At 70.6% G+C, this 56,085-nt stretch carries 54 protein-coding genes and 2 pseudogenes (1 of these 56 only partly in view); 22 read left to right on the forward strand and 34 right to left on the reverse strand.

Features of this window, described 5'->3' with window-relative positions:
- On the reverse strand, window positions 1-3,271 hold a 3,271-nt coding region (locus tag ACWDU4_RS18675), incomplete at its 3' end, for a BTAD domain-containing putative transcriptional regulator (RefSeq protein WP_450115410.1).
- A 57-nt stretch (window positions 3,272-3,328) separates the two neighbouring features.
- Here ACWDU4_RS18675 and ACWDU4_RS18680 point away from each other — a divergent pair.
- The gene (locus ACWDU4_RS18680; protein ID WP_450115411.1) at window positions 3,329-4,198 is read left to right on the forward strand and encodes a 1,4-dihydroxy-2-naphthoate polyprenyltransferase; all 870 of its coding nucleotides are present in this window, start codon (window positions 3,329-3,331) and stop codon (window positions 4,196-4,198) included.
- Between the two features lie 42 nt (window positions 4,199-4,240).
- Here the strand turns inward: ACWDU4_RS18680 and ACWDU4_RS18685 are convergent, their stop codons facing one another.
- Window positions 4,241-4,618 (reverse strand): phage holin family protein, encoded by a 378-nt coding sequence (locus ACWDU4_RS18685; protein ID WP_450115412.1) that lies wholly within the window; start codon window positions 4,616-4,618, stop codon window positions 4,241-4,243.
- 34 nt (window positions 4,619-4,652) lie between these two features.
- Here ACWDU4_RS18685 and ACWDU4_RS18690 point away from each other — a divergent pair, with 34 nt between their 5' ends.
- Window positions 4,653-5,195 (forward strand): GNAT family N-acetyltransferase, encoded by a 543-nt coding sequence (locus ACWDU4_RS18690; RefSeq protein ID WP_450115413.1) that lies wholly within the window; start codon window positions 4,653-4,655, stop codon window positions 5,193-5,195.
- 22 nt (window positions 5,196-5,217) lie between these two features.
- Here ACWDU4_RS18690 and ACWDU4_RS18695 read toward each other — a convergent pair whose 3' ends face one another.
- Both ACWDU4_RS18695 and ACWDU4_RS18700 read right to left on the reverse strand, forming a co-directional pair.
- Window positions 5,218-5,793: a Clp protease N-terminal domain-containing protein gene (locus tag ACWDU4_RS18695; RefSeq protein WP_450115414.1), complete on the reverse strand. Its 576-nt coding sequence runs from the start codon at window positions 5,791-5,793 to the stop codon at window positions 5,218-5,220.
- A 1-nt stretch (window position 5,794) separates the two neighbouring features.
- Complete coding sequence (locus ACWDU4_RS18700) at window positions 5,795-6,007, reverse strand: helix-turn-helix domain-containing protein (RefSeq protein WP_450115415.1); 213 nt, start codon at window positions 6,005-6,007, stop codon at window positions 5,795-5,797.
- Between the two features lie 104 nt (window positions 6,008-6,111).
- Between ACWDU4_RS18700 and ACWDU4_RS18705 the strand changes: the two genes are divergently transcribed.
- Window positions 6,112-6,411: a hypothetical protein gene (locus ACWDU4_RS18705; RefSeq protein WP_450115416.1), complete on the forward strand. Its 300-nt coding sequence runs from the start codon at window positions 6,112-6,114 to the stop codon at window positions 6,409-6,411.
- Window positions 6,412-6,432: 21 nt separating this feature from the next.
- Here the strand turns inward: ACWDU4_RS18705 and ACWDU4_RS18710 are convergent, their stop codons facing one another.
- Window positions 6,433-6,909 carry a hypothetical protein gene (locus ACWDU4_RS18710; protein ID WP_450115417.1) on the reverse strand — a complete coding sequence of 159 codons (477 nt, stop codon included), beginning with the start codon at window positions 6,907-6,909 and terminating at the stop codon, window positions 6,433-6,435.
- Between the two features lie 230 nt (window positions 6,910-7,139).
- Between ACWDU4_RS18710 and ACWDU4_RS18715 the strand changes: the two genes are divergently transcribed.
- Window positions 7,140-7,604: a cupin domain-containing protein gene (locus tag ACWDU4_RS18715; protein ID WP_450115418.1), complete on the forward strand. Its 465-nt coding sequence runs from the start codon at window positions 7,140-7,142 to the stop codon at window positions 7,602-7,604.
- Between the two features lie 188 nt (window positions 7,605-7,792).
- Window positions 7,793-9,676, forward strand: a complete 1,884-nt coding sequence (locus tag ACWDU4_RS18720; protein WP_450115419.1) for an ABC transporter ATP-binding protein — start codon at window positions 7,793-7,795, stop codon at window positions 9,674-9,676.
- A gap of 49 nt (window positions 9,677-9,725) precedes the next feature.
- Here the strand turns inward: ACWDU4_RS18720 and ACWDU4_RS18725 are convergent, their stop codons facing one another.
- Window positions 9,726-10,817, reverse strand: coding sequence for a PLP-dependent cysteine synthase family protein (locus ACWDU4_RS18725; protein ID WP_450115420.1), 1,092 nt, complete (start codon window positions 10,815-10,817; stop codon window positions 9,726-9,728).
- A 1-nt stretch (window position 10,818) separates the two neighbouring features.
- Complete coding sequence (locus ACWDU4_RS18730; RefSeq protein WP_450115421.1) at window positions 10,819-11,133, reverse strand: DUF4229 domain-containing protein; 315 nt, start codon at window positions 11,131-11,133, stop codon at window positions 10,819-10,821.
- Between the two features lie 193 nt (window positions 11,134-11,326).
- On the opposite strand from ACWDU4_RS18730, the gene ACWDU4_RS18735 reads away from it, so the two are divergent.
- Complete coding sequence (locus ACWDU4_RS18735) at window positions 11,327-11,539, forward strand: BldC family transcriptional regulator (protein WP_450115422.1); 213 nt, start codon at window positions 11,327-11,329, stop codon at window positions 11,537-11,539.
- 72 nt (window positions 11,540-11,611) lie between these two features.
- Here ACWDU4_RS18735 and ligD read toward each other — a convergent pair whose 3' ends face one another.
- Window positions 11,612-12,583: a non-homologous end-joining DNA ligase gene (ligD, locus tag ACWDU4_RS18740; protein ID WP_450115423.1), complete on the reverse strand. Its 972-nt coding sequence runs from the start codon at window positions 12,581-12,583 to the stop codon at window positions 11,612-11,614.
- Window positions 12,584-12,727: 144 nt separating this feature from the next.
- Between ligD and ACWDU4_RS18745 the strand changes: the two genes are divergently transcribed.
- The 3 genes from ACWDU4_RS18745 (at window position 12,728) to ACWDU4_RS18755 (ending at window position 14,674) form a co-directional block, all read left to right on the forward strand.
- On the forward strand, window positions 12,728-13,174 hold the full coding sequence (locus tag ACWDU4_RS18745; RefSeq protein ID WP_450115424.1) for a Zn-ribbon domain-containing OB-fold protein: 447 nt from the start codon (window positions 12,728-12,730) through the stop codon (window positions 13,172-13,174).
- A complete protein-coding gene (locus ACWDU4_RS18750) occupies window positions 13,171-14,367 on the forward strand; it encodes a lipid-transfer protein (protein ID WP_450115425.1) in 1,197 nt (398 codons plus the stop codon). The genes ACWDU4_RS18745 and ACWDU4_RS18750 overlap by 4 nt, the downstream gene beginning before the upstream one ends.
- A gap of 106 nt (window positions 14,368-14,473) precedes the next feature.
- Window positions 14,474-14,674, forward strand: a complete 201-nt coding sequence (locus ACWDU4_RS18755) for a hypothetical protein (protein WP_450115426.1) — start codon at window positions 14,474-14,476, stop codon at window positions 14,672-14,674.
- A 78-nt stretch (window positions 14,675-14,752) separates the two neighbouring features.
- On the opposite strand, the gene ACWDU4_RS18760 is transcribed toward ACWDU4_RS18755, so the two are convergent.
- From ACWDU4_RS18760 to resB, 3 genes are all read right to left on the reverse strand, one after another.
- Complete coding sequence (locus ACWDU4_RS18760; RefSeq protein WP_450115427.1) at window positions 14,753-16,399, reverse strand: NTF2-like N-terminal transpeptidase domain-containing protein; 1,647 nt, start codon at window positions 16,397-16,399, stop codon at window positions 14,753-14,755.
- A 141-nt stretch (window positions 16,400-16,540) separates the two neighbouring features.
- A complete protein-coding gene (gene ccsB, locus ACWDU4_RS18765) occupies window positions 16,541-17,512 on the reverse strand; it encodes a c-type cytochrome biogenesis protein CcsB (RefSeq protein ID WP_450115428.1) in 972 nt (323 codons plus the stop codon).
- Window positions 17,513-17,530: 18 nt separating this feature from the next.
- A complete protein-coding gene (resB, locus tag ACWDU4_RS18770) occupies window positions 17,531-19,249 on the reverse strand; it encodes a cytochrome c biogenesis protein ResB (protein WP_450115429.1) in 1,719 nt (572 codons plus the stop codon).
- 86 nt (window positions 19,250-19,335) lie between these two features.
- Between resB and ACWDU4_RS18775 the strand changes: the two genes are divergently transcribed.
- Window positions 19,336-20,490: an RNA-guided endonuclease InsQ/TnpB family protein gene (locus ACWDU4_RS18775; protein ID WP_450115430.1), complete on the forward strand. Its 1,155-nt coding sequence runs from the start codon at window positions 19,336-19,338 to the stop codon at window positions 20,488-20,490.
- A 30-nt stretch (window positions 20,491-20,520) separates the two neighbouring features.
- Here the strand turns inward: ACWDU4_RS18775 and ACWDU4_RS18780 are convergent, their stop codons facing one another.
- The 4 genes from ACWDU4_RS18780 to hemL all read right to left on the reverse strand — a co-directional run bounded on the left by ACWDU4_RS18780 (window position 20,521) and on the right by hemL (window position 24,080).
- Window positions 20,521-21,363, reverse strand: a complete 843-nt coding sequence (locus ACWDU4_RS18780) for a cytochrome c biogenesis CcdA family protein (protein WP_450115431.1) — start codon at window positions 21,361-21,363, stop codon at window positions 20,521-20,523.
- Entirely contained in the window at window positions 21,360-22,001 is a 642-nt protein-coding gene (locus tag ACWDU4_RS18785) for a TlpA disulfide reductase family protein (protein ID WP_450115432.1), read from the reverse strand. The genes ACWDU4_RS18780 and ACWDU4_RS18785 overlap by 4 nt, the downstream gene beginning before the upstream one ends.
- Window positions 21,998-22,666: a histidine phosphatase family protein gene (locus ACWDU4_RS18790; protein WP_450115433.1), complete on the reverse strand. Its 669-nt coding sequence runs from the start codon at window positions 22,664-22,666 to the stop codon at window positions 21,998-22,000. The genes ACWDU4_RS18785 and ACWDU4_RS18790 overlap by 4 nt, the downstream gene beginning before the upstream one ends.
- Before the next feature lie 61 nt (window positions 22,667-22,727).
- The gene (hemL, locus tag ACWDU4_RS18795) at window positions 22,728-24,080 is read right to left on the reverse strand and encodes a glutamate-1-semialdehyde 2,1-aminomutase (RefSeq protein ID WP_450115434.1); all 1,353 of its coding nucleotides are present in this window, start codon (window positions 24,078-24,080) and stop codon (window positions 22,728-22,730) included.
- A 97-nt stretch (window positions 24,081-24,177) separates the two neighbouring features.
- Here hemL and ACWDU4_RS18800 point away from each other — a divergent pair, with 97 nt between their 5' ends.
- Window positions 24,178-25,746, forward strand: a complete 1,569-nt coding sequence (locus tag ACWDU4_RS18800; protein WP_450115435.1) for an ATP-binding protein — start codon at window positions 24,178-24,180, stop codon at window positions 25,744-25,746.
- Between the two features lie 58 nt (window positions 25,747-25,804).
- On the opposite strand, the gene ACWDU4_RS18805 is transcribed toward ACWDU4_RS18800, so the two are convergent.
- Together ACWDU4_RS18805 and ACWDU4_RS18810 are read right to left on the reverse strand one after the other, a co-directional pair.
- The gene (locus tag ACWDU4_RS18805) at window positions 25,805-26,179 is read right to left on the reverse strand and encodes a hypothetical protein (protein WP_450115436.1); all 375 of its coding nucleotides are present in this window, start codon (window positions 26,177-26,179) and stop codon (window positions 25,805-25,807) included.
- A 222-nt stretch (window positions 26,180-26,401) separates the two neighbouring features.
- Window positions 26,402-27,238 (reverse strand): MFS transporter, encoded by an 837-nt coding sequence (locus ACWDU4_RS18810; RefSeq protein ID WP_450115437.1) that lies wholly within the window; start codon window positions 27,236-27,238, stop codon window positions 26,402-26,404.
- A 21-nt stretch (window positions 27,239-27,259) separates the two neighbouring features.
- On the opposite strand from ACWDU4_RS18810, the pseudogene ACWDU4_RS18815 reads away from it, so the two are divergent.
- A pseudogene (locus ACWDU4_RS18815) lies at window positions 27,260-27,346 on the forward strand (TetR family transcriptional regulator); the annotation flags it as partial.
- A 161-nt stretch (window positions 27,347-27,507) separates the two neighbouring features.
- Here ACWDU4_RS18815 and hppD read toward each other — a convergent pair.
- Window positions 27,508-28,710 (reverse strand): 4-hydroxyphenylpyruvate dioxygenase, encoded by a 1,203-nt coding sequence (gene hppD / locus ACWDU4_RS18820; RefSeq protein ID WP_450115474.1) that lies wholly within the window; start codon window positions 28,708-28,710, stop codon window positions 27,508-27,510.
- A gap of 117 nt (window positions 28,711-28,827) precedes the next feature.
- Between hppD and ACWDU4_RS18825 the strand changes: the two genes are divergently transcribed.
- On the forward strand, window positions 28,828-29,304 hold the full coding sequence (locus ACWDU4_RS18825) for an Lrp/AsnC family transcriptional regulator (RefSeq protein ID WP_450115438.1): 477 nt from the start codon (window positions 28,828-28,830) through the stop codon (window positions 29,302-29,304).
- A 3-nt stretch (window positions 29,305-29,307) separates the two neighbouring features.
- On the opposite strand, the gene ACWDU4_RS18830 is transcribed toward ACWDU4_RS18825, so the two are convergent.
- The 3 genes from ACWDU4_RS18830 to ACWDU4_RS18840 are packed head-to-tail and all read right to left on the reverse strand — an operon-like array spanning window position 29,308 to window position 30,364.
- A complete protein-coding gene (locus ACWDU4_RS18830; RefSeq protein ID WP_450115439.1) occupies window positions 29,308-29,643 on the reverse strand; it encodes a thioredoxin family protein in 336 nt (111 codons plus the stop codon).
- Window positions 29,644-29,677: 34 nt separating this feature from the next.
- Window positions 29,678-30,100, reverse strand: a complete 423-nt coding sequence (locus ACWDU4_RS18835) for a winged helix-turn-helix transcriptional regulator (RefSeq protein WP_450115440.1) — start codon at window positions 30,098-30,100, stop codon at window positions 29,678-29,680.
- A 48-nt stretch (window positions 30,101-30,148) separates the two neighbouring features.
- A complete protein-coding gene (locus tag ACWDU4_RS18840; protein WP_450115441.1) occupies window positions 30,149-30,364 on the reverse strand; it encodes a TOBE domain-containing protein in 216 nt (71 codons plus the stop codon).
- Between the two features lie 250 nt (window positions 30,365-30,614).
- On the opposite strand from ACWDU4_RS18840, the gene ACWDU4_RS18845 reads away from it, so the two are divergent.
- From ACWDU4_RS18845 to ACWDU4_RS18865, 5 genes are all read left to right on the forward strand, one after another.
- Window positions 30,615-34,862: a molybdopterin-dependent oxidoreductase gene (locus tag ACWDU4_RS18845; protein ID WP_450115475.1), complete on the forward strand. Its 4,248-nt coding sequence runs from the start codon at window positions 30,615-30,617 to the stop codon at window positions 34,860-34,862.
- Between the two features lie 102 nt (window positions 34,863-34,964).
- Window positions 34,965-35,369: a TOBE domain-containing protein gene (locus ACWDU4_RS18850; RefSeq protein ID WP_450115442.1), complete on the forward strand. Its 405-nt coding sequence runs from the start codon at window positions 34,965-34,967 to the stop codon at window positions 35,367-35,369.
- A gap of 11 nt (window positions 35,370-35,380) precedes the next feature.
- Window positions 35,381-36,175, forward strand: coding sequence for a molybdate ABC transporter substrate-binding protein (gene modA / locus ACWDU4_RS18855; RefSeq protein ID WP_450115443.1), 795 nt, complete (start codon window positions 35,381-35,383; stop codon window positions 36,173-36,175).
- Entirely contained in the window at window positions 36,175-36,996 is an 822-nt protein-coding gene (locus tag ACWDU4_RS18860; RefSeq protein WP_450115476.1) for an ABC transporter permease, read from the forward strand. Before modA ends, ACWDU4_RS18860 begins: the two co-directional genes overlap by 1 nt.
- Window positions 36,993-38,090: a sulfate/molybdate ABC transporter ATP-binding protein gene (locus ACWDU4_RS18865; protein ID WP_450115444.1), complete on the forward strand. Its 1,098-nt coding sequence runs from the start codon at window positions 36,993-36,995 to the stop codon at window positions 38,088-38,090. The genes ACWDU4_RS18860 and ACWDU4_RS18865 overlap by 4 nt, the downstream gene beginning before the upstream one ends.
- 41 nt (window positions 38,091-38,131) lie before the next feature.
- On the opposite strand, the pseudogene ACWDU4_RS18870 reads toward ACWDU4_RS18865, so the two are convergent.
- Window positions 38,132-40,812: pseudogene (locus ACWDU4_RS18870) on the reverse strand (AMP-binding protein).
- Between the two features lie 230 nt (window positions 40,813-41,042).
- Here ACWDU4_RS18870 and ACWDU4_RS18875 point away from each other — a divergent pair.
- The 3 genes from ACWDU4_RS18875 to ACWDU4_RS18885 are packed head-to-tail and all read left to right on the forward strand — an operon-like array spanning window position 41,043 to window position 44,700.
- Window positions 41,043-42,077, forward strand: coding sequence for an iron ABC transporter substrate-binding protein (locus tag ACWDU4_RS18875; protein WP_450115445.1), 1,035 nt, complete (start codon window positions 41,043-41,045; stop codon window positions 42,075-42,077).
- 8 nt (window positions 42,078-42,085) lie between these two features.
- Entirely contained in the window at window positions 42,086-43,660 is a 1,575-nt protein-coding gene (locus ACWDU4_RS18880) for an ABC transporter permease (RefSeq protein WP_450115477.1), read from the forward strand.
- On the forward strand, window positions 43,657-44,700 hold the full coding sequence (locus tag ACWDU4_RS18885) for an ABC transporter ATP-binding protein (RefSeq protein WP_450115446.1): 1,044 nt from the start codon (window positions 43,657-43,659) through the stop codon (window positions 44,698-44,700). The genes ACWDU4_RS18880 and ACWDU4_RS18885 overlap by 4 nt, the downstream gene beginning before the upstream one ends.
- Window positions 44,701-44,835: 135 nt before the next feature.
- Here ACWDU4_RS18885 and ACWDU4_RS18890 read toward each other — a convergent pair whose 3' ends face one another.
- From ACWDU4_RS18890 to ACWDU4_RS18900, 3 genes are all read right to left on the reverse strand, one after another.
- Entirely contained in the window at window positions 44,836-45,978 is a 1,143-nt protein-coding gene (locus tag ACWDU4_RS18890) for a PQQ-dependent sugar dehydrogenase (RefSeq protein WP_450115478.1), read from the reverse strand.
- A 114-nt stretch (window positions 45,979-46,092) separates the two neighbouring features.
- The gene (locus ACWDU4_RS18895; RefSeq protein WP_450115447.1) at window positions 46,093-47,550 is read right to left on the reverse strand and encodes a flavin-containing monooxygenase; all 1,458 of its coding nucleotides are present in this window, start codon (window positions 47,548-47,550) and stop codon (window positions 46,093-46,095) included.
- Between the two features lie 68 nt (window positions 47,551-47,618).
- On the reverse strand, window positions 47,619-48,722 hold the full coding sequence (locus ACWDU4_RS18900) for a LuxR C-terminal-related transcriptional regulator (protein ID WP_450115448.1): 1,104 nt from the start codon (window positions 48,720-48,722) through the stop codon (window positions 47,619-47,621).
- A gap of 86 nt (window positions 48,723-48,808) precedes the next feature.
- Between ACWDU4_RS18900 and ACWDU4_RS18905 the strand changes: the two genes are divergently transcribed.
- Window positions 48,809-49,249 (forward strand): ester cyclase, encoded by a 441-nt coding sequence (locus tag ACWDU4_RS18905; protein ID WP_450115449.1) that lies wholly within the window; start codon window positions 48,809-48,811, stop codon window positions 49,247-49,249.
- Window positions 49,250-49,287: 38 nt separating this feature from the next.
- Here ACWDU4_RS18905 and ACWDU4_RS18910 read toward each other — a convergent pair whose 3' ends face one another.
- The 9 genes from ACWDU4_RS18910 to ACWDU4_RS18950 form a co-directional block, all read right to left on the reverse strand.
- Window positions 49,288-51,465: a heavy metal translocating P-type ATPase gene (locus ACWDU4_RS18910; protein ID WP_450115450.1), complete on the reverse strand. Its 2,178-nt coding sequence runs from the start codon at window positions 51,463-51,465 to the stop codon at window positions 49,288-49,290.
- A complete protein-coding gene (locus tag ACWDU4_RS18915; protein ID WP_450115479.1) occupies window positions 51,462-51,638 on the reverse strand; it encodes a heavy-metal-associated domain-containing protein in 177 nt (58 codons plus the stop codon). Before ACWDU4_RS18915 ends, ACWDU4_RS18910 begins: the two co-directional genes overlap by 4 nt.
- 41 nt (window positions 51,639-51,679) lie before the next feature.
- A complete protein-coding gene (locus ACWDU4_RS18920) occupies window positions 51,680-51,961 on the reverse strand; it encodes a metal-sensitive transcriptional regulator (protein ID WP_450115451.1) in 282 nt (93 codons plus the stop codon).
- Window positions 51,962-51,993: 32 nt separating this feature from the next.
- Window positions 51,994-52,224, reverse strand: a complete 231-nt coding sequence (locus ACWDU4_RS18925; protein WP_450115452.1) for a hypothetical protein — start codon at window positions 52,222-52,224, stop codon at window positions 51,994-51,996.
- Window positions 52,221-52,703: a hypothetical protein gene (locus tag ACWDU4_RS18930; protein WP_450115453.1), complete on the reverse strand. Its 483-nt coding sequence runs from the start codon at window positions 52,701-52,703 to the stop codon at window positions 52,221-52,223. Before ACWDU4_RS18930 ends, ACWDU4_RS18925 begins: the two co-directional genes overlap by 4 nt.
- Window positions 52,696-53,136, reverse strand: coding sequence for a hypothetical protein (locus tag ACWDU4_RS18935; protein WP_450115454.1), 441 nt, complete (start codon window positions 53,134-53,136; stop codon window positions 52,696-52,698). The genes ACWDU4_RS18930 and ACWDU4_RS18935 overlap by 8 nt, the downstream gene beginning before the upstream one ends.
- A complete protein-coding gene (locus ACWDU4_RS18940) occupies window positions 53,133-53,615 on the reverse strand; it encodes a hypothetical protein (RefSeq protein WP_450115455.1) in 483 nt (160 codons plus the stop codon). The genes ACWDU4_RS18935 and ACWDU4_RS18940 overlap by 4 nt, the downstream gene beginning before the upstream one ends.
- A 221-nt stretch (window positions 53,616-53,836) precedes the next feature.
- A complete protein-coding gene (gene hemB / locus ACWDU4_RS18945; protein ID WP_450115456.1) occupies window positions 53,837-54,811 on the reverse strand; it encodes a porphobilinogen synthase in 975 nt (324 codons plus the stop codon).
- A 72-nt stretch (window positions 54,812-54,883) separates the two neighbouring features.
- A protein-coding gene (locus ACWDU4_RS18950) for a uroporphyrinogen-III synthase (protein WP_450115457.1) crosses the window boundary here: on the reverse strand, window positions 54,884-56,085 show its 3' portion. Its footprint extends 370 nt past the window's final position; only the last 1,202 of its 1,572 coding nucleotides appear in the window; its start codon lies off the right edge, out of view; its stop codon occupies window positions 54,884-54,886.

Genomic DNA, 56,085 nt, shown 5'->3' on the forward strand with positions numbered 1-56,085 from the left:
CACGACGCTCTTCCCGATCTGCGTCGAGCGCCTGCTCGACGCGGTCACCGCCGAGCACGTCCCGGGCCAGATCCAGGTGCCGCGCCACCCGCATCGACGGAAAGTCCTGCCGTGGGGCCACTCTCGTGGCCAGGGCGAGCAGGCGCAGACCACTGTCGTGACCGGTCGCGATGTCGTGGCTGCCGACCGCACACGCGACGGCGCCCGTCTGCGGATGGTCCCGGTGCCCGCCGGGACCGAGCTGGTCGAGCACCCGCGGGGTCAACCAGTCGACCACATCCCCGGCCTCGGTCGCCCGACCGGCGAGGACGTGGGCGTCGACAACGGCCGACAACACCATCAGCCCGAACGGATCCGGATCGTCGTCGACCCCGGACTCCGGCCACCCGACCAGCCGCAGCGCCGACCGGTAGCCGCGGAGCCCGGCGTCGAGGTCACCGGACGCCAGGTCCACCTCGGCCCGACTGGCCGCGATCGCCGCCGCGCCCTGCGTCCGATCGGATCTGGCCGCCCCCGCGGGGATGTCGGCCTGCGTCCCGGCCGCGAGGTCGGCCAGTGGTCCGGCCGACTCCAGTTCGCTCCGCGCCTCGTCGACGCGCCCCAACCCGACCAGCGCGGCGGCGATGTAGCTGTGCGTCGCCGCCGACTCGTCGAAGGCATGCAGTTCCCGCATCAACTCGGCGCCCCGGCGGTAGTACCGCACCGCCTCCTCGTAGCGGGCCGACTGGGCGGCGATGCTGCCCAGGTGCTGGCACACCATCGACACCGTCCACGACTCGCCGGCGCTGTCGGCCAGTTCGAGCGCCACCCGGGCGTCGACGCCGGAGCCGTACAGGTCGCCGGCGTTCTCACGCAGATTCGCCCGCACGAGCAGTGCCGCGCAGCGGGACGCACGGTCGGGGTGACGGACCGCGTGGGCCAGTGTTCGCGGCACGCCGCGGCCGGTCACGGGGAGCACCATCAGTCCCGCACCCGTCGCAACCACCGGATCGAGATCGGTTCTCACCCGGACTATCTCGCGCAGTCGTACCCGCGCGAGCGCCAAGGTCCGGCTGACACCTCCGAACGCGATCACGCCGGCGAGCAGGACGTAGGTCAGCGCGACGTGGTTGCCCGGGACCGCCCGCGCCCCCGCACCGCGCGGGTCGAGGTCGAGGATTCGCGGCGCCCACGCGACCACCTCGGAGTGCGTGCCACGGAACGTCCACAGCGCGCCGAGCACCGGGAACACCGTCAGCGCCGAGGTGGACCTGCCCGCACCCACCGCGTGGCGCAGCACCGCGAGCAGGTTGTCGTGCTCGGCGTCGGCCGCGTGGGTGATCGCGGCCTGGTCGCCGTCCAGGAATCCGCGAACCGCGCTGCGGCAGAACCGCTCCGCCCAGCCGAGGGTCCGCTGCGTGACGACGGCGTCCTCGTCGGCACCGGCCAGGGCCAACTGCTCCTCGCCGAACTCGCGGACGGTTTCGAGCATGAGATACCGCAGACCGACTTGATCCTCGACGACCGTGAGCATCGACTGCGTGACCAGCCCCTCGACCGCGGCCGCCGCGTCGACGACCTCGCCCCACTCCGCGACCGCGACGGCCGCCTCGAGGGTGAAGCCGGCCGGGAAACGACACAGCCTCCGCAGGGCCGTCCTCTGGTCGGGTTCGAGGAGGTTCCAGCTCCACTCGATGACGGCGTGCAGGGTGCGGTGCCGCTGCGGCGACGTCCGGTCACCGGACCGCAGCAGCGTGAACCGGTCCGAGAGGCGATCGTTGATCTCCTCGACGCTCATCGTCCGGACACGCGCGGCGGCCAGCTCGATCGCCAGCGGCAGCCCGTCCAGCGTGCGGCACAGCCGGGCGACGGCCGACGGGTCCAGCCGCACCGACGGGCGCACCGCCTGCGCCCGGGAGCGGAACAGTTCCGTTGCCGGCGAACCACTCTCGTCGACGGCGAGCGGCGGCAGCGGGTACACGGCCTCCGCGGTGATCGCCATCGGCGCCCGACTGGTCGCGAGCACCGTCAGCTGGTCGCTCGCCGCCACCAGGTCGGCGACGACCTCCGCGACGTCGTCGATCAGGTGTTCGCAGTTGTCGAGGATCAACAGCGACGGACGCGCCGACAGCGCTTCCCGCAGGCGGTCGCGGGCATCGCGGATCCGGGCGCGGGTCAGCGCCGTGCCCGGGGCGAGCTCCACCTCTCCGATACCGAGTGTGCCGCTGATCGCCGCGATGACGTCCGCACCGTTGCGCAGCGACGCCAGCTCGACCAGGGCAACCGGAAGTCGTTGCGCGGCACGGAGCCCGACCTCGTGCACGATGCGGGTCTTGCCGGTGCCGCCCGGACCGAGCACGGTGACGACCCGCGACGCGCCGAGCAGTGCCTCGACCGCGGCCAGGTCCGCGTCGCGGCCGAGCAGGGTGTTCGGCGCGGCCCGCAGCCCGACCGAGGTGGGCCGCAGCGACGCGGGTTCCGCGTCGATCGCCGGAATCGTCCGGGTCTTCGGCAACGGCGCCGTCCCGGTGAGCAGCGCCGTGTTCAGCTCCACCAGCCTCGGCGAGGGGTCGGTGCCGAGCCGGTCGGCGAGCCGCTCCCGCAGCCCGGCGAACACCTCGAGCGCCTCGTTGCCCAGCCCCAGTCCCGACAGCACCAACATCAGCTGCCCGTGGGCCTGCTCGTCGAGCGGTGCCCGCGCGACCACCGCCCGCGCCAGCGGGAGCGCCTGCCGCAGTTCGCCCGTCGCGACGAGCGCGGTGAGCTCGACGACGTCCAGCGCCGCGGCCCTCGCCGCGGCCTCGCCGGCGAGTTCGTCGGCCTGCTCCCCGACCGGCAGGTCCGCGCCCGGGTCCCCGCGCCACAGTGCCCGCGCCTGCCGGACCGTCGTCACCGCGGCCAGAGGGTCCCCGTCGGCCTGTTGCTGCTGCGCCCGCTGTTCGAGTGCGCGGGCCAGCGTCACGTCGACCTGCGTCCGGGACAGGGCCAGCCGATAGCCGGCGGGGCCGCTCTCGAGGACACCGTCGGGCAACGCGGCCCGCAGCCGGGAGATCTGGGTGTGCAGCGCGTTCGTCGGCGAGCGCGGCGGGTCGTCGCCCCACACGTCCTCGATCAGGGCCTGCGCGCTGCGGGCCCGGCCGGGGGTCCGCGCCAACGCGACCAGGAGCGTGCGGGCGCGCGCGCCCGGCAGCGGGACCAGCGCGCCGCCACGCCGGGTCGCCACCTCGCCAAGCAAGGCCACCTCGACGCCGGTGGACGCGGCCGGGGCGAGGTCGTTCGAATCGGGTTGCACCGCCGCCAATGCTAGCCACCTACGCGGGCCCGCGGCCGCGTGGTGAAAGATCGGGGAATGGCTTCAGTTTCCGAATGGATCGAAGGCGCCCGCCCGCGCACCCTGCCGAATGCGATCGCGCCGGTGCTCGTCGGAACCGGCGCGGCGGCGTCGATCGACGGCGCAGTGTGGTGGAAGGCGGTGCTCGCGATGGTGGTGTCGATGGCGCTGATCATCGGCGTCAACTTCGCCAACGACTACTCGGACGGCATCCGCGGCACCGACGACGAACGGGTCGGCCCGCTGCGCCTGGTCGGTTCGAAGCTCGCGTCGCCGGCCGCGGTCAAGGGCGCCGCATTCACCTGCTTCGGTGTCGCCGCGGTCGCCGGAGTGACGTTGTCGCTGGTGTCCGCGTGGTGGCTGATCCTCGTCGGCGCGGTCTGCATCCTCGGCGCCTGGTACTACACCGGCGGATCGAAGCCATACGGCTACAGCGGCTTCGGCGAGATCGCGGTGTTCGTGTTCTTCGGGCTCGTGGGCGTGCTCGGCACCCAGTTCGTGCAGGCCGAGCGGGTCGACTGGGTTGGCCTGGTGTCGGCGATCGCGGTCGGATCGTTCTCGTCGGCGGTGCTGGTGGCGAACAACCTGCGCGACATCCCCACCGACACCGAGTCCGGCAAGCTCACCCTCGCGGTGCGGCTCGGCGACGCCCGCACCCGCACCCTGCACCTGGCGCTGCTTGCGGTGCCGTTCGTCGTCACGCTGGTCCTCGTCGCCCGCACCCCGTGGGCGCTGCTCGGCCTGCTGGCGCTGCCGCTGGCGGTCAAGGCGAACGCGCCGGTCCGCTCCGGCGGCCGGGGCCTCGCGCTGATCCCCGCGCTCGCCGGGACCGGCGCGGCGATGCTGGTGTGGGGCGCCGCAACCGGCCTCGCGCTCTGGATCGGCTGAGCGGGACGTCCGCCACCTCTCGCCGCACCGGGTTGTCTCGGGTCAGCGCTTGGCGCTGGGGAACACCGCCGTGAGCACGAAGTTGACGAGCGAGATGATCAACGCGCCCCAGACGGCCGTCCAGAACCCGTCGACGGTGATGCCGAGGCCGGTCGAGTCGGTGATCCACGACGTCAGCAGCAGCATCAGAGCGTTGATCACCAGGGTGAACAGTCCGAGCGTGAGGATCAGCAGCGGCAGCGACAGCAGCTGCACGATGGGCTTGACGAAGGCGTTCACCACGGTGAACACCAAGGCGATGAACAGCACCACGAGGACCTGGTTGACGTTGTCCTTGGTGGCGATGTCGATACCGTTCACCCATTCCGAGGCCAGCCAGATCGCGATCGCGTTGATCACCAGACGCAACAGAAAGCTCATGCGCCCATGCTGGCACACGCGCTAGACATGGGTGGTGATTCGAGCCGCCACCACCGCCGACCTGCCCCTGCTGCCCGTGATCGAGGTCGCCGCCGGTGAGCCGTTCCGCGCCCTCGGCATGACCGCGGTCGCGGACGACGCCCCGCCGACGGTCGCCGATCTCCTGCCGTTCCTGCGCGCCGGCCGGCTCTGGGTCGCCACCGCACCCCCCGCCTCGGCGGCCGGCGACCACCGGCCCGAGCGCCCGGTCGGCTATGCGACCGCCGAGGTCGTCGACGGGCGGGGCCACCTCGAGCAGGTGTCCGTCGATCCGCGCTGGGCCGGCCGCCGGCTCGGTGCCGCGTTGATCGACGCCGTCGTCGAGTGGGCCACCGACCGCGGCGACCGGTGGCTGACGCTGACCACCTTCGTCGACGTCCCGTGGAACGCGCCGTACTACCGGCGGCTGGGTTTCGAGCCGATCCCGGAGGCCGAGATCGGCCCCGGTCTGCGGGCCGTCCGCGCCGAGGAGGCCGCGCACGGACTGGACGCCTGGCCGCGCATCGCGATGCGCCGCCACCTCTCTCCGGGGGCGTGACCGGATCGTCGACGGGGCCCGGTCAGGCGGCCCGATCGAGGAGTTCGACGACCCGACGCCGCAGTTCGGACGGCACGATGTGCGGCCCGATCACCGCGACGACCGCGGGGTCGGCGCCACGCAGCAATCCCAGCAGTACGTGCTCGGTGCCGATCTCGGTGTCCTTGCGGGCCAACGTCTCCCGCAGGGCGAGTTCGAGGGCCTTCTTCGCGTCGGAGGTGAACGGGATGCGGCCGGTGCGGCGCGCGAACCAGCCCCGCCGCCCGACGCCCTCGTCGCCGCGGTCAAGGGCGTCGGCACCGAAGCTCGCCTCGACGCTGTCACGGACCGCGTCGAGATCGATCCCGATCGACCGCAACGCCTCCGCGTCGGTCTCCCCGAGCGGCCGGTCCTCGGCGCCCCGAGCGAGGCTCGCCCGCACCTGCGGCGCAGTCAGGCCGGCCTCGGCGCACATCGCCCCGAGCGGCGAGTTCGATTCCACGACAAGGATTCCGAGAAGAACGTGATCCGTCCCGATTCGCGGCGCGGACAGGTCCTTCGCCTCCCCCTGAGCCTGGACGACGACCGAACGCGCCGCTGCGGTGAATCGCTCGAACATTTCACTTCCTCCGGTTGTGTTTCTGATGCACGGCCTGCCTGCTGACTTCGAGCGAGTCGGCGATCGCCTGCCAGGACCACCCCTGGTCGCGGGCGTTCTGCACCTGCACCGCCTCGAGCCGTTCGAGCAGTCGGCGCAGCGCGAGCACCGCCCGCAGGCCGACCTTCGGGTCGGGGCTGCCCGCCGCTGCCGCCAGATTCGTCGCCTCGGACATGATGTCAATCTAAATTGACACGCGCGCCACGTCAAGGAAAGTTGACAGATCGGGGACAGCGCTACCGTGGATCAGAGTTGGACAACCACCCAGGAGGAGATTCCATGGCACTGAACAAGACCGCCGTATCCGCCCTCGCCGCAGGCGGGCTCGTCGGCGGCTACGCCGTCGCCCGGCAGACCGGCAACCGCCCACTCGGCGGCGCGGTGCTCGGCGTCGTCGGATCCGTGTGCGGGACGTACTGGGCGCGCACCTCCGGACCCGCCCGGACGGCCGCACTCGTCGCCACCTACGTGGGCGCGTTCGGTGCCTCGCATCCGCTGGCGAAGAAGATCGGCGCGTGGCCGTCGGTCGGTGTCGTCGCCGCAGGCACCGCTCTGGCGTCGCAGCTCGTCAGCAAGTGACCCGCGCGGATCCGGGGCGGCTCAGGCGCCGAACTTCGGCGCGATGTGCGCGACGACGGCATGAATGCTGCCGTCCCGGATCTCGAACGTCTCGGTGATCTCCACGGTCATCAACTTCGCCCCGGCGATGCCCGCATCGAGCAGGTAGCGAGTGGAGACCACATCCCCCTGCTCGCTCATCTCCAGGTCCCGGATGCCCTGAATGACCCGGTACTGCGGACCGTGCGCGAGGTCCCAGGCCATCTGCGAACCGTTGAACCCGGTCTTGAGACCCGCCTCGACGCGGGTGGCACCGGACGCGAACCGCACCGCCGACGCGTCGTGGGAGAGCAGAGCGTCGATGTAGGCGCGGGCGACCGCTTCCCGTTCGGTGTCGACGCGCGTCGGGTCGGCCGACACGGCCGGGCCGGCGGCCGCCGGCCCGGCGGCGAGAACCACCGCGGCGACCGCGGCAACGGCTCCGAGGACGGACAGGGCGACGAGTCGAGGGGTGCGCATGCCCCGGAGCCTAGCGAGAACGTGTTCCAGATGTGAACACAACGCCGCAGGTCGTGCACTCAGGGTCACGCGTTCCCCGGACACCGACCGGCCGGTCGCGTGAGGATGAACGGGCAGTACGCGTTCCGAGACCGACGAACCGGCACGTCACCGGCGTACGGCCCCGAGGGATCCCGCAGCGAAACGATTCGCACCGAAGACCACCTCGATCACCGAACGGACCGACCGTCATGCGCACTCTCCCCCGTCTGGCAGCCACCGTCGCCCTGACGACCACCACCGCTCTGGCCCTCGCCGCGCCCGCCCAGGCCACAGCCGCGCAAGGCGTCACCGCGGAGACGCTCGCGGAACTCGAACTCGCGCCGACGCTCCTGCCGCCACCTCCGCCCGGACACCCGCCGGTCCCGGACGAGACGGAGGGCACCCTGCGACGGATCGTCATCGACCCCGGAGGCAGCACCGGTTGGCACCACCACGACGGCCACGTCCAGGGCCTCGTCGTCGCGGGCACCCTCACCCGGGTCCTCGCCGACTGCTCACGGATCAGCTCACCCGCGGGATCCTGGGTCACCGAGGACCCCGGAGACGACCACGTCGGACTCAACCTCGGACCGGACCCGGTTGTCCTGCTGGTGACCTACCTGTTGCCGGACGACGAACCCTTCTCGGAGGACGCACCCGCCCGATGCCCCTGACCTCCCCGCCTTGACCTGAAGTTCACTTGAGGTCCTACGGTCGCCCTTGCCGCGCACCCGGGAAAGTACGGCGGGCAGGGTATGTCGCACCCGGGCCGTAGCGTTGCACCGAGCAGCACCGAAACCGAGGGGACGGCAGTGAACAACGTCGTTGCAGAGCACGGCACGAGCATCGAGGGAGTCCGGTCATGAGCATGGAATCGGTCGCCTGGAGTTCGATGTACCGGATGATGAACGCCAGCGACGACCGCCGGCCGTTCTCGATGGCGACGATGCGGCGCATCCTCGGATTCGCCCGGCCCCACCGCCGCAAGATCGCACTGTTCCTGATCGTCAGCGTCGTCACCGCGGCTCTGGCCGTCGCGACCCCGGTGCTCGCGGGCCGGGTGGTCGACGCGATCGTCAAGGGCACCGACTCCGGTGTCGTGATAGGTCTCGCCGTCACGATCGCCGTCATCGCCGTGGTCGAGGCCGCGATGGGTCTCTACAACCGGTTCCTGTCGTCGAGCATCGGCGAGGGCCTGATCCTCGACCTGCGCACCTCGGTGTTCGATCACGTGCAGAAGATGCCGATCGCGTTCTTCACCCGCACCCGGACGGGAGCGCTGGTCAGCCGGCTCAACAACGACGTGATCGGCGCGCAGCGGGCCTTCAGCGACACCCTGTCCGGAGTGGTCGCGAACCTGGTGACGTTGGTCCTGACGCTGGTCGTGATGCTCGGGATCTCCTGGCAGATCACGGTGCTGGCACTGCTGCTGCTCCCCGTGTTCGTGCTGCCCGCCCGCCGGATCGGCGCCCGGATGGCCGGCCTGCAGCGCGAGGCCGCCAACCACAACGCCGCGATGAGCACGCAGATGACCGAACGGTTCTCGGCCCCCGGCGCCACCCTGGTCAAGCTGTTCGGGCGGCCCCGGGAGGAATCCGCCGAGTTCGAGGTCCGCGCCCATCGGGTCCGCGACATCGGGGTCCGCACCGCGATGACGCAGTCCGCGTTCGTGACCTCCCTGACGCTGGTGTCGGCGCTGGCACTGGCCCTCGTCTACGGACTCGGCGGCTGGTACGCGCTGAACGGCCGACTCGAGGCGGGATCGGTGGTCGCGCTCGCCCTGCTGCTGACCCGGCTCTATGCACCCTTGACGGCGCTCGCGTCCGCGCGGGTCGAGGTGATGAGCGCCCTCGTGAGCTTCGAGCGGGTCTTCGAGATTCTCGACCTCGAGCCGCTGATCGCGGATCCCGAACACCCGAGGCCGATGCCGGACGGCCCGGTCGCGGTGGAGTTCGAGCGGGTCCGGTTCGCGTACCCGTCGGCGGACAAGGTGTCCCTCGCGTCGCTCGAAGAGGTCGCGGCCCTCGACAGCCGCGGCGGTGTCGAAGTACTCCACGACCTCTCGTTCCGCGCCGAACCGGGCCAGATGGTCGCGCTGGTCGGCTCGTCCGGGGCGGGCAAGTCGACGATCGCCCAGCTGGTGCCGCGGCTCTACGACGCCGACAGCGGCACGGTCCGCCTCGGCGGAGTCGACGTGCGCGACCTGTCGGCGGACACCATCCGGGCGACGGTCGGCATGGTCACCCAGGACGGTCACCTGTTCCACGACTCGATCCGGGCGAACCTGCTGCTCGCCCGGCCCGAGGCAACCGAGGACGAGCTGTGGGAGGTGCTCGGCCGGGCCCGGCTCACCGAGCTGATCCGGGCCTTGCCCGACGGCCTCGACACCGTGGTGGGCGAGCGCGGCTACCGGCTGTCCGGCGGCGAGCGGCAACGGCTGACGATCGCCCGGCTGCTGCTGGCGCATCCGCGGGTGGTGATCCTCGACGAGGCGACCGCACACCTGGACTCGACGTCGGAAGCGGCGGTGCAGGCGGCACTCGGGGAGGCACTGGCGGGCCGCACGTCGGTGGTGATCGCGCACCGGCTCTCGACGATCCGGGCGGCCGACCAGATCCTGGTGGTCGAAAGCGGCCGCGTCGTCGAACGCGGCACCCACACCGAACTGCTCGCCGCGGGCGGCCGATACGAGCAGCTCTACCGCACCCAGTTCGCCGACACCGACCAGCGCGCGCCGGTCCACTGAGGCGGCGCGCGCACCGCGGGAGCCCGGACCGGGCGCACTGCACCGGGGTTCAGCCGCGCCAGTTGCCGGTGGCCGCGAACTCGGCGAGCACCGCGCTCGGACCGGTCAGGTCCATGCCCTGGTCGCGCACCCAGTCGTCGTCGAAGTAGGTGCCCGCGTAGCGCTCGCCGCCATCACAGATCAGGGTGACGATGCTGCCCGCGCGCCCGGCTGCCCGCATCTGCGCGAGCACCGTGAACGCGCCCCACAGGTTCGTTCCGGTCGAGGCGCCGACCCGGCGGCCGAGGACACTACTGGCGTGCCGCATCGCGGCGACGGACGCGGCGTCCGGGACGGTCATCATCCGGTCCACGACCTGCCCGATGAACGACGGTTCGACGCGCGGCCGGCCGATCCCCTCGATCCGGGACGGCATTCCGGTCCGGTGGTCGGCCGACCCGGTCTCGTAGCCGCCGATGAACGCCGAGTTCTCCGGATCCACGACCAGCAGCCGGGTCGCGTGCCTGCGGTAGCGGATGTAGCGGCCGATGGTCGCGCTGGTGCCGCCGGTGCCCGCCCCGACGACCACCCAGTCCGGCACCGGGTGCCGTTCGAGTCGCATCTGGTCGTAGATGCTCTGGGCGATGTTGTTGTTCCCGCGCCAGTCGGTCGCCCGCTCGGCGTGCGTGAACTGGTCCATGTAGTGCCCGTCGACCTCGTCGGCCAGCCGCTGCGCCTCGGCGTAGATCTCGGACGACCGGTCGACGAAGTGGCAGCGACCGCCCTGTTCCTCGATCAACGCGATCTTCGCCGGACTCGTGCTGCGCGGCATGACGGCGACGAAGTCCAGGCCGAGCAGTTTCGCGAAGTACGCCTCGCTGACCGCGGTCGACCCCGAGGACGCCTCGATGACGGTGGTGCCCTCGGTAACCCAGCCGTTGCAGATCGCGTACAGGAAGAGCGAGCGGGCCAGCCGGTGCTTGAGGCTGCCGGTGACGTGCGTGGACTCGTCCTTGAGGTAGAGGGCGACGTCCCACTCCCGCGGCAGCGGATACCGCAGCAGGTGGGTGTCCGCGCTGCGCTGGGTGTCGGCGTCGATCAGCCGCACCGCGCCGTCGAGCCAGTCGCGCGGGCCGCTGCGGTCCACGACGGTGGGCGTCACCTCACTTCTCGCCGCGCAGCTTCGAACGCAGGTCGTCGCGGTCCTTGCGGCGCTGTTCGTCCACCACCGCGATCTGCTGGTTGACCCGGGTGCGCAGCGACTTGAACAGCACCAGGGAGAGCGGCAGCGCGATCAGGACCGCGAAGATCAGGGCAACCAGCAGCGGCACGTCGACACCGACCAACCGGCTGCCACCGAGGATGACCGCCGCGAGAGCCACGACCAGGCCGAGCCGGGCAACGGTGTAGAGCGCGAGATCGCGGGCCAGCTTGCCCTTCGCGTTCGGTGGGGTGGGGGCGGGGGTCGAGTCAGTCACCCCTCCAGGTTACCGACCGGGTCGAACCGGGCGGCCACTGCCGGACTTATCCGATTTGCGAATTACCTCCCCTTTACCGAACTTAGACAGTTCGAGTACCCGGGGGGTCGAGTGCCACGATGTCCGCACTGCCCGCGAAGCTACGCCCGCGGCCAAGGCCGCAGCGTGCCAACACTCTAGAGGGAGGGCCTCGATGAGCGTCCCCGCGTTCCACGCCACCCAGGAATCACTTCTCACCCCTGGCCAGGTGGCCGCCCTGTTCCACGTCGACCCCAAGACGGTCACCCGATGGGCACACGCGGGACGCCTGGGATCCCTGCGCACTCCGGGCGGACACCGCCGGTTCCGCGAGTCCGAGGTGATGGCACTGCTCCAGTCGCTGACCACCGAGGCCACCGCGCACTGACCTTCAGCAGCGCGTCAGCCCCACCGAGTGAGCGGAAGCGGCCGGTCGACCACCTCGACCGACCGCTTCCGCTCATTCCGTTCGGGCGGGCTCCGGCGGCTCGGCGATGCCGTCGCGCTCGTCCCGATCGGCCCACTCCAGCAGCGGCGTCAGATCGTAGGGCGCGTCGTCGATACCCGCGTGCAGGTCGCCGAGTCGAGCGAACCGCGCGGGCATCGACGCCAGCGTGAAGTCGTCCGGGAGCGCGTCATCCAGCTCGTCCCAGTGAACGGGAGCCGACACCCGCGCGGTCGGCACCCCGCGTACCGAGTAGGCGGCGGCCATCGTGTGGTCGCGCGCATTCTGGTTGTAGTCCACGAACAGGGCCGCCGGGTCCCGATCCTTGCGCCACCACGTGGTGGTGGCGTCGCCGGGGGCGCGCCGTTCCACCTCACGCGCGAACGCCAGCGCCGCGCGCCGCACGTCCGCGAATCCGTGGTCGGGCGGGATCCGGACATAGACGTGCAGGCCACGACCCCCGGACGTCTTCGGCCAGCCGATGGCACCGAGCTCGCCGAGGACCTCGCGCACGACACCCGCGACCCGCAGCACCCGGTCCCACCCACAGTCGGGCATCGGGTCCAGGTCGATCCGCCACTCGTCGGGTTTCTCCACGTCGGCGCGCCGCGAGTTCCACGGATGGAACTCCACCGTCGACATCTGCACCGCCCAGATCACCTCGGCCAGTTCGGTGACGCACAGTTCGTCGGCGTCCCGGTCGTAGCGCGGGAAGTGCACCCGGACGGTCTGCAGCCACGGCGGGGCGCCGCGCGGCACCCGCTTCTGGTGCACCTTGTCCCCCGCGAGACCGTCGGGGAACCGGTGCAACATGCACGGCCGCTCCCGCAGCGCCCGCACGATGCCGTCACCGACGGCGAGGTAGTACTCGACCAGGTCCAGTTTCGTCGCACCCGTCGCCGGGAAGTAGACCCGGTCGGGGTGGGTGACCCGCACGATTCGACCGCCGACCTCGATGGAGGCGGCACCCGAACCAGCGGCGGCCATGCCGCTCAACCTACCCCGGAGTCAGGGCCCGCTGGGTGGGAACTCGGCCCCGAAACCGGCCCGATTCGTGTAATACTGCAACGCGTTCTACCCGCCTCGTGACCACCCTCCGAGTCGGGTCTTGCCCCTGCAGATGAGGACTTGATGAGCGACGCGACCCCCGCCGTCGAGGGCTGGTTCACCACCGGCCCCGAGCCGGCCCTGATCGGAAGCTCGTGCCGGTCCTGCGGCACGATCTCCTTCCCCCGGGAAACCACCTTCTGCAAGAACCCGGCGTGCTCCGGCGAGGAGTTCGACGACGTCGAGCTGTCCCGCCGCGGCACCGTCTGGTCGTACACCGACGCGCAGTACAAGCCGCCGGCACCGTACATCCCGACCACCGACCCGTACGTGCCGTTCGCGCTGGCCGCGGTCGAGCTGGCCGAGGGCCTGGTGGTCCTGGGCCAGGTCGCGGACGGCTTCGGCGTCGCGGACCTGAAGGTGGGCAACGAGGTGGAGTTGGTCGTCGAGACGCTCTACACCGACGAGACCGGTGATCGCACGATCTGGCGTTGGAGGCCGGTCACCGCACAGAACGGGGCACAGGCATGAGCAGCAACCACGATGTGGCGATCCTCGGCGTCGGCATGCACGCCTGGGGCAAGTGGGGCCAGCCGTTCGTCAAGTACGGCGTCGCCGCGGCCCGCGCCGCCCTCGCCGACTCGGGCGTGGACTGGCAGGACGTCGACTACATCGTCGGCGGCGAGACCGTCCGCAACGGCTACGGCGGCTACGTCGCCGGCGCCACCTTCGCGCAGGCCCTCGGCTGGAACGGCGCCCGCGTCGCCACCTCCTACGCGGCGTGCGCGACCGGCGCCCAGGCCCTCGACACCGCCCGCGCCCGGATCCTCGCCGGCCTGTCCGAGGTCGCACTGGTCGTCGGCGCCGACACCACCCCGAAGGGCTTTCTCGCCCCCAATGCCGGTGAGCGCTGGGACGACCCGGACTGGCTGCGGTTCCGCCTGATGGGCATGACCAACCCCGGCTACTTCGCGCTCAACGCCCGCCGCCGCATCGACCTGTACGGCGCCACCGTCGAGGACTTCGCCGCGGTCAAGGTCAAGAACGCCAAGCACGGCCTGAACAACCCGTACGCGCGGTACCGCAAGGAGGTCGCCGCCGCTGACGTGCTGGCGTCGCCGATGGTCGCGGACCCGCTGCACCTGCTCGACATCTGCGCCACCTCCGACGGCGGCGCGGCGATCGTGCTGACCTCGATGGAGTACGCCCGCAAGAAGGGCATCGTCGACCCGGTCAAGATCAAGGCGATCTCCACCGTCACCCCGACGTTCCCGCAGACGATCATGGACATGCCGAACTTCTCGACCGAGTCGGCCTCCGCGGTCCCGGCCCCGGAACGCACGTTCAAGCAGTCCATCGGCCACGCCGCCTACGAGGAGGCCGGCATCGCGCCGGAGGACATCGACGTCGCCGAGGTGTACGACCTGGCGACCTCGGTGGAGCTCGACTGGATCGAGGATCTCGCGCTGTGCAAGCCGGGCGAGGCCGAGCACCTGCTGCGCGCCGGGGACACCACCATCGGCGGCCGCATCCCGGTCAACCCGTCCGGCGGTCTGGCCTGCTTCGGCGAGGCCGTCCCCGCACAGGCGCTCGCGCAGGTCTGCGAACTGACCTGGCAGCTGCGCGGCCAGGCCGAGGGCCGTCAGGTCGAGGGCGCCCGCGTCGGCATCACCGCCAACCAGGGCCTGTTCGGCCACGGCTCGTCGGTGATCGTTTCCGTCTGACGTCGCACGCACCGAGAAGCCCTCGCCCGGACCACCGGGCGAGGGTTTCTTCGCCCTGTGACGGGGCGTGACCGTGGCGACTAGCCTTGAGGCAAGGAGGTGCGACGTGATCTACCTGTTGGCGCTCATCGGACTGGTGACGCTCGCTGTGCTGCTGTGGAAGGCATTCGGTCCCGACTTGCAGACGCCTGCCGGACGCGTGCAGGGACCGGACGACGATCCCGAGTTCCTGTGGCGGGTCGACCGGGAGAACCATCGCAGGACCGGGGACGCCCCGGACGGCACCCCGGGTGACCCCCAGGAGTGACCCGATCCGCAGTGCAGCGAACGAACCGTTCGGGAGCTCACGCAACCTGACCGGTTCGTCCACGCGGGATGGCGGCGGTCACTCCGCCGGCTTGGCCAGCGCCTTGAACATGCGGTCCGTCATCTTGACCGCCTGGTCGCCGCCGTCGGCGTCCTGAACGAACACCGCGAAGGCCAGGTCTCCCCGCGACCCGTAGAACCACCGGTCGTCTTCGTCGGCGCCGGTCGCGCCGATCAGGTCGCCGTAACCCGCGAGCAGGTTCGCCGGTCCCCGGTGCACGGTATCCCTCATGATGCCGCGCAGCTGGTCGGTGACCTGCGCCGGGAGCTGCGACAGTTCCTCGTCCGTCGTGGCAGGTTGCCCGGCCGCGATGGTCGGGACGGTCGGCGCGCCCCGGGCTATCGACGCCGCCACCAGTGCCATGCCGAACGGGCTGACCGTCACCTGGTCGTCGCTCTTGCGGTCCGACGCGGCGCGCATCAGGTTCGGCCCACCGCCGACGAAGGACGCGGTCTTCTGGTCCAGGCCGGGAATCGTGTAGTCCACGCCGAGGCCCAGTTGTTTCGCCGCGTGTTCGACGTCGGTGTTCTGCGCGGTCGCCGCGATCCGGACCAGGTCGAGGGTGGAACCCGACGGGTAGAGCCCGGTGAACGCGATCGGCCCCAGGTCGCTGGCCTGGTTGTTCTGTGCAACCGCGAGGATCGCGCCGGTGGACGGCTGCAGCGCGACGATCGCGGCGGGGGTGCCGACACTGACCGCCGCGTCCTCGGCCGCCATCTGCAGCCGCGGCTCGATCGTCGAGCGGATGTCCGGACCGGGCGGCCCCTGGTAGCCGGTCAGCCGGACCGTCCGGCCGTCGGGCTCGACCGCGTTGACGGCCCAGCCGGCGGTCTCGTCCCGATTCGCCTGCCACACCCCTCGCATCGCGTCGACCACCGGCCCGTACACACGCCGGTCGATGGTGATCAGCTTGGGCTGCGACTCGACGACCACCCCGGGGATCGGGCGCAGCCGGTCCTCCAGCACGGCGAAGTCCGCGTCGCGCAGGTTGACCGCGGTGATCGCCTGCCCCTTCGCGGCGGCGAGGTCCTGCTGCAGCGACTCCGAGGTGATCAGCGGCGCGACCGGCTCGATGGCCTTCGCGAGGGCGGCGGCGCTGCCGACGAGGTCCGGCGTGCGGGACGGGTCGAGGCGGATCGCGTTGATGGTCTGCTCGGTCATCATCGGCGCGCCGGTGATGTCGAACACGGTCGGCGGCGCGGCGTCGGTGCGGTCGAGGCGGACGGTCCGGCCGTTTCCGAGACCGGGCATGAACGTCGCCGGATTCCACGACACCCGCCAGCCGACCGACAGGTTCCGAACCCAGCCGTCGACGTTGTAGGTCCAGACCCGGTCCTTGCCGAGGTCCCAGGTGGCGACCGCGTTGAACATCCCCGACGAGGCGTCGAGATCGATGATCTGGTTGATGTCGAAGTGCACCGACTCGGGGGCGAGCGAGTCGAACGCCTGCGACATCGATTCCTTGGCGGCGTTCGGGTAGGACGTCAGTTCGGCGGCGGCGTCGATGTCACCGTCGTTGATTGCGTCGACATAACGGGCGAGGACGGTGGGGGCGTCACTCTTCGGTTTCGACAGGACGCCGGTGACCACCCCGACCGCGAGCAGCAGGACGGCGCCGAGCGCAATCATGTTCCAGATCCGAAGCCGCCCCGACGCCCTGCGCATGTGTCGATCATCCGATACCGCAGCGGTCACTTCCAAGATCTCCCGGGACCTATGTGGTCACAACTCCGCCACGGTTCCGTGACCGTTAGTGTTTTTCGCTGTCGATTCGTGACCCGGTTTGCCGGACAAACGGCCGTCGGCTCAGTTCAGGCCCGCGTAGGAGTGCAGTCCGGACACCACCATGTTGATGATGAACAGGTTGAACAGCATCGCCACGAAGCCGGCCACATTGATCCACGCGGCGCGCGTGTCGCGCCAGCCCGACGTCGCGCGGGCGTGCAGATAGGCGGCGTAGATCACCCAGGCGATGAACGAGACCGTCTCCTTCGGGTCCCAGCCCCAGAACCGGCCCCAGGCGGCTTCCGCCCAGATGGCACCCAGGATGATGCCCGCACCGAAGAGCGGGAACGCGACGATGGTGGTCTTGTACGCGAGGCGGTCCAGCGTCTGCGCATCCGGGAGCCGGCCCGCGAGCTTGCCGAGGATGCCGCCGGACTCCTGGCCCTGAGGCTGCCGGATACGAAGCAGGAACAGCAGGCTGGCGACGCCGGAGACGAGGAAGATGCCGCTGCCGACGCTGACGATCGTCACGTGGATGGGAAGCCAGTACGAACGCAGAGCGGGGACCACCGGGGCCGCGTCGGCGTACAGCACGGTGCCCGCGAGGAACATCAGGATCAGCACAGGGATGAGCAGGAACGCCCACAGCGACCGGTAGGTCTGCTTGCGCAGCCCCACCACGCCGACCGCGGTCGCGGCGGCGACCGCCATGCTGACGAACTCGTACATGTTGCCGAGGGGGAACCGTTCGGTTGCGAACCCACGGAGCACGATCGACGCCCACTGCAGCACGACGCCGACGACGAGCACCGACATCGCCATGTTGCCGAGCCGCTCGGACAGCGGCTTGGCCTGCGTGTCGCTGACCCGCCCCGGGCCGGCGGCCTCGGAGGTCGGCACACCGCCGGCGGCGACCAGCTCACGCTCCTGGACCGCCCGCGCCCGCGTCGTCGCGTACTGCGCGATGAGCAGCACGAACGCCAACACGAAGATCGCGAACGCGGACTCGAAGGCGAGGTCGCTGTACCGCGCCAGGGTCTCGTTGATCGGCATGGTTCTCTCTCCTGCGCGTCAGGCGCGGCTGTGCGGTGTCGTCTCGGTCGTCTGCGCGGGACCGAGGTCCTCGAGCAGTCGTTGGCTGAGCCGGTCGAACTCGTCGCCCCAGCCCGCCTGATCGGTGCGGGCGAGGCCACCCAGCTCTACTACGGTACGTCGTCTTTCCGATCCCAATGTATCCGACACCGTGTCGGCATCTCCGTCCGAGGGGGCCGGATAGGTACGCACCCAGATGCGGCGGCGCTTGACCACCAGCGACACCAGCAGGCCACCCATCATCGTCAGGGCGAACACCAGCACCCACTGCTGCGCCGGGTCGTGCGAGACCTGCAGGTTGACGAAGTCCGTCGCCCCGTCGAACCGCACCACGGTGCCGTCCGAGAGGGTCGCCGACTCGCCCGGCCTCAGGTTCACCCGGTCCTCCTTGACGAGCCGGCCCTGGTTCACCAGTTCCTTGCTCAGCGAGAAGATCGACTGCGGGTTGCCGGTGTCGAGGCCGGTGTCGCCCCGGTAGATGTCGATGGCGACGGCCGGATCGGTCAACGCCGGGTAGCTCGAGGAGAGCAGGTTGCCGTGGAGCACGGCGGTCGGCGCGAAGAGTCCCTCGATGCCGATCTGGTTCTTCCGGCGCTCGGTCTCGTCCGGGTACATGCCGCCGGGCGGGTCGAAGCGCATGGCGCCACTGGACAGGAAGGTGGTCGCGTCGTCGGGCCGCCACTGCAGTGTCTCGGTGCGGGTCTCCCCGTTCGGGAAGGTCACCGTGAACGTCGGGGCGTAGCCGTGCCCCTGCAGGTAGACGCGGTCGCCCGCGGCGCGCAGCGGATGGTTGACCTGCAGCGTCGCCTGCCGCCACGTGTCGGACTCGAGGTCGTCGCCGGACTGGTAGTCGATGTTGGAGGTGAACATCTCGGCCTGACCGTTGTCGAGGTAGTCGGCCTTGAAGTCGTTGACCTTCACGCACAGCGGGGTCAGGCCGGTGCCGTCCTCCTTGAGTCCGGCCCGGAACGAGTCGAACATCGCCGGTGACGTGGTGCAGATACCGGGACCGCCGTCGGCGACCACGATGACGTTGCCTTCGTAGCTGAACAGTTTTCCGATCGCGATCGCGGCGAGCAGGCCGACAAGCGACAGGTGGAAGACCAGGTTGCCTGCCTCGCGCAGGTAGCCCTTCTCCGCGGACACCGTGATCTCGCCGGGCTTGCCGGAACGCAGCTCTTCGCCGGTGCGGGTGACCGTCTTCCACCCGCGCAGCCGGGACACGGTGGCAGCCGCCACCTCGTCCGGGGTGGCGTCGACGACGGCGTCGGTGTGGTGCGGCAGCCGGGACAGCCGACGCGGTGCGGCGACCGGCCGGGTCCGCAGCGCCTGGAAGTGATCCCAGCAGCGCGGGATGATGCAGCCGATCAACGAGACGAACAGCAGCACGTAGATCGCGGTGAACCAGAAGCTGCCGAACACGTCGAACAGTTCGAGCCGATCCATCCACGGTCCGAGGGTCGGGCGGTTCGCGATGTACTCGTCGACCTTGCCCGCGTTGAGGCTGCGCTGCGGCAGCAGCGCGCCCGGAATGGCCGCGAACGCGAGCAGGAACAGCAGGACCAGCGCGGTGCGCATCGACGTCAGACCGCGCCAGGTGTTGCGGCCGAGCGCCACCAGACGTCCCACCGCCGACTGCCGAGAAACCGCACTCCGACTCTCGTCCGTCACTGCGTCCTCCTTCTGGTCTGCCGTCATCGGATGTTCGACGCGGATGCTCCCTTCGCAAGGGAGTGGATGCGCCGGTCTCCTTTCTGTCGGTGGGGTCGGTTAGGTTGCCCAGCATGGGGGAAGTGGTGCGGTACACGTTCCGGTTGCGGCCCGGCGCGCAGGCGGCGCGTGCGTTGACCCACGAGTGGCATCGGTGCCGGTTCCTGTGGAACGAGGCGGTCCACCAGCAGCAGTCGGGACTGCGACCGACGTTCGGAAGGCTGTCGAAACTTCTGACGGAGGCGCGGTCGCACAACGCGTGGCTGCGGGAGGGTTCGCAGGTCGCGCAGCAGCAGACGCTGCGCACCTACGCCCAGGCTCTCGACCAGTCGTTCACGGTGAAGGGGCGCGGCCGCCCGACGTTCAAAAACCGCAAGACCACGTTGCCAAGTCTGGAGTTCACGCGGCGCGGCTTCCGGATCCGCGACGGACGCCTGGTCCTGCCGAAAGGCATCAGCATTCCGGTCGTGTGGTCTCGGGAGTTGCCGTCCGAGCCGTCGAGTGTCCGGATAACCCTGGATGCGCTCGGTCACTGGTATGCCTCGTTCGTCGTCCGACGAGACGTACCGGCTGCGCCGGAAGCCAGAGGTGGGATCGGTGTCGACTGGGGTGTGTCGTGCACGGCCACCACAACGAACAGTGACTTCGACCTGCCGTATCTCGGACACCGCAAGCGGTGCGCCGCGGAGTTGACGAGGGCACAGCGGAAGATGGCCCGCCGCCACACCGGCAAGCGGGGCCCCCAGTCCAGTGGCTACCACCGTGCGAAGCGGCAGGCGGCGAGACTCCAGAAGAAGGCGGCCCGTCAGACCCAATACGATTCCCGGGTGTGGGCGAAGCAGGTCGTCGATAGCCACGATCTGATCGCGGTGGAGGACTTCAGTCCGAAGTTCCTGACCAAGTCCAGGATGGCGCGCAAGGCCGCGGATGCCGCGATCGGTGCGGCGAGGCGGGAACTTCTCGAGCGCGGCGTGCGGGCCGGCCGGAAGGTGGTGTTGGTGCGGCCCGCCTACACGACGATGACGTGTTCGAGGTGTTTCGCGAGAGCCAAGCAGCGCCTCGAACTCGGCGAACGAACATTCCGATGCTTCGACTGCGGGCACTCCGACGGTCGGGATCGGAACGCTGCCAGGGTGATCCTGGCTGTGGCAGAGCGCGGCCACACATGTGTTGACGACGTCAGACAATCTGTTCACCTCCTTCGGGTTGGTGGTCGGGTTGCGGTCTGAGCGTGGAATCTCCCGCTTTCGAGAGAAGCGTTAAATCGGCAGCGTCACTTCCGACACGAACGCATCCCTGATCCATCCGACGAACACATCCCAGGCGCCGGTGACCAGCGCGACACCGACCGCGACGAGCATGATGCCGCCGAACACCTGGATCGCCCGCGCGTTGCGGCGCAGCCAGCCGACGCCGCGCAGCGCGCTCGCCGATCCGAAGGCCAACAGCACGAACGGCAGGCCCAGCCCGATGCAGTAGGCGACCATCAGCACCAGCCCGCGGGCCGCGGTCGAGCCCTCGGTGCCTGCCGCGACTGTGAGCACCCCGGTCAGCGTCGGGCCGAGGCACGGAGTCCAGCCGAGCGCGAACACACCGCCGAGCAGCGGGGCCCCGATCAGGCCGGAGATCCGGCGCGGCTCGAACCGCACGTCGCGCTGCAGCGCCGGGATCAGGCCGATGAACACCAGGCCCATCGCGATCGTCACGACGCCACCGATCCGCTGGAACATCTCCCGGTTCACGGACAGCGCGGACATCGCGCCGAACACCGTCATCGTGGCCAGCACGAACACCACGGTGAATCCCGCGACGAACAGGGCCGCCGCGCCCGCGACCCGCAGCCGCGCGGTGCGGGTCTCGGTGCGCACGCTCGCCTGCTCGACCGTCACCGCCGGCGCGTCCGCGCCGACGACGCCGGCCAGGTACGACAGGTAGCCGGGCACGAGCGGCACCACGCACGGTGATGCGAACGACACCAGTCCCGCCAGGATGCAGACGGCGAACGCCAGCAGCAGCGGACCGGTGGCGGCGGTGTCCTGGAAGGTCGCGCCGATTCCCTGGGCGCTCACGCTCAGGCCCTGCGCGAGGATTGCAGTACTCACTGTTCGGCCGCGATCCTCTCGACCACGGGTTGCAGGTCGTCGACGAGCAACGCGGTCAGGAACACCGCCGCCACCCGGTGCTGACGGTCGAGCACGAGTGTGGACGGGATGACGCTGGTCGGGTAGCTGCCGCCGAGCGCCGTCAGGCTGCGCATCGACGGATCCCAGATCGACGGGAAGGCCACCTTGTTGTTGGTGACGAAGTCCTGCGCCTTGTCGCGCTGCGGGTCCTTGACGTTGATGCCGAGGAACGCCACACCCTGGTCGCGGGTGTTCTCGTACACCTTCTCGAGGTCGTCGACCTCGCCGCGGCACGGCCCGCACCACTGGCCCCACAGGTTCACGACGACGACCTGGCCGGCGAAGTCGGACAGGGAGAGGGTCTTCCCCTCCTCCATCAGGTCCTCGCCGGTGAGATTGCCGATGGTGCCGCGGTCGGCGGGCGGGTCGTAGAAGATCGACGTCTTGCCGCCGGGCGAGACGAAGTCGAAGGTGCCACCCTGCGCGACCGCGTCGTCACCGGTTGCGCAGGCGCTGGCCACGCCGCCGAGCAGCAGGCTCAGCAGCACGGCGACAAGCGCCCGCGCGCGTTTCCGGTGACCACCGGAAAGGCGCGCGGGTGGTGTAGCCGCACTCATGCCCCGGTCACCGTCGGATCGGAGGCGCCGGCGGGCTCGGAGTAGACGATGTCGACGAGGGTGTCGCCCTCGTAGACCAGCGACGTCAGCGACGCCAGACCGCACTGCCGGTGGCGCGGGTCGTGCCAGAGCCGCTCACCCTGCAGGAACCGGCGCAGCGTCCACACCGGAAGCTGATGGCTCACGCACACCGCCTCGTGACCGACCGCGGAGATCCGGGCGGCATTGACGGCGGCGAGCATCCGGTGCGCGATCTGCAGGTACGGCTCGCCCCACGACGGGGTGAACGGGTCGCGCAGCTTCCACCAGTGCCGCGGCCGGCGCAGCGCACCGTCCCCGACCGAGACCTTCAGGCCCTCGAAGTCGTTCGCCGCCTCGATCAGGTTGTCGTCGGTCGCCAGGGTCAGCCCGTGGGCGTCCGCGATCGGGGTCGCGGTCTCCTGCGCCCGCTGCAGCGGCGACGCAACGACATGGGTGATGTCGTGGCCCGACAGGACCGACGCGACCGTGCGGGCCTGGGCCTGCCCGGCCACCGAGAGCCGGTATCCGGGGAGCCGCCCGTAGAGGATGCCCTTCGGGTTGTGCACCTCGCCGTGCCGCAGCACGTGCACGATCGTGCGGGACTCGGCGGGGTCTGCGGACGGCGTCTGCTGCGGACTGGTCACGGTGGGCTGCTCCGGGAGCTTCGGTGGTTGACGGGTGGAGTGGTGTGTCGGACGGTCGGGTTCAGCCGGCGGGCGTCGCAGCTGCGGCCGCCGCGGCCGCGGCGGGCAGTGCGTCCGCGATCCGGTCGAACGCGCCGTCGTCGAGGGCGGCCGAGACGAACCACGTCTCGTACGCACTCGGGGGTGCGCACACGCCACGGGAGAGCAGCGTGTGGAAGAAGGCGGGGTACCGCCAGGTCTCGCTGGCCTTCGCCTCCGCGTAGTTGGTGACGGGCTGGTCGGCGAAGAACACGTTCACCATGGTGCCTGCAAATTGCACCTGGTGCCGCACCCCTGCCGCGTGGAGTGCGTCACCGATCAGCTTCCCGAGCGTCGCGGCGTTGCGGTCAAGCGCGTCGTACACGCCCTGATCTGCGGCTTTCAGGCTGGCGAGGCCGGCGGCGACGGCGACCGGGTTCCCGGACAGCGTGCCCGCCTGGTACACCGGTCCGGCCGGCGCCAGGTGTGCCATCACGTCCGCGCGACCACCGAACGCGGCGGCGGGCAGCCCGCCGCTCATCACCTTGCCGAACGTCATCAGGTCTCCGGCGACGCCGTCGATGCCGTACCAGCCCGTGCGGCTGGCCCGGAATCCGGTCATCACCTCGTCCATGATCAGCAGTGCGCCCTGCTCGGTGCACAGCCGGCGCAGTCCCTCGTTGAATCCGGGCAGCGGCGCGACGGTGCCCATGTTGCCTGCGGCGGCCTCGGTGATCACGCAGGCGATCTCACCGGGGTTCGCGGCGAACGCCTGTGCGACCGCGTCGAGGTCGTTGTACGGCAGCACGATGGTGTCCGACGACTGCGCGCCCGTCACGCCGGGCGAGGTCGGCAGCCCGAACGTGGCCAGGCCGGAACCGGCCTCGGCGAGCAGGGCGTCGACGTGCCCGTGGTAGCAGCCGGCGAACTTGACGATCTTGCTGCGGCCGGTGAATCCGCGCGCCAGCCGGACCGCGCTCATCGTCGCCTCGGTGCCGGAGTTGACGAGCCGAACCTGCTCGACCGGCGCGATCCGGTCGACGATCACCTCGGCGAGTTCGATCTCGCCCTCGGTGGGGGCGCCGAAGGACAATCCGGTCGTGGCCGCCTTCTGTACGGCCTCCACGACGGCGGGGTGTGCGTGCCCGAGGATCATCGGACCCCACGAGCAGATCAGGTCGACGTAGTCGTTGCCGTCCACGTCGGTGAGCGTGCACCCCTTGGCGGACGCGATGAACCGTGGTGTGCCACCGACCGAGCCGAACGCCCGGACCGGCGAGTTGACCCCACCGGGGATGACCGCGGAGGCCCGCTCGAAGAGCTGCGCGGACCGGACGGAAACTTGCCCGGCACCGCCGGGAGAGGGCTGCGCGGAGGCGCCGGGGGTGACAGTCACGGCCTCCAGTGTCCCAGTTCCCGAGATTCTGTCCACGACAGGGTGTAGGACAGCGATCCGGATGCCGGACTCGAGTCGATGAGTGAGGATGTGCGGCATGACATCGGAGCTCGAGTCCCTCCAGCAGCATCGACACCTGTTGTACGACCGATTCGCGATCGCCCAGGTCGCCGTCTCCGCCGACGGGCACGAGGTTCCGTTCGCGGGGCCGATGGAGACCGGTGTCCGGGTCGGCGGGTTCGCGGTGGTCGAGGACGACACCGGGGCACGCGTCGTGGTTCAGGTGCGCAAGGTCGAGGTGGTCGAGAAGGAGGGGCCCGAACTCGACGTGGACCTCGGGGAGCAGGTGCACGGGTTCGGGGTGTCCGCGGCACGAGCCCGGCCGATGGTGCGGGCCGTGCACGGGCGGGCGGTGACCCTCGGCGAGTTCGACGGAGACCGGTTCAGCCTGCGCGGGCGCGTGGAGCCGTTCGGTGAACGCCCGATCCGTCCGGCCACCCCGGAGGAGGTCGCGGCCGTCGCCGCCGGGCTGTCCGCGGACGGTCCCGCATTCGACGTCGGCGCAATGGCACAGGCACCGGAGGTCGCCGCCCGCCTGCATTCCCCCGGATTCGGCAGGCACACGTTCATGTGCGGCCAGTCCGGTTCGGGAAAGACGTACACGACCGGCGGGCTGCTCGAGAGGCTGCTCGCGTCGACGACGCTGCCGATCCTGGTGATCGACCCGAACTCCGATCACGTCTTCCTCGGCGAGGTCGCCGACCCCGACGACGACTCGCCCGCCGCGGTCCGGCACCGTGCGGTCGCCGCGGGTGTGCACGTCGCGCGGGCCCGCGGTTTCGGCTCCCCGATCACGCTGTGCATCGACTTCAGCGACCTCGACGTCGACACCCAGGCGTTGCTCCTGCAGATGCACCCGGTCCGGGATCTGGACGACTACCACGCACTACGTGAGGTGACCGCGACCCTGACCGCCCCCTATTCGGTCGCGGAGGTGGCGGCCGCCGCGAGTTCCTCCGTCGACGGCGATCGGCTGGCGAAGCGGATCGCGAACCTCGGGATCGTGGATTGGGAACTGTGGCGGCGCGACGGCGAGCGCTCGGCGGTCGAGTACGACATCCGGGCGTCGCGGTGCGTCGTCGTGGACGTCGGCAGCCTGGCGACCGCGGACGAGCGAACTGCGATCGTCCTGGCCCTGCTCGGCCGCCGGTGGGCGGCGCGGCGGTCGCGGGAGCCGGTGCTCATGGTGATCGACGAGGCGCACAACGTGCTGCCCGCAGTGACCGACAACCCGCTGCTGGCGGCGACCGCCGAGTTGGGCATCCTGATCGCCGGCGAGGGCCGCAAGTTCGGATTGCACCTGTTCGTCGCCACGCAGAGACCCGGCAAGGTGCACCCGAACGTGGTGTCCCAGTGCGACAACCTGGTGCTGATGCGGATGAACGGCTCCGCGGACATCGCAGAACTGGCGGGCTACTTCTCACACGTACCCGAACCGATGCTCGCTCAGGCCACCGGATTCGGGCTGGGCGAGGCCCTGTTCGCGGGGCCGATCGCCCCGGTGGCGCTGCTCGCGAAGGTCGGGCGCCGGGTCAGCCCGCAGGGTGGCGGTGACGTCCCCACGACGTGGGCCGAGGTTCTGCCGGGGTGCGAGTCCCCCGCCTGACGACGAAGGCCCGGGGCGACCGCGTCGCCCCGGGCCTTCGGCCTCGAAAGGTGCTGTGTCAGAGGACCACCGGGCTGGGCGCGTCGACGATGATGCCGTGGCAGACGCCGGTGGGCAGGCAGAATTCGTTGATCCGGGCCATGCCGATCCGGACGCCGTCGACGACGCGGTAGAAGGAGAAGGTACGGCCGTCGATGCTGTGGGCACGCACGTCGGGCATCGTGGTGATGTCCTTGTTCGTGTTCAGCAGGTCGTCCTGCGTGAGGACGGGGTTGACGAGGAACTCGGTGTGCGAGCCGTCGGCCAGCGGGGTGAACCGCTCGGAACCGGCCGGGGCCGGGGCGGCGGTCGCGATCGCGGCGGCGCCGGCCAGCACTGCGACGGCACCGGCGGCGACGGTGGTGACTCGGGCGATTCGGGTGACTGCGCTCATAGTCCACTGATAGAACACGACCGGCGCCCGTATTTCCACCGCTAGCAGTACCGATCGGGTCACGGCGAGTGAACTGGCGATTGACTGTGTGGTCCCATCCGGTGCCGCCTGGGGCCAGTGACAGTGGGCCGGGACAACCCCTTGCCGAAGGCGCGCGGGCCGGGCCGCACGCGCTGCAGCACAGCTCGCGGTGACCAGGAGCACCGAGCAGTCGCCGGCCGGTCAGCCCATGTGCACGGCGCCCTCGGCGGGGAGGTCGTCCTTTTTCGCCTGCACCAGGACGGCGCAGATCGGCGCGATGGCCGCGACCAGGATTCCGGCCCACAGGAACGCCGCCGAGTAGCCCGACACCTCCGCACCGAAGACGTGTTCGGTCATCGACGCCAGGAAATCCTGGACCGGCTGCGGCAGGAGCGCGATCTGCTCGGGGTCGGGCATCGCGGCACCGGACAGGTTGGCCGGCATACCCTCCGGGGGCACGGGGGCGGGGTTGTCGCTGAGGAAGCCGGACTTGGCGGACGCGTAGATGGTGGTGAACAGTGCGGTTCCGAGAGCACCACCCACCTGCAGCGCGGCGTTCGACAGGGCGCTCGCCGCACCGGCATCGTGGTCGGCGACACCGAGCAGAGCGAGGTTCTGCATCGGCATCATCAGCAGCCCCAAACCGAAGCCGAACACCACGAGACCCGGGAAGACGTGCGTCCAGTAGGAGCTGTCCACCTCGATCCGGGTGAGCAGGAACAGACCGATCGCGGCGATCACGGGTCCGGCGACCATCAGCGGCTTCGGGCCGATGCGGGTGGTGAGCTGCGCGGCGACACCCGCGGCGACGATCGTGCCGCCTGCCATCGGCACGGCCCCGAGCCCGCCCATGATCGGGGAGAAGCCCAGCACGATCTGCAGGTAGAACGTCAGGTAGAGCATTCCGCCGATCAGGGCGGCGCCCACCAGCAGCGAGCCGATCAGCGCCCCGCCACGATCCCGGTGCCACGGAACCGCCAACGGCAGCAACGGGTTCCGGGTGCGGGACTCGACGACAACGAAGACGGCGAGCAGCACCAGTCCGGCCGCGATGAAGCCATGGACTCGATCCGCCGGGCCCAGGCCGAGGGCCGGGTGGCGGCGCGGTGGGAGCCGATCGAACTGGTGACGCTGATCTTCGGAATCGTCTTCGGCTGGGTCGTCGCCCCCCGGCACCGAGAGCAACGTGACGTGCGGCGCCGACGAGATCGCGCGACGGAGGGAGGCGGTCCGCGACGCGGTGACGCGCCTGTGTCGTCCATGACGGCGGTGTCGGCCGGCCACGTCGGGATGCCCCACGATCCGGCTCACAGATTTCCGCGCGCCGCCTGTTCGCGTTCGATGGATTCGAACAGCGCCTTGAAGTTGCCCTTGCCGAAGCCGAGTGAGCCGTGGCGCTCGATGAGTTCGAAGAACACCGTCGGCCGGTCCCCCAGCGGCCTCGTGAAGATCTGCAGCAGGTATCCGTCCTCGTCCCGGTCGACGAGGACGCCGCGGGCCTTGAGCTGGTCGACGGGCACCCGGACCCGGCCGATCCGGGCCCGCAGCTCGGGGTCGTCGTAGTACGCGTCCGGGGTGGCGAGGAACTCGACGCCCTCGGCGCGCAACGCGTCCACGCTGGCGAGGATGTCGTCTGTGGCCAGGGCGAGGTGCTGGCAGCCGGGCTCGCCGTAGAAGTCGAGGTACTCGTCGATCTGGGACCGCCTGCGCCCCACCGCCGGTTCGTTGAGCGGGAACTTGACGCGGTGGTTGCCGTTCGCGACGACCTTGCTCATCAGCGCCGAGTACTCGGTGGCGATGTCGTCGCCGACGAACTCGGCCATGTTGGCGAAGCCCATGACCTCGTTGTAGAAGCGCACCCAGTGATCCATCCGGCCCATCTCGACGTTCCCGACCGCGTGGTCGAGGGCCGCGAACACGTGCTCGGGTGCGCCGGGCCTGCGCACGAATCCCGAAGTGCGGGGCTCGAATCCGGGCAGGTACACCCCGCGGTAGCCGGACCGGTCGACGAGCGTGTGCCGGGTGCTGCCGTAGGTCGCGAGCGCGGCGAGCCGGACGGTGCCGTGCTCGTCACGGACGTCGTGCGGTTCGTCGAGGACGACGGCGCCGCTGCGTCGCGCATGCGCGACGCAGCGGTCCACGTCGACGACTTCGAGGGCCAGGTCGGTGACACCGTCGCCGTGCCTGCGGTGGTGGTCGGCGAGCGCGCTGCCCGGGTCGACGGCGCCACTGAGCACGAAGCGGGCGGACCCGGACTCGAGCACATACGACTTGTGGTCGCGCAGACCGGTTTCCGGCCCGGCGTAGGCGACGAGGGTCATGCCCCACACCGAGACGAAGTAGTGGGCGGACTGGGTGGCGTTGCCGCACACGAACTCGACCGCGTCCATGCCGAGGACGGGGAACGGATCGGCGGCGTCGTCGTGATCGACGAGTCCGACCAGCCGTCGCAGCCGGCCGGCGCGCAGGTGGGCGGCGCGTTCGTGACTGGTGAGGCGCGCGGTGGTCATGCCCCACTGTCTGCCGATCGCGGCGGTTGCGCAACGGTCCGCGTTGACGCTGGTCATCGTGTACAGAATGCTGGATCGTGGGGCGGTTTCACTGGACAGGATGACCAGGAGGCGACCATGACGATCGACCGGCTCGACGCGGCCCTGCTGACCCTGCTGCACGACGAGCCACGGGTGGGCGTGCTGGAGGCGTCGCGTCGTCTCGGCGTCGCCCGCGGCACCGTGCAGGCCCGCCTGGACCATCTGGAACGCGACGGGGTGATCGCCGACCGCTCCCCCACCCTGGACGCGGCCGCGCTGGGGTTCCCGGTGACCGCGTTCGCGGCCCTCGAGATCACGCAGGGCCAGGGGCACGCAGCGGTGATCGAGCACCTGTCCGCGATCCCGGAGGTGCTCGAGGCGCACACCACCACCGGTGCAGGGGACCTGCTGATCCGGGTGGTGGCCCGCACCCACGGGGACCTGCAGCGGGTGATCAACGAGATCGTCGACGGCAGGCACGTGCTGCGTTCGTCGACCTCGATCGCGCTGGAGACCCCGATCCCGTTGCGGCACGTACAGTTGGTGTCGGTCGCGCGGGACGGGCCCGGGTGAGTTTCAGTCCTGTCCGCCCGACAGGTGCGGCTCGATTTCGCGCATGATCGCGGCGCGCGACCGCGCGCCGGGCAGCCGGACGACCCGCTCGCCGCCGACGAACAGCGCGAGCGTCGGGGTTCCCATCACCTGGTGTTCGCTGGTGGTGACGGGGTTCGCGCCGACGTCGAGCGAGACCACGCGCAGCCGGCCGTCCTGCTCGGCGGCGATCTGTTCGAGCACCGGGGCGATCATCCGGCACGGCCCGCAGTTCGGGGCGGTGAAGTCGACGAGCACCGGCAGGTCGGCGCCGAGGACGTCGGCGGCGAAGCCGGCGTCGGTCGTGGTGGCGAGCGTCATGAACTGTCCTTCTTCCTGTCGTCCGGTGAAGCTGTCAGCGATTGACCTGCGCGAGGAGGCGTTGCCCCGGAATCACTTCCGCGCCGCACTCGCACACGAGGCGCGCACCGACCCGGCCTCCGCACCCGCCGTGCCGGTAGGCCACGTCGGACGCGGCGGCGGAGTCGAGGTGACGCTCCCCCCAGTCGGTGAGGGCGGCGAGAACGGGAAGCAGATCCAGTCCGGCGGCGGTGAGCGTGTACTCGAGCCGCGCCCGGCTGCCGGGGACGCGGTACTCCCGGGTGCCGAGCACCCCGGCCGCGACGAGCCGGTGGAGTCGGTCCGACAGCACGGTGCGCGGTGCGCCCGTGGCCTCGCGCAGTTCGTCGAAGCGTCGCAGCCCGAGCGACACCTCCCGCACGACGAGCAGCGCCCAGCGCTCACCGAGCAGGGCCAACGTGTCCGAAAGGGTGGTCACGAGGCTGAGTCTACATTTGATACTCAGGCAGCGGAACCCCGGCCGGCGTCAGTCCGCCACCGCGAGCATCACCTCGGTGGACTTGATCAGCACGGTGACGGGTTTACCGGCCTCGAGGCCGAGATCTTCGACCGCCTCCCTCGTGATCGACGCCGTGACGATCTGGTCACCGCCGTCGAGACGCACCTTGACGGTGGCCATCACCGCACCGACCGTGACGTCGACGACGGTTCCGGACAACTGATTTCGGGTAGACAGGCGCATCGGTCTCCTCGATTCGGCCGGAGGGGCTCGACGAACGGTAACCCAGCGCCCACAGGGAGGTGTCGCGAACGGCGACCGCCCGTCCTCACCAGCGGAGCGCACCTGAGGTGAAGCGCGGTTCACAGATCCGCAATGGCGGAAGAAGGATCCCGAAACATCCGTGTTCGAGACTCTGTGACGTTGGGTCGGCCAACGAGAAGGCCAACCGGGAATCGAGGAGGAGCACGTGGGCGCATCCGGCGACGCCGACATGGTCGACACGCTCTGCGCCTACTGCGGGGTGGGGTGCGGACTGGTCCTCGAGATCACCACCGACCCGGAGACGGGGCGCCGCTGGGCCGCGAAGTCGTCCGGCCGCAAGACCCACCCCACCAACTTCGGCAGGCTCTGCACCAAGGGCGCGACCACCGCCGACATGCTCGCCGGCCCCGGGCGGATGGAAACGCCGTACCGGCGCCCCGAGCGCGGCGCGCCGGTCGAGGCCGCCGACATGGATGCCGCGATCGCCGACACCGCGCGAGGGCTGCGGACGATCGTCGACGAGCACGGACCGGACGCCGTCGCGCTCTACGTCTCGGGGCAGATGTCGCTCGAAGCCCAGTACCTGTCGAACAAGCTGGCCAAGGGGTTCATCGGCACGAATCAGATCGAGTCGAACTCGCGGCTGTGCATGGCCAGCGCCGGAACCGGCTACAAGCAGTCCCTCGGCGCGGACGGACCGCCCGGGTCGTACCAGGACTTCGACCACGCCGATGCCTTCTTCGTGATCGGCGCGAACATGGCGGACTGCCACCCGATCCTGTTCCTGCGGATGATGGACCGGGCCAAGGCAGGCGCGAAGGTGATCGTCGTCGACCCCCGGCGCAGCGCGACCGCGGAGAAGGCCGACCTGTTCCTGCAGATCGCGCCCGGCACGGACCTCGCCCTGCTCAACGGACTGCTGCACCTGATCGTGGCGAACGGGCACACCGACCCCGAGTTCATCGCCGAATTCACCGAGGGCTGGGACGCGATGCCCGGATTCCTGGAGGAGTTCACCCCGGACCGGGTCGGCGAGATCACGGGCATCCCCGAGGCCGACATCCGCATCGCGGCAAGGTGGATCGGCGAGGCCGGGAACTGGATGAGCCTGTGGACGATGGGCCTCAACCAGAGCACCCACGGCACCTGGAACACCAACGCCCTCTGCAACCTGCATCTGGCGACCGGCGCCATCTGCAGACCCGGCAGCGGCCCCTTCTCCCTGACCGGGCAGCCGAACGCCATGGGCGGTCGGGAGATGGGCTACATGGGACCGGGTCTGCCGGGTCAGCGGTCGGTGACCGTCGACGCCGACCGTGAGTTCGTCGAGGATCGATGGGGCATCCCGCGCGGCACCCTGCGCACCGAGGTCGGCGGCGGCACCATCGACATGTTCTCCCGGATGGCCGACGGCGAGATCAGGGCATGCTGGATCATCTGCACCAATCCCGTTGCCACCGTGGCCAATCGAAAGACCGTCCTCGCAGGACTCGAGAGGGCGGACCTGGTGATCACCCAGGACGCGTTCCTCGAGACGGAGACCAACGAGTACGCCGACGTCCTGCTGCCCGCGACTCTGTGGACCGAGTCGGACGGGGTGATGATCAACTCCGAACGCAACCTCACCCTGTTCCAACAGGCGGTCGACCCGGTCGGGCAGGCTCTCCCGGACTGGCAGATCATCGCCCGGATCGCCTGCGCGATGGGCTACGCGGACGCCTTCACGTACTCGTCGGCGGAGGAGGTGTTCGAGGAGATCACGCAGTTCTGGAATCCCCGAACCGGATACGACCTGCGCGGGATCGGCTACCAGCGGCTGCGCGAGACCCCGATCCAGTGGCCGTGCCCGCCCGGCGTCGACAGCGACCGCCACCCGATCCGCTACCTCAACGACGGCGTCAGCCAGACCCTTCTCGTCCGCCCGGACGGCACGACCCCACGGCTGGCGTTTCCGACCGAGAGCGGCCGGGCCGTGTTCTTCGCGCGCCCGCACATGCTGCCCGCCGAGATGCCGGACGACGACTACCCGTTCCTGCTCAACACCGGTCGCCTGGCTCACCAGTGGCACACGATGACCAAGACCGGCAAGGTCGCCAAGCTGAACAAGCTCGACTCCGGCCCGTTCGTCGAGATCCACCCCGACGACGCGCAGCGCCTCGGTGTCACGGACACCGATCGGATCGAGATCGCGTCCCGCCGCGGCCGCGCCGTCCTGCCCGCCGTGGTCACCGACCGGGTGCGGCCGGGGAACTGCTTCGCCCCGTTCCACTGGAACGACGCCTTCGGCGAGTACCTCGCGATCAACGCCGTCACCAACGACGCGATCGATCCGGTGTCCCAGCAGCCCGAATTCAAGGCCTGCGCAGTCACTCTCACCAAGGTCGCCGCCACCGATGTTCCGGTCACCGATGTTCCGGCCACCGACACCGCGGAGCGGCCGGACGGCTCCGCCGCACAACCCTCGACGCAGGAGTTCAGCGTGCCCCGACTCGACACTCTCGCGGAGATCCTGGGCGTGGCCGACGAGCCCGCGCCCGAGCTGGGGCACGTGGAGCGGCGCTACCTCGCCGGCCTGCTCGCAGCACTGAGGACCGACGCCGCGAGTGGTGCCTCCGGAGTGCCGGCGCTGCCCGCGGGCGCCCCGTTCGATCCCGGCACCCGCGCGTGGGTGGATGGCGTCCTCGCCGGGTTGTACTCCCGGAGCCCGGTGCCCGGCGGGGGCGTTCCCGTCGCGCCGCCGCACAGCGAGTTCCCGGTGATCGCCTCCGGACCCGCCGGCCCGGAACCGAGCGGCGAACCCACTCCCGAACGTGCACCGATCGTGGTGCTCTGGGCGTCGCAGACCGGTAACGCCGAGGAGTTCGCGGCCACCTGTGCGGCCTCGCTGGCGGGGGCGGGACTGCCGGCCGTCCTGCGCGGCATGGACGAGTTCCCCGCCGCGGATCTCGCGTCCACCCGGGAGCTGCTGGTGATCACCAGCACCTATGGGGACGGCGAAGCGCCCGACAACGGGGCGGATCTGTGGGACGCGCTGTCCGGCGACACCGCGCCGCGGCTCGCCGACACCAGTTACGCCGTGCTCGCGTTCGGCGACTCCAGTTACGACGACTTCTGCGGCCACGGACGCACACTCGACGCCCGGCTGACCGAACTCGGCGCCACCCGCATCCTCGATCGAGTCGACTGCGAACCCGACTACGACACCGCCGCCGCCACCTGGCTCACCGCAGTCACCGAGGCGCTCAGGTCGGCACCCGCCCGGGTCGGCGCGGGTGCCGGTGGCGGCGAACCCTCCCCGGCGTCGACCACCGTCATCTCGTCTCCGGCACCCGCTGCGAAGCCGCCCGCCGCGGGCACGCGGTACGGCAAGAGGGAACCACTGTTCACCACCCTGACCCGCAACGTCCCGCTCTCGCTGCCGGGGTCGTCGAAAGACGTGCGACAGTTCGGGTTCCACCTGCCCGCCGGCACCCTCGACTACGAGGCCGGCGACGCGCTCGGGGTCTGGCCGCGCAACAGCACACCCTTCGTGGACGACTGGCTCGCCGTCACCGGCCTCGACGGCGAGGCGACGGTCGACCTTGCGGACCACGGCCCGATGACGTTGCGCACCGCCCTCACCGAACGGCTCGACATCACCCGCATCACCGCCGACCTGCTCCGGTTCGTGCACGAACACACCCGCGACGAGGGCCTCGCCGAACTGATGAAGCCGGAGAACAAGTCGCTTCTGGATGACTGGTTGTGGGGCCGCCAATCCCTCGACCTGCTCGGCCGGTCCCCCGTTCGTGCCTCCGTGGACGCCTGGCTCACCGTCCTCAAACCCCTTTCCCCACGGCTGTACTCCATCTCGTCCAGCCCCAAGGAGAACCCCGGCGAGGTGCAGCTGACGGTCTCCGCGGTCCGCTACAACGTCCACGGCACCGCTCGTCGCGGGGTGTGCTCGACCTACCTCGCCGACCGTGCGGAAACCGACGACATCGGGATCTACGTACAGAAGTCACGCCATTTCCGGCCGCCGGCGGATTCCCGCACCCCCATGATCATGGTCGGTCCCGGTACCGGCATCGCACCCTTTCGCGCCTTCCTGCACGAACGACGAGCATTGGGGCACACCGGACCGAACTGGTTGTTCTTCGGAGAACAGCACGCCGCCACCGACTTCTACTACCGCGAGGAGATCGAGCAACTCCACAAGGACGGATTCCTCACCGAACTCGACGTCGCGTTCTCCCGGGACCAGTCCGAGAAGGTCTACGTCCAGGACCGGATGCGGGAGCGGGGTGCGCTGCTGTGGGAGTGGTTGCAAGGCGGTGCGCACTTCTACGTCTGCGGCGATGCGAACCGGATGGCCAGGGACGTCGATCAGGCACTGTGCGGCGTCGTGGCACAGCACGGCAGGCTGGCGCCGCGCAGCGCCGAGGCGTACGTGAAGGCACTCGCAGCCGAGAGACGCTACGTGCGCGACGTGTACTGACCCCGTCTTCTCATGGAACCGGGATTGCGGCAAACTGGTCTCGAATGATCCGCGATTACCGACAGTCCACCTGTTATGTTCCGCAAATGCGAAAGGAGCGCGATGCCGTCGCTTCGCATCAAGGACGCCGCCGGCCTGCTCGGGGTCAGTGACGACACGGTGCGCCGCTGGATCGACAGCGGCGCCCTCGTCGCCGAGAAGGACGCGGCGGGCCGCAAGGTGATCGACGGCAGGGTGCTCGCGGAGTTCGCGACCGAGCACGCCAGCCCACCGCCGAATCCGATCGGAACGGCGAGCTCGGCCCGCAACCGGTTCGTCGGCCTGGTCACCAAGGTCACCGCCGACACCGTGATGGCCGAGGTCCAGATGCAGTGCGGGCCGTTCACCGTCGTCTCGCTGATGAGTTCGGAGTCCGTGCGCGAACTCGGGCTCGAACCCGGCTCCGTCGCCGTCGCCATGGTCAAGGCCACCACCGTCATCGTCGAAACCCCCGAAGGAACTTCGTGACACACCATCTCGTGACAACCGGAAGACTCGCAACCCTGGTCGCCGCCCTCGCCGCCACCGCCGCGCTTGCGGGCTGCTCGAGCTCGTCGACCGACGACTCCGCGACGGCGACCACCGCGGCCGGCTCGGCGGAGGTGACGGGCGATGTGACGGTGTTCGCGGCCGCATCGCTGAAGTCGACGTTCACCGAGCTCGGTGATCAGTTCGAGGCCGCGCACCCCGGCACCTCCGTCACCTTCAACTTCGCCGGGTCGTCCGACCTGGTGGCGCAGCTCCGGCAGGGCGCGCCTGCGGACGTGTTCGCCTCCGCGGACACAGCGAACATGACGAAGGCGCAGGACCTGGTCGCGGGCGCTCCGGTGGACTTCGCCACCAACACCCTGACGATCGTCACGCCGCCCGGCAATCCCGCGCAGGTGACCTCGTTCGCCGATCTCGCGAGGCCCGGCATCCAGGTGGTGGTGTGTGCCCCGCAGGTACCGTGCGGCGCCGCGACCGAGAAGATCGAGAAGTCCACGAACGTCACGCTGTCCCCGGTCAGCGAGGAGTCTTCGGTCACCGATGTCCTCGGCAAGGTCACCTCGGGTCAGGCGGACGCCGGTCTCGTCTACGTCACCGACGCGACCGTCGCAGGCGACAAGGTCACCGCGGTCCCGTTCCCGGAGTCCGCCGGGGCGGTGAACACCTACCCGATCGCGACGTTGAGCGCGTCGGACAACCCCGACTCGGCGGCCGCCTTCGTCGCACTGGTGACGGGACCCGAAGGCCGGAAGGTGCTGTCCGAGGCCGGATTCGCGGCACCGTGATCTCCGGGCGGCGGGTGGGTCACGACCCGGACGGGCGGGTCCGGATCGGGCTGCCCGCCGTGGCGTACCTGCCCGCCGCCGTCGGCGCCGCCTTCCTGATCCTGCCCCTGATCGCGGTCCTGCTCGAAATCGACTGGGGCAACTTCGTTTCCCTGATCACCTCCGAATCCGCGCGCACCGCCCTGCTCCTGAGCCTGAAAACGGCGACCGCGAGCACCGTGGCCTGCGTCCTGCTCGGTGTTCCGATGGCTCTGGTCCTGGCGCGCGGGCAGTTTCGCGGCCGCTCGGTGCTGCGCTCGCTGGTACTGCTGCCGCTCGTGATGCCGCCCGTGGTCGGCGGTATCGCGCTGCTGTACACCTTCGGTCGCAACGGCCTGCTCGGCCAGCAGCTCGAGGCGTTCGGGATCCGGATCGCGTTCTCCACCACCGCGGTCGTGCTGGCCCAGACGTTCGTCTCGCTGCCCTTCCTGGTCGTGAGCCTCGAGGGGGCACTGACGGTGGCGGGCCGGCGGTACGAGGAGGTCGCCGCGACGCTCGGGGCCCGGCCGACGACGGTGCTGCGCCGAGTGACGCTGCCGCTGGTGCTGCCCGGACTGGCGTCCGGCGCCGTCCTCGCGTTCGCCCGCGCGCTCGGCGAGTTCGGCGCGACCATCACCTTCGCCGGGTCGTTGCAGGGAGTGACCCGCACCCTGCCGCTCGAGATCTATCTGCAGCGCGAGACCGACCCCGAGGCCGCGGTCGCGCTGTCCCTGCTCCTGATCGTGGTGGCGGCGGTGATCGTGCTGCTCACGCACCGCAGCCGCCCGGCGGGCGCCCTGTGAGCGTGCTGCGGGTCGATGCCCGCCTCGACCGCCGCGGCGCCGCCTTCGAGGTCACTCTCGCCGACGGTGAGGTGCTGGCCGTCCTGGGACCCAACGGAGCGGGCAAGTCGACGCTGCTGTCGCTGATCTCCGGGCTGCTGCGACCCGACCACGGCCACGTCACCCTGGACGGCCGCACCCTCACCGACGCGGCGACCGGGGTGTTCGTCCCGCCGCACGACCGCGGAGCGGCGCTGCTGTCCCAGCAGGCGCTGCTGTTCCCGCACATGACCGCCGCGGCGAACGTGGCGTTCGCACCCCGCAGTCGCGGGCTGTCCCGCCGCGCGTCCCGCGACGCCGCCGACCGCTGGCTGCGCGAGGTGGACGCGCAGGACCTCGCCGATCGCCGGCCCTCGCAGCTCTCCGGTGGCCAGGCGCAGCGGATCGCGATCGCCCGGGCGCTGGCCGCCGAGCCGCGACTGCTGCTGCTCGACGAGCCGATGGCCGCGCTCGATGTGGCGGTTGCACCGGCGCTGCGGCGGCTGCTGCGCCGCATCCTGCGAGAGCAGCGACGGACCGCGGTGATCGTCACCCACGATCTGCTCGACGCGCTCGCGCTCGCGGACCGGGTGATCGTCGTGGAGTCGGGCCGCGTCGTCGAATCCGGCACGGTCCGTGACGTCCTCGCCGCACCCCGCAGTGCCTTCGCCGCGCGGATCGCGGGCGTGAACCTCGTTCCCGGCACGCTGATCGGGCCCGGCACGCTGGAGTCGCCGTGGGGCGTGAGGGTGTCCGGGACCGCAGGCGCGGACGGCCCGGCGGTCGGATCGTCCGCGGTCGCACTGTTCAGGCCGAGCGCGGTGGCGGTGCACACCGATCCCCCGCACGCCAGCCCCCGCAACGCCTTCGCCGTCACGATCGCCGAGCTGGAGTTGCACGGCACCGCGATCCGGGTCCGCGCCGAGGAGAGTCCGGACGGCGGCACCGGCCTGGCCGCGGACGTGACGCCGGCCGCAGTCGCCGACCTCGACCTCGTCCCCGGTCGGCGGGTGTTTTTCGCGGTCAAGGCGCAGGAGGTGTCGCTGCATCCCGCCCTGCCGCCGCTCAGTGATTAGCTTGCCCCACGCATACACAGCAGGACCCGTCACACACGAATTCAAAGGCTTTGCAGGCGAGGAACTTCCACACCTTCCGGTCTCGCCGACGATGACGTGTCACGAGATGGGGGTTCGACCCTCGGGGTCGGGTACGACCACGGCGACCTCCCTGATCGACGCCCATTCGCACGCTCGAATGGACGCCGGGCGCACATCCGCGCTCGTGACACCGTGGCGGCGATCAGTCGGTGCGCGACGGTCACCGCTTGCCAGTAGAGGATTCCGACCAGTATCGACAGCGCGAAGGCCGGCCATGGATGCCGGTCACGGAGCGGCAGGTATACCTCGAAGTGAGTTATGTAGATGTAGAGCGATGCACTCGCCAATATCCCCGCCACCCGGATCAGTGCAGTGGGGCAGCGCACGGACCGGACCCACACGAGCAGGCACAGTCCGGCGATGACGATGACTTCCCGTTGGGTGTCGCCGAAGAAGAAGCCCGGCACGGTCGCCACGATCGCCGCCGTGACACAGATCCGCTGCCAGGCCGTTCCGGCCTTGGCGGCGGCCCAGCCGAGGGCGAACAGCCAGAAGACCACAGACGCGGTGAGGATGCGGTTGGTGCCATCGTCGACCGGGACGACTGCGTATCGGGTGAGCAGGCCGACCGCGACCAGTCCCATCGCGAAAAGGAAGGGGTACGCGCGTTCGGCGCGGTCCACGAGCGGGATGTACAGCACGGCGGCAGCGACCAGCACGATGTAGACGATCGCCTCGACGAACCAGTACCGCCACTCGATGGTCCATCCAGGCGGACCCAGGATCCCGTTGAGCAGGAACGCACTGGTGACGCGGTACTCGCCGGTCCAGGCGATGACCCCACCGATGAACACCATGGCCGGAATGGCGATCTGCGCCACGCTCCGAAGAGTGCGGCGCATCCGTTCGGCGCGGTCGTCTCCGCTGAGGTGGAACCGGGCGAAGTTGTAGCCGGCGACACCGAGGAGCACGTGCGCCCCACCGAGGATCGCGAACACGTGGATGTGCGAGCCCACGATCAGGACGATCGCGATCGCGCGGAGGAGCACATTGATTTCCACGGCCGGCCACCGACGTCGGCGGCGCGGCGTGAAATCCCCGATGCGGGTTGTGTGCCAGTCCTCGGGGAGATGGCCGAGCATCTGCTCGAGGCGCAGGGACATCCGCACGTAGGAGAGCGAGTCCCCACCCAGGCTCACGAAGGAGCTGTCGTCGGTGACGTTCGGGCAGTGCAGGATGTCTGCGTACAGTGCGCGCAGAGCCGCGGTGTCGGTGATCGGCTGCGTATCCTGCCGCGTCTCGTCGCCGCGGGCCAGGGCGTCCGCGGCCTGAAAATCGGGTTTGCCGGTGGCGGTGCGCGGTAGCGCGTCGACGCCGCACACCCGGATCGCGCCGACCGGAAGACCGGCGGCTTTCGCGGCCGCCGCTCGGGCCAGGGCCGCGTCGGCGTTTTCGGCAACCACGACCAGTTCGTCCGCACCGCCAACGCAGCAGGTCCGCAGCCCGCTCTCCGCGAGGGAGGACTCGACGCGCTCGAGATCGATCCGCAGGCCGAAGATCTTGGCAAACCGGCTGCGCCGGCCGACCACTTCGTACAACCCTGCGCCGCGCTGCCGGGCGAGGTCGCCGGTGCGGAGTTCGCCCCCGAGCGTGTCGCCGAGTTGCAGGTCGTCGGCGGAACGCGCGTAGCCGAGCATCACGTTCGGCCCCTCGTAGACCAACTCGCCGGCGCCGGCCGGTGCGTCGGCGACGGGGTCGAGCCGGAAGGATCCACCCGGAATCGGCTGCCCGATCGCCTCGGGATGGGTGGCTGCGAGCCCCGGTGGCAGGTACGCCATCCGGGCGGTCGCCTCCGTCTGCCCGTACATGACGAACAGCTCCCAGCCGCGCCGCCGGCTCAACTCGGCATACGCCCGGACCCGGTCCGGTGCCAGCCGGCCGCCGGCCTGCGTGACATAGCGCAGGTCGGGCAGGTCGAAACCGTCGAACCCGATGCGGTCGAGCAGGTCGAAGGTGTACGGCACGCCCGCGAAGGAAGTGCCGCCTGCGGTGCGAACAGTTCCCAGAACCCGGGGTCGGTGACCGGACGCGACGTCAGGATCACGCCGGCACCTCGGAGCAGGTGGCTGTGGATGACGGACAGTCCGTAGCAGTAGTGCATGGGTAGGGTCGTCGCGGCCCGATCGCTGCTCACGATGGCGAGGTACTGCGCGATCGATTCGGCGTTGGCCTGAATGTTGCGGTGCGACAGGCGGACCAGCTTCGGCGATCCGGTCGACCCGGAGGTGGTGAGCAACAGCGCGAGGTCGGGGTGCAGCGAGTGCGCCGAGCCCGCGCGGACCTCCTCGAGCACCGCGTGTCCGGCGCTGTCACACCCGCGCACCACCACGTCCGGGCGGTACTCGGCAATCAGGGAGTCCAGGCTGTCCGGCCTGTCGCCAGGCACCAGCAGCACCGGATGTCCGGCGGACAGGGCCGCGAGGTAGACGACGATCAGATCGATCTCGTGGGCACCGGCGATCAGCACGAGACGGCGGGTCTCCCCCAGCCGGTGGACCACCTCGGCGACTCGGTCGGCGAGGTCTCGGTACGACACCGAACCGTCCTCCGTGACCAGTGCGACCGCATCGCCGTACTCGCCGAGCCGGCACGCGAGGGGTACCCCGGGGCGGCGCTCGACACGGTTGGACTGGCTCGGCATCGGTCGATTGTATGAGGCATGCCGTCTCTGACCTCCGGAGAGTCGTGCGGGGCGGCACCGAAGGGCTCCACGGGAACAGACTGGACGGCTGGTCTTTTCGCCGTTTCCGCATCTACTCCGGCGGGACCCCATTCGACTCGCGTCCGGTGAGGGTTGCCAACCCTTCAAGTGGCAAGATCGTCGGGGAGACAGCCGGGAGAAGTCCCGCTGGGAAGAAGGACGGACGGGCGATGAGGAAACGGATCGGGCTGATGTCGGGGGTGGCTGCGGCCGCCGCTGCGATGATGGTGGTGTCGGGGTGTTCGAATTCCGGTTCGGACTCCGAGGGAGGCTCCGCCAACACGATCACCGTCTACAACGCCCAGCACGAGTCACTGACGAAGGAATGGGCCGACGCCTTCACTGCGGAGACCGGCATCGAGGTGGAGCTGCGCAACGGCAGCGACACCGAACTCGGCAACCAGATCGTCGCCGAGGGCGACAAGTCGCCCGCCGACGTGTTCCTCACCGAGAACTCCCCGGCCATGACCCTGGTGGAGAACGCCGGGCTGTTCACCGATGTGGCGCCGGACGTCCTCGATCAGGTGCCGAGCCAGTACCGGCCGTCGAGCGGGAAGTGGACTGGAATCGCCGCCCGTTCAACCGTTTTCGCATACAACAAGGACCTGCTCCCCCCCGACCAGCTACCGAAGTCGCTGCTCGACCTGCAGGACCCCGCGTGGAAGGACAGGTGGGCCGCGTCGCCGTCGGGGGCGGACTTCCAGGCCATCGTCAGCGCGCTCCTCGAACTCAGAGGTGAGGACGCCACCCGCCAGTGGCTGGCCGGTATGAAGGAGAACGTCCGCACCTACAAGGGCAACAGCACGGTGATGAAGGCCGTCAACGCCGGGGAGATCCCCGGTGGTGTCATCTACCACTACTACTGGTTCGGCGATCAGGCGAAGACGGGCGAAAACAGCAACAACGTCGCCCTGCACTACTTCAAGAACGAGGATCCGGGAGCATTCGTCAGCGTCTCCGGTGGCGGAGTTCTGCGATCGAGCACCAAACAGGATGCGGCGCAGCGGTTCCTGAAGTTCGTCACCGGCCAGAAGGGCCAGGAGGTTCTCCAGAACGGGACGTCGTTCGAGTACACCGTGGGCAGCGGCGTGCCCGCCAACCCGAAGCTGGTGCCCCTCGCCGATCTACAGGCCCCGCAGGTCGACCCAGCGAAGCTGAACAGCCCGCAGGTGACCGAGCTGATGACCGAAGCGGGTCTGCTCTGAATCTCGCACTGATCGGCCGGGCCCGGCCGGGGGACGCGAACACGCGTCGCCCGGCCGGTCGGCCGCGCCTTCCGCTCCCGCTGTCCGTTGCCGCGCTCGCCGTGGTGGCCGCCTCGTTCATCCCGCTCGGCTACATCGTCGCGGCGAGCCTGGACACCGGCTGGGACACCGCGTCGGCGCTGTTGTTCCGACCTCGGGTGCGGGAGCTTCTCACCAATACCGTGACGCTGGTCGTCGTCACGGTGCCGATCTGCGTCGTCGTCGGTGTCGCGTCCGCTTGGCTCGTGGAGCGCACCCGGGTGGTCGGCGCGAAAGTGTGGGCGGTCCTTCTCGCGGCACCGCTGGCCATTCCGGCGTTCGTCAACAGCTACTCCTGGGTGACCACGATCCCGTCGCTCGGCGGGCTGCCGGGCGGCGTCCTCATCGCAACCCTTTCCTACTTTCCCCTCGTCTACATCCCGACGGCCGCGACGTTGCGCCGACTGGACCCGGCGGTCGAGGAATCGGCACGCGCCCTGGGCGCCGGGCCCTGGGAGGTCTTCTTCCGCGTCGTGGTCCCGCAGCTGCGCCTGGCCATCTCCGGAGGCGCATTGTTGGTGTCGTTGCACCTGCTCGCCGAGTACGGCGCATTCGTCTTCATCCGGTTCGACACCTTCACCACCGCGATCTTCGAGCAGTACCAGTCAACCTTCAACGGGGCCGCGGCCACCATGCTCGCCGGCGTCCTGGTACTGCTGTGCCTGTCCCTGCTGATACTCGAGTCGGCCGTCCGGGGCAGCGCCCGATATGCCCGGATCGGCCCGGGCGCTGCCCGCAGGTTCGTACCCGCCGAGCTCGGCTGGCGATACTCGCCGGTTGCGCTGTTGTTCCTCGGGGCGCTGGTCGCGTTGTCCGTCGGTGTCCCGGTGGTCAGTGTCGTGCGGTGGGTCGCCATCGGCGGGAGCGCGGCCTGGGAGTGGGACACCGTCGCGTCCGCATTGCTGCAGACTCTCGGATTCGGGATCGCCGGCGCGGTCGTGACCTGCGTGCTCGCGTTCCCGATCGCTTGGATCTCGATCCGCCACCGCGGCCGGTTCAGCCGTTTCCTCGAAGGTGGCAGCTACATCTCCAGCTCGTTGCCCGGCATCGTGGTCGCCTTGGCGTTGGTGACGGTCTCCATCCGCTATCTGCACCCGCTCTACCAGACCGTGACCGTCGTGATCGTCGCCTACGCGCTCCTGTTCCTGCCGCGCGCCCTGGTGAACCTGCGGGCCGGACTCGCGCAGGCACCCGTCGGACTCGAGGAGGCTGCGCAATCGCTCGGAATCTCACCGTCCTCGGCGTTCTTCCGGGTGACGCTGCCGCTGGCCGCCCCGGCTGCCGCGGCGGGCGGAGCACTGGTGTTCCTCGGGATCGTCAACGAACTGACCGCCACCCTGCTGCTGGCACCGACCGGGACCCGCACCCTGTCCATGGGGTTCTGGGCCCTCAGTAGCGAGATCGACTACGCCGGGGCGGCACCGTACGCGCTGATCATGATCGTGCTGTCGCTGCCCATGACCTACGTGCTCTTCACCCAGTCGAAAAAGGTGGCCGGACTATGACATACGCACTCGAGGTGGACGGGCTCGACAAATCGTTCGGCGCCGCGACGGTGCTGCGGCACGTGGCGTTCGCCGTCGAGGCGGGCTCCACCACGGCGATCGTCGGGCCGTCCGGTTGTGGCAAGACCACCCTGCTCCGGCTGATCGCGGGCTTCGAGAAGCCGGACGCCGGGACGATCGCGCTGGCCGGCCGGGTCGTCGCGGGCAGCGGATGGACGCCCGCGCACCGACGGTCGGTGGGCTACGTCGCCCAGGACGGTGCCCTGTTCCCGCACGCCACCGTCGGCGCGAACGTCGGGTTCGGGCTGCCCCGCCGGGCACGCACCGCATCGAAGATCGCCGAGCTGCTCGAGATGGTCTCGCTCGACTCGTCGTACGCCACTCGGCGCCCCGACCAGCTGTCGGGCGGACAGCAGCAGCGGGTGGCCCTCGCCCGGGCCCTGGCCCGGGAACCCGACCTGATGCTGCTCGACGAGCCGTTTTCCGCACTGGACGCCGGCCTGCGGGCGAACACCCGCAGGATCGTCGCCGACGTCCTCGCGAAGGCGGGAATCACCACCATCCTCGTCACCCACGACCAGCCCGAGGCCCTGTCCTTCGCCGACCGGGTCGCGGTGATGAGCGCGGGCCGGCTCGCCCAGATCGGCACCCCCCGCGAAATCTATGCCACCCCCGTCGACGTCCCCACCGCACAGTTCATCGGCGACGCCGTCGTGCTGTCCGCGCACGTCGAGGACGGGCGGGCCCGCTGCGCGCTCGGCGAGATCGCCGTCACCGCGGGCGGTGTACGCGGTGACGCCCGAATCATGCTCCGGCCGGAACAGATCGACCTGCGGCCCGGCGCGGGTGGCGTGACCGGCACCGTGCTCGCGGTCGACTATCTCGGCTCCGAGACCATGGTCAAGATACAGCTTGATCCCGACACCGAGACCCTCCTCGGTGAACAAGTCACGGTCCGCCGGTTCGGAACCGACACGGTTGCCGCCGGTGACCGCGTCGCCGTCATGGTCCGCGGCTCGGCAGTCGCCTACCCCAGCTGACCCGCCCCACCACATCGGCGACGTGGCCACGAAACACACTGCCGCGCAACAGATCATCCAGACCCTTGCAGCGTAGATCCTGATCGAGGGGCCGACGGCCCCGAATCCGCCCTCGACAGGGCGATGCTTCGCCCGCTAGCCCGCCGCGGGAGCTACCCTCAGGATCCGGTCGCCCGACCCGTTGTCGGTGGTGACGAGCAGCGTGCCATCCGGAGCCGGCGTGGCCGAGCGCAGCCGGCCGAACCGGCCCTCGAGCGCCGACGCCTCGTCGGTGACCGACCGCCCGTCGTCGGACAGGCGCAGCAGCACCAGTTTCTGCGCCTGCTGGCTGGTGACCGCCAGCGCCCCCGACCACGCACCCCAGTTCGTCCCGGGGAGGAACGCACCGCCCGGGGTCGCGATCGTCGGGGCACCGGAACTCCACACCGCGGGAATCGCTCCCGGCACCCGCTCCGGGTCGGTCATCGGCACCGACTCGTCGTAGACGCCGGGACGCCGGTCCGGCCGGTAGCCGTAGTTGCCGCCTGCGGTCAGCAGGTTCACCTCGTCGTCGACCCGGGTGCCCTGCTCGATGCCGTACAGCCGCCCGGTCCCGGGCTGCAGGGCCAGGCCCTGCACGTTCCGGTGCCCGAGGGTGAACACCGGACTGGACGGGTCCGGGTTCCCTGCGGCCGGGGCGCCGTCGACGTCGACGTGCAACACCTTGCCGCCGAGCGACGCCCGGTCCTGGGGCACGGTCGGGGACGCGGAGTCGCCGGTACCGACGTAGAGGGTGCCGTCGGGGTGCGCGAGCACGCGGCAGCCGCCGTGCCTGCCGCTGTCCGCGAGCGGGAACCCGGTGAGCACGTCGGCACCGCGGGCGAGCGTCGTCCACCCGGCGTCGACGGTCCAGGACACCACCCGGATGTCCCGGCCGCCCGCACCCTGATGTCCCTGGCAGGTGTAGAGCGTGCGGTTCGCCGCGAAGTCGCGGTCGAGGGCGATACCCATCAGGCCCGTCTCGCCGCGGGCGTACAGGTCCGACAGGTCCGCGGTCACCTCGCCGGTGCTGCCGTCGGCCCGCCGCACGACGAATCTGCCGGATCGTTCGCCGGTGAGGATCGCGCCGTCCGGGGCCACCACGACATCCCACGGCGTGGCGAGCCCGTCGATGACCGTGGTGACCTCCATCGCGGGCGGCTCGGCGTACGCGGCGGCCCCGGCGGAGCCGGTCGAGACGGTGGACCCACCGGTGTCGGCGGGCTGCGCACACCCGGCGAGCAGGACGGCGGCCGCCAGTACCGCACCGCGGAGAATCGACCCGTCCACGTTCACACACCTCCGACCGCCGGTACTCCGAGGGCGTTGCGCCCCTCCCCAGTGTGACCTCCCCATCGAGACCCGCAGCAATGCTCAGCGAGGTCGGGGGTAGCTCAATTGGTACTCCTCCGGCCGCACCCGTCGGGTCCGCAGCCGGTACCGCCAGGAGAATCCCGGCCACAACGAATGGTTGACGCCCTGACCGTCGAGGTACCAGCTGGTGCAACCGCCGGTGCTCCACACCGCCCTCCGCAGCCGGCGCTGCACGTCGCGATGGAAGGCGTCCTGCGCGTCCTCACGCACATCCAGTGCCACGGCTCCGGCGCGGTCCACGGTCGCGATCGCGTCGAGGACGTACCGAACCTGCGACTCGATCATGAACACCACCGAGTTGTGGCCGAGCCCGGTGTTCGGTCCGGACAGCAGGAACGCGTTGGGCAGTCCCGCGACGGTGATCCCGAGATGGGTGCGGATGCCGCCGCGGTGCCACAACTGCTGCAGGGTGACCCCGTCCCGCCCGGCGAGCGGCAGCCGGGCGAGCGAACCCGCGACCCGGAATCCGGTCGCGTGGACGAGCACGTCCACCGGTCGGGAGACACCGTCCGCGGTGACGACGCCCTCCGGGGTGATCCGCTCGACGGCCTCCGTGACCACCTCGACACCGGGCCGGGTGAGCGCGGGAAAGTAGCTGTCGGAGTGGAGAATCCGCTTGCAGCCGATGCGGTGGTCCGGGGTGAGCGCGCGACGCAGTGCGGGATCGTCCACGTGCCGGTGCAGGTGGCGCAGCGCCCGGCGCCGCAGCCGGGCGGACGCGGCGGGCGGTCCGGCGAGGGCGGGCACCAGCGCCTCCCCACGCCAGTACTCGACGGTGCGGGCCAGCCGCGGCAGGCGCGGCGGCCGCATTCCCCGGGCCGGGAGCACCCAGGCCGGGGTCCGCTGATACAGGTGCAGTTCACCTGCCCGCGAGGCGATTTCGGGGACGACCTGGACGGCGGACGCGCCGGTGCCGATCACCGCGACCCGCTTGCCGTCGAGGTCGACCGTGTGGTCCCACTCGGCGGTGTGGAAGGCCGGACCGGTGAACGTCTCCATGCCCGGGATGCGCGGAAGCTTCGGCAGGTGCAGCGCCCCGGTCCCGACGACGAGGAACCGCGCGGCGAACCTGCGGCCGTCGGCGGTGCTCACATACCAGCGCGCCGCGTCCTCGTCCCAGCGACCCTGGGCGACCTCGGCGCCGAACACGATCCGGTCGCGGAACCCGGCACCGACGCCCCGGAGGTAGTCGAGAATCTCCGGCTGGGCCGCCCGCGCCGCACTCCACCCCGCGCCGGGGGCGAAAGAGTAGGAGTACTGCACGGACGGGATGTCGCAGGCGCACCCGGGATAGGTGTTGTCCCGCCAGGTGCCGCCGACCTCGCCGGCCTTCTCGAGCACCAGGAAGTCGCGCTCGCCGGACCGCTGGAGCGCGGCCGCCATCCCGAGGCCGGCGAATCCGGCACCGATCACAAGCACCCGAGTGTCCCGCACCTCGTCATCACTCGTCACGCCCATACTTGAACACTGTTCAAGTATGGGCGTGAGAAGGCAAGTAGCAGGTATCCCGCGCACCTGGATCCCGCTCAGGCCCCGAGGTACCACCCGTACGGACTCGGGATCGCACCCGCGGCGGTCAGCGGGGCGTAGTGGCGGCCGTACAGGGTGGCCACCAGATCACGACGGCTCGAGATCTCCGCCTTCGCGAGGATCGACTTCACGTGGTCCTGCACGGTGTACGCCGAGATGAACAGGGCCTTCGCGATCGCGTCGGTCGAGGCGCCGCGCAGCACCAGTTCGGTGATCTCGCGCTCGCGCGGCGTCAGCCCGTACGCGCGCACCAGCACGTCGGACAGGTGATTCTCGGTCGCCGCCTCGAGGATCACCGGGACCGAACCCGAACCCGCGAGCACCGAGCCGTGCGCCAGGATCCAGCCACCGCCACGGCGCGGGAGCCGGGCGTGCGCCGGCCGGTCGCTCGCGCCGTCCGCCGCGGACCTCGCCGCGGCGGCCACCGACCGGAAGACGCTGGGAACCACGTTCCCGTCCGCGATCTCGGCGAGCCAGCGCTCGGCCTGCGGTGTGACGTCGCCGAGCGTGCCGCCCGGTTCGACGATGGCGATGCCCGGCGACGCCACCGCGTCCACCGCCCGGTCCGCGGCGGTGTGCAGCATCGCGCGCCGCAACCCGTCCGCGACCAGCGTGCCGATCCGCGCGATCAGCGCCACCTCGTCCGCACGGAACGGGGCGCCGCCCATGCGATAGCCGACCAGGGTGCCCCAGCAACTCGCCCCGTCGAGGAAGGCGGCCCGGATCTCGTCGGTGACACCGATCGGTTCGAGGATCGTCTGCCAGCGCGGCGACCGGTCGAGCCGGCCTCCGGTCGCGGCGTGCAACGCGGCGACCGGCGGAACCGACCGGGCGAGCGCCGCGAAGGAGTTCACATCCGGGACGCGGAACTCGCTGTCGAAGAGCCGGGCCTCGGCCTCGTGGTCCTCGGCACGCCCGCTCAGCACGCAGCTGGTGAACAACAACGTCGCCGGATCGGTGGTCGACCAGGCCGCCACGTCCCAGGGCACGAACCCGCGCACGAGGGCGTCGAGTTCCTCGCGAAGCGCGTCGAGCCCGAGACCGCGATGCGTCAGCCGCACGACCGCGCGTTGCAGCCTGTCACCCTGGGATTCGGTCATGGGCGAAGACTAACCGCGCCGAATCGGTCCAGGGATCCCAGCTAGTGGGGATGGGCGCGGTGCGCGCCCGCCACCACGCTGAAACCATGACGAACACCACCGACACCATCACGATCGCCGACCGGAACATCGCCACCATGCGCCGCATCTACGACGAGATCTTCCGCGAGGGCCGCCTCGACCTGATCGACGAACTGTTCGACCCCGCCATGGTCAATCACACCGCGCCGGAGCCACACCGCCACGGCACCGCTCCGCTCCGGGCGCTGGTGACGATGCTGCGGACCGCCTTCCCCGACAGCCGGACGGACTTCGAGGACTTCGTCGCGTCCGGCGACGTCGTCGTCGGACGGAACTGGTACTCCGGAACACATCTGGGCGAGTTCATGGGCAACGCCCCGACCGGCCGCGCGTTCCGGTTCCGCCAGATGCACTGGATGCGGTTCTCGCCCGAGGGCCGGGTCGTCGAGCACTGGGGACTGCGCGACGACGTCACGCATCTCCAACAGCTCGGCATCATCGCCTGAGCCCGCCCCGGCTCAGGGCCATCGGGTTCGGCGTCGGCTCAGCGGAAGCGACGCAGGCGCAGGCTGTTGCCGACGACGAACACCGAGGACGCCGCCATGGCGGCGCCGGCGATCATCGGGTTGAGCAGGCCGAGGGCGGCGAGCGGGATCGCCGCAACGTTGTAGGCGAACGCCCAGAACAGGTTGGCCTCGATGGTGCCGAGGGTCGCGCGGGCGAGCCGGATCGCCTGCGGCACCGACCTCAGGTCGCCGCGCACCAGGGTCAGGTCGCCGGCCTCGATCGCGGCGTCGGTGCCGGTACCCATCGCGAGGCCGACGTCGGCGGTGGCCAGGGCCGCGGCGTCGTTGACGCCGTCCCCGACCATCGCGACGGCGCGGCCCTCGCCCTGCAGTCGGGTGATCACGGCGGCCTTCTCGTCCGGCAGCACGCCTGCGATCACCCGCTCGATGCCGACCTCGGCCGCGACCCGCCGCGCGACCGCCTCGCCGTCGCCGGTGAGCAGGACCGGGGTCATCCCGAGCTCCCGCATCCGCGTGATCGCCTCGGCGCTGGAGGGTTTCACCGCGTCCGCGACGGTGATCGCGCCGCGCACCGCCCCACCCCACGACACCGCGACCACGGTGTCACCGGAGGCGAACACCTCGGCCAGTTCCGGCGGCACCGGGTGTTCCGGCTTGCCGACCACGACCCGCAGGCCGTCGACGACGCCGACGACGCCACGGCCCGCGCGGTTCTCGAAGTCGGTCACCGCCGATGCCGTCCCGGCGGCGGCGATCGCCCGCGCCACCGGATGTTCCGAGGCGGACTCGACCGCGGCGGCCCGCGCCAGTACCCGGTCCGGGTCCTCCCCGGCCGCGGCGACGACCCGGCCGACGGCCATCGTCCCGGTGGTGACGGTGCCGGTCTTGTCGAGGACGACGGTGTCGATGCGTTTGGTCTGCTCGAGGACCTCGGGTCCGCGAATCAGGATGCCGAGCTGCGCGCCGCGTCCGGTGCCGACGAGCAGCGCGGTCGGCGTGGCCAGCCCGAGTGCGCACGGGCACGCGACGATGAGCACGGCGACGGCGGCGGTGAACGCCTCGGTGGTGGCGTGCCCGGTGACCAGCCAGCCGGCGAGGGTGGCCGCGGCGAGCACCAGCACCACCGGCACGAACACCGCGGAGACCCGGTCCGCGAGCCGCGCGACGGCGGCCTTGCCGTTCTGCGCCTCGGTGACCAGCCGGGCGATGTGCGCGAGCTGGGTGTCGGCGCCGACCTTCTCGGCCCGCACCACCAGGTGCCCGTCGGTGTTCACGGTGCCGCCGATCACCGCGTCACCCGCGGCGATGTCGACGGGGACCGACTCGCCGGTGATCGTGGCGGTGTCGAGGGCGGCGCGGCCGCGGACCACGATGCCGTCGGTGGCGACCTTCTCCCCCGGGCGGACCACGAACAGGTCGCCGACGGTCAAGCGGTCCACCGGGATCCGCGACTCCGTGCCGTCCGAGCCGAGCACCGCGACGTCCTTGGCCCCCACCTCGAGCAGGGACCGCAGCGCGGCGCCGGCGCGCCGTTTTGCCTTCGCCTCGGCGTACCGGCCCGCGAGCAGGAACACCGTCACCGCGGCCGCGACCTCGAGATAGAGCTGGCTGGACGGATCGTGGGCCCCGAGGCGCAGGGAGAACTCGTGGGTCATGCCGACGTGTCCGGCGGTGCCGAACAGCAGTGCCCACACCGACCATCCGTACGCGGCGAGGGTGCCGAGCGAGACGAGGGTGTCCATCGTCGACGCGCCGTGCCGGGCGTTGACCAGCGCAGCGCGGTGGAACGGGTAGCCGCCCCAGAACACGACCAGGGTGGTCAGCGCGAGGCACACCCACTGCCAGTGGTCGAACTGCAGCGCAGGCACCATCGACACCGCGACCACCGGCACCGCGGCGATCGCGGACACCAGCAGCCTCGGTCCGAGCGAATCGGAGTGCGCGGGAACCGGTTCCGGTTCGGCCGGCACTTCCGTCGCGGTGTAGCCGGCCGCTTCGACGGCCGCGACGAGGTCGCCGAGCGTCACCGTGTCCGGGTGGGTGACGTGTGCGCGTTCGGTGGCGAAGTTGACCGTCGCGGTGACCCCGTCGAGCTTGCCGAGCTTGCGTTCGATGCGGTTCGCGCAAGATGCACAAGTCATGCCGCCGATGTCGAGATCGACACCGGCGGCGGCCACCGAGACGTCGGTGCTCACGATGCCAGCTCGTAGCCCGCCTCTTCGACGGCCGCGGTCACCGCGGCCAGGTCGAGCGGGGCGTCACTCGTCACGTCGACCCGCCCGCTGTCGAGGTCGACGGCGACCGCGGTGACCCCGTCGATCTCCGAGAGCTCCTCGGTGACCGAGGCGACGCAGTGCCGGCAGGTCATTCCGGTGACGGTGTAGGTGCTCTGCACGGGTGTCTCCAGTTCTACGACTTCACGAGGCGGGCGATGGCGTCGGACGCCTCCTTGACCTTCGCGTCCGCCTCGGGCCCGCCCTTCCGCGCGGCCTCGACGACACAGTGCGAGAGGTGCTCGTCGAGCAGCTTGAGCGAAACGGACTGCAACGCACTGGTCACCGCGGACACCTGGGTGAGGATGTCGATGCAGTACCGGTCGTCGTCGACCATCCTCGAGATGCCCGCGACCTGCCCCTCGATGCGGCGCAGCCGCTTGAGCAGGTTCTCCTTCTCGGGCGTGTATCCGTTCATACCCCTAAGATACCCCCCTTGGGTACCACCTGTCAGTGTCGGCGCCGCCACACGTCGAGGAGAGCGAGGCCGGCCACGATCACCGCGGCGCTCGCGGCGCCGATCCACGGCCCCGAGTAGTGCGTCGCCGTGAACGGCGGGGCACCGTCGACGACCGGCGCGAAGTCCGAGGTCGTCACCCCGCGCGTCCAGCACCAGACCGCGGCGACCGATGCCACCACCGCCGTCACCACCGCCGCGGCGTCCCGAACCCGACCGGTCACGTTCCGCTCCCCTCGTCCCGACCCGCCGACCCCGCCGCGGCCTCCAGCGCCGCCCGCAGCCCGTCCCCGTCCCGCGCCCATGCCCGCACCAGGTCGCCGTCGGTCAGCTGCAACCCGATCCCGGTGCGGCGGCGCGGCACCCCGGACAGGTCGCCGAGCGCGCGTGCCGTCTCCCACGGCAGAAGATCCTCCGCGAAGGGATCCGCCGCAGGCAGCACCTCCGCGACGTCGGCGAGCGCGAGCGTCTCGGTGCCGCACCGCAGCATGGTGTCGGTGACCTCGACGCTCGCGTGCGTGCGCGCCGCCTTGATCTGCACCGCCACCAGGGCGGCGAGCACGAGCGCGAAGAGCGTCAGCCCGAACACGTGCACCCCCGCCCCGACGAACAGGTCGGCGACGAGGACGATCAGGCAGAGCGCCGGTCCCATTGCCACCACGCGCCAGCGTCCGCCCGGTTCGGCGAACACGGCGTCAGCCACGAACGAACCAGTCGCGGCCGGACGGCAGGTACACCAGCACGGCGGCGACGACCATCCCGATGGCGGTCAGCAGCGTCGGCAGCTGACCGACGCCCGCCGCGACGGACACCAACTGGATCGCCGCGTACACCCCGCACAGCGCGACCGCGGCACGGCGGAAGCGCGCATCGCCGGCACGGACCGGGCCGGCCAGGAACCCGATTCCCAGTCCGACCGCGACGGCCAGGCCACCGGAGCCGCGCAGCAGCGTCACGAGCGCGCCGACGTCGTCGGGGCTCGCGCCATTGGCGAGCAGCTGCTCGCGCACCGCGTCCCCGGACGCGGTCATCGACAGCAGTCCGAAGAGCACGAGCAGCGCCGCGCACGCCAGCCACAGCCAGTAGGCGACCTCGACCGGACGCGGCCTGCTCCCCCGCTCCCCGTTCGATGTCATCGCGGCTGCACCCCGGGAAGGAAGTACCGGTTGGAGTCGCCGCGGTGCATCAGCACGATCGCCCCGACCGCGAGGACGGCCTGCAGGATGCCTGCACCACCCGCCACGATGACGGCGCCGCCGCCACCGGCACCGAGCCCGAACAGGGACGGGATCGCGACGAACACCATCATCACGCCGATCATCGTCACCAGCATGCGCGCCCAGTTGCGGCCCGCCCGCATCTTGTGGACGAACAGCAGATACAGCGCCGTCGCCCCGAGTCCGATCAGAGCGGTCAGGCCGAGCCCGACCACCAGCAGGGTCTGCGCGGTGTCCCTGCCGATCTGCACGGTCGCGTCCTGCGCCGCGACGTCGCGCAGCAGTTGGTCGACGTAGGTGTCGCGGTCGGCGTAGACGGAGAGCAGCGAGGCGATCATGTTGACCAGCCCGAGCGCGGCGACCGCGTACAGCAACTGGAAGGCCGTGACGACGTCCACCGGCGGTTCTGGGCGCGGCGGGACCGGGGGCGGGCCGTACTGTGGCGCACCCTGCGGCGGCCCGTACTGTGGCTGACCCTGCGGCGGGCCGTACTGCGGCCGACCGGACCCGTCGGGCTGCCACGGCGTCCCGGGCTGTGCCCCCTGCGGCTCAGATCCCTGCGGCTCAGATCCCTGCGGTGGGGGTCCCTGCGATGGCCACGAGCCCGGAGGCTGCGCAGTCACAGCCGGCCCGCCACTTCGGTGGCCCAGTACGTGAGCACGATGTCGGCGCCGGCCCGGCGGATGCTCAGCAGCGACTCCAGGATCGCGGCGTCACGGTCGATCCAGCCGTTCTGCGCGGCCGCGGTGATCATCGAGTACTCGCCCGAGATCTGGTAGGCGGCAACGGGAACCGTGGACATGTCGGCGACCTCGCGGAGCACGTCGAGGTAACTCATCGCGGGCTTGACCATGACGATGTCGGCGCCCTCCTCGAGGTCGAGGTCCACCTCGCGCAGCGACTCGCGGCGGTTCGCCGGGTCCTGCTGGTAGGTGCGCCGATCACCCTCGAGGGAGGATCCGACGGCCTCCCGGAAGGGGCCGTAGAACGCGGACGCGTACTTCGTCGCGTACGCCAGAATCCCGGTGTCGATGTGCCCGGCGTCGTCGAGACCCTCCCGGATCGCCGCGACCTGACCGTCCATCATCCCGCTCGGACCGAGCAGATGCGCGCCCGATTCCGCTTGCGCCACAGCCATGTCCACGTACCGAGTGAGGGTCGCGTCGTTGTCGACGGTGCCGTCGGCGGCCACCACACCGCAGTGTCCGTGCGAGGTGAACTCGTCGAGGCAGGTGTCCGCCATCAGCACGGTCGAGTCGCCGAGTTCGTCGCGAAGCGCCCGCAGTCCCCGGTTGAGGATGCCGTCCGGGTCGGTGGCTCCCGAGCCACTCGCGTCCTTGTCCTCCGGCCGCGGAACGCCGAACAGCATCAGCCCGCCCACCCCGGCGTTCACCGCCTCGGTGGCGGCGACGCGCAGCGAGTCGAGCGTGTGTTGGTACACGCCCGGCATCGACGTGATCTCACGCGGCGCGTCGACGCCGTCCGCCACGAACATCGGCAGTACCAGATGCCGTGGCTCCAGCGAGGTTTCGGCGACAAGCCGGCGCAGCGCCTTGGTGCTGCGCAGACGGCGTGGTCGTTCGGCCGGGAACAAAGAGGAGCCCTCCTTTGTCGGGCCTGTGAGTCCTTGCGGCCCGCCAGGGGGCCACAAGGACTCACAGGTGCGTCAGCGCCTACGCGACTTCTTGCGCGGAGGAGGCAGCGCGCCCTCGGCACGCAGTCGCGCGGCGTGCTCGGCGAGCGCCTCGACCAGCGGACCGACCTGCGCCGTCTCCGGCTGCACGTCCACCCGCAGACCGAACTCGATGGCGGTCTCCGCCGTCTTCGGGCCGATGCACGCAACGATGGTGCGCGCGTGCGGCTTTCCGGCGATACCGACCAGATTCCGGACCGTCGACGAGGAGGTGAAGCACACCGCGTCGAAACCGCCCGTCTTGATCATCTCGCGGGTCTCGGCCGGCGGCGGCGCCGCCCGCACGGTCCGGTAGGCGGTCACGTCGTCGATCTCCCAGCCGCGCTGACGCAGCCCCTCCGCGAGGGTCTCCGTCGCGATGTCCGCGCGCGGCAGCAGCACCCGGTTGACCGGGTCGAAAACGTCGTCGTACGGGGCGAACTCGGCCAGCAGGCCCTCCGAGGACTGCTCACCCGACGGCACCAGCTCCGGGTTGATGCCGAAGCTGCGCACCTTGTCGGCGGTGGCCTGCCCGACACACGCGATCTTCACGCCCGAGAACGCGCGGGCGTCCAGCCCGAACTCCTCGAACTTCTCCCACACCGCGCGGACCGCGTTGGTGGAGGTGAACACCACCCACTGGTAGCGGCCGTCGACCAGACCCTTGACGGCGCGCTCCATCTGCGCGGGGCTGCGCGGCGGCTCGACCGCTATCGTCGGGACCTCGATCGGGATCGCGCCGTGCGTGACCAGCCGATCGCTCATCTCCCCGGCCTGGTCCTTCGTGCGCGGCACCAGCACGGTCCAGCCGTACAGCGCCCGCGACTCCCACCACGACATCTTGTTGCGGTGAGTGACGACCTTGCCGACGGTGACGATCAGCGACCCGACCAGCTCCGAACCCGCCTCGTTCAGCGTCGCGAGGGTGGCCTCGACGGTGCGCTGCTGGCGGGTGGTGCCGCGGACGGTGATCGCGGCCGGGGTCTGCGGCGCCAGGCCGTGCTCGACCAGTGCGCTCGCCGTCTCGGCCAGGTGGGCGGCGCTCGCGTGCAGGACCAGCGGTCCGGGCGCCGCGGCCAGCGCGGCCCAGTCCACCTCGCCGCGCACGTCGGCCTCGGTGTGCCCGGACCCGAGCGCCATGCCGGCGTAGCTCGGCACCGCGGACCCGGACGGCAGACCCGGCAGGATCTCGAACA

It is taken from the genome of Rhodococcus sp. NPDC003348 (assembly GCF_053589375.1).

What these genes read in the sequence shown, in the direction of transcription:
- ACWDU4_RS18750 (WP_450115425.1), top strand. Translation starts at nt 13,171, where the DNA reads ATGAGCAGCAACCACGATGTGGCGATCCTCGGCGTCGGCATGCACGCC.
- ACWDU4_RS18685 (WP_450115412.1), bottom strand. Translation starts at nt 4,618, where the DNA reads ATGAGCTTTCTGTTGCGTCTGGTGATCAACGCGATCGCGATCTGGCTG.
- ACWDU4_RS18805 (WP_450115436.1), bottom strand. Translation starts at nt 26,179, where the DNA reads ATGAGCGCAGTCACCCGAATCGCCCGAGTCACCACCGTCGCCGCCGGT.
- ACWDU4_RS18935 (WP_450115454.1), bottom strand. Translation starts at nt 53,136, where the DNA reads ATGACATCGAACGGGGAGCGGGGGAGCAGGCCGCGTCCGGTCGAGGTC.
- ligD (WP_450115423.1), bottom strand. Translation starts at nt 12,583, where the DNA reads ATGGCCGCCGCTGGTTCGGGTGCCGCCTCCATCGAGGTCGGCGGTCGA.
- ACWDU4_RS18895 (WP_450115447.1), bottom strand. Translation starts at nt 47,550, where the DNA reads ATGGGCGTGACGAGTGATGACGAGGTGCGGGACACTCGGGTGCTTGTG.
- ACWDU4_RS18845 (WP_450115475.1), top strand. Translation starts at nt 30,615, where the DNA reads ATGGTCGACACGCTCTGCGCCTACTGCGGGGTGGGGTGCGGACTGGTC.
- ACWDU4_RS18700 (WP_450115415.1), bottom strand. Translation starts at nt 6,007, where the DNA reads ATGTCCGAGGCGACGAATCTGGCGGCAGCGGCGGGCAGCCCCGACCCG.
- ACWDU4_RS18825 (WP_450115438.1), top strand. Translation starts at nt 28,828, where the DNA reads ATGACGATCGACCGGCTCGACGCGGCCCTGCTGACCCTGCTGCACGAC.
- ACWDU4_RS18830 (WP_450115439.1), bottom strand. Translation starts at nt 29,643, where the DNA reads ATGACGCTCGCCACCACGACCGACGCCGGCTTCGCCGCCGACGTCCTC.
- ACWDU4_RS18875 (WP_450115445.1), top strand. Translation starts at nt 41,043, where the DNA reads ATGAGGAAACGGATCGGGCTGATGTCGGGGGTGGCTGCGGCCGCCGCT.
- ACWDU4_RS18785 (WP_450115432.1), bottom strand. Translation starts at nt 22,001, where the DNA reads ATGAGTGCGGCTACACCACCCGCGCGCCTTTCCGGTGGTCACCGGAAA.
- ACWDU4_RS18745 (WP_450115424.1), top strand. Translation starts at nt 12,728, where the DNA reads ATGAGCGACGCGACCCCCGCCGTCGAGGGCTGGTTCACCACCGGCCCC.
- ACWDU4_RS18920 (WP_450115451.1), bottom strand. Translation starts at nt 51,961, where the DNA reads ATGAACGGATACACGCCCGAGAAGGAGAACCTGCTCAAGCGGCTGCGC.
- ACWDU4_RS18775 (WP_450115430.1), top strand. Translation starts at nt 19,336, where the DNA reads ATGGGGGAAGTGGTGCGGTACACGTTCCGGTTGCGGCCCGGCGCGCAG.
- ACWDU4_RS18905 (WP_450115449.1), top strand. Translation starts at nt 48,809, where the DNA reads ATGACGAACACCACCGACACCATCACGATCGCCGACCGGAACATCGCC.
- ACWDU4_RS18850 (WP_450115442.1), top strand. Translation starts at nt 34,965, where the DNA reads ATGCCGTCGCTTCGCATCAAGGACGCCGCCGGCCTGCTCGGGGTCAGT.
- ACWDU4_RS18800 (WP_450115435.1), top strand. Translation starts at nt 24,178, where the DNA reads ATGACATCGGAGCTCGAGTCCCTCCAGCAGCATCGACACCTGTTGTAC.
- ACWDU4_RS18900 (WP_450115448.1), bottom strand. Translation starts at nt 48,722, where the DNA reads ATGACCGAATCCCAGGGTGACAGGCTGCAACGCGCGGTCGTGCGGCTG.
- ACWDU4_RS18915 (WP_450115479.1), bottom strand. Translation starts at nt 51,638, where the DNA reads ATGACCTGCCGGCACTGCGTCGCCTCGGTCACCGAGGAGCTCTCGGAG.
- ccsB (WP_450115428.1), bottom strand. Translation starts at nt 17,512, where the DNA reads ATGCCGATCAACGAGACCCTGGCGCGGTACAGCGACCTCGCCTTCGAG.
- ACWDU4_RS18695 (WP_450115414.1), bottom strand. Translation starts at nt 5,793, where the DNA reads ATGTTCGAGCGATTCACCGCAGCGGCGCGTTCGGTCGTCGTCCAGGCT.
- ACWDU4_RS18680 (WP_450115411.1), top strand. Translation starts at nt 3,329, where the DNA reads ATGGCTTCAGTTTCCGAATGGATCGAAGGCGCCCGCCCGCGCACCCTG.
- ACWDU4_RS18720 (WP_450115419.1), top strand. Translation starts at nt 7,793, where the DNA reads ATGAGCATGGAATCGGTCGCCTGGAGTTCGATGTACCGGATGATGAAC.
- ACWDU4_RS18705 (WP_450115416.1), top strand. Translation starts at nt 6,112, where the DNA reads ATGGCACTGAACAAGACCGCCGTATCCGCCCTCGCCGCAGGCGGGCTC.
- ACWDU4_RS18760 (WP_450115427.1), bottom strand. Translation starts at nt 16,399, where the DNA reads ATGCGCAGGGCGTCGGGGCGGCTTCGGATCTGGAACATGATTGCGCTC.
- hppD (WP_450115474.1), bottom strand. Translation starts at nt 28,710, where the DNA reads ATGACCACCGCGCGCCTCACCAGTCACGAACGCGCCGCCCACCTGCGC.
- resB (WP_450115429.1), bottom strand. Translation starts at nt 19,249, where the DNA reads ATGACGGCAGACCAGAAGGAGGACGCAGTGACGGACGAGAGTCGGAGT.
- ACWDU4_RS18885 (WP_450115446.1), top strand. Translation starts at nt 43,657, where the DNA reads ATGACATACGCACTCGAGGTGGACGGGCTCGACAAATCGTTCGGCGCC.
- ACWDU4_RS18715 (WP_450115418.1), top strand. Translation starts at nt 7,140, where the DNA reads ATGCGCACTCTCCCCCGTCTGGCAGCCACCGTCGCCCTGACGACCACC.
- ACWDU4_RS18840 (WP_450115441.1), bottom strand. Translation starts at nt 30,364, where the DNA reads ATGCGCCTGTCTACCCGAAATCAGTTGTCCGGAACCGTCGTCGACGTC.
- ACWDU4_RS18735 (WP_450115422.1), top strand. Translation starts at nt 11,327, where the DNA reads ATGAGCGTCCCCGCGTTCCACGCCACCCAGGAATCACTTCTCACCCCT.
- ACWDU4_RS18710 (WP_450115417.1), bottom strand. Translation starts at nt 6,909, where the DNA reads ATGCGCACCCCTCGACTCGTCGCCCTGTCCGTCCTCGGAGCCGTTGCC.